Source organism: Candidatus Pelagibacter sp. PS_06 (genome assembly GCF_059418045.1).
Window position 1 is genome coordinate 230,687 of record NZ_CM182078.1, and the last position, 57,671, is coordinate 288,357.

The 57,671-nt window shown below is 31.4% G+C and carries 59 protein-coding genes (2 of these 59 running past the window's edge); 41 read left to right on the forward strand and 18 right to left on the reverse strand.

Features of this window, described 5'->3' with window-relative positions; genetic code table 11:
- From AC5SLZ_RS01160 to AC5SLZ_RS01190, 7 genes are all read right to left on the reverse strand, one after another.
- Nucleotides 1–2,166, reverse strand: partial view of a PilC/PilY family type IV pilus protein gene (locus AC5SLZ_RS01160; protein WP_494615820.1) — the start only. 2,280 nt of this gene lie to the left of the window's left edge; 2,166 of the gene's 4,446 nt are visible here — the first part of the coding sequence; it begins with the start codon at nt 2,164–2,166; its stop codon lies off the left edge, out of view.
- On the reverse strand, nt 2,166–2,732 hold the full coding sequence (locus AC5SLZ_RS01165; protein ID WP_494615821.1) for a hypothetical protein: 567 nt from the start codon (nt 2,730–2,732) through the stop codon (nt 2,166–2,168). Before AC5SLZ_RS01165 ends, AC5SLZ_RS01160 begins: the two co-directional genes overlap by 1 nt.
- A 120-nt stretch (nt 2,733–2,852) precedes the next feature.
- The gene (locus tag AC5SLZ_RS01170; RefSeq protein ID WP_028036371.1) at nt 2,853–3,536 is read right to left on the reverse strand and encodes a pilus assembly PilX N-terminal domain-containing protein; all 684 of its coding nucleotides are present in this window, start codon (nt 3,534–3,536) and stop codon (nt 2,853–2,855) included.
- Nucleotides 3,537–3,538: 2 nt separating this feature from the next.
- A complete protein-coding gene (locus AC5SLZ_RS01175) occupies nt 3,539–4,357 on the reverse strand; it encodes a hypothetical protein (protein WP_051348021.1) in 819 nt (272 codons plus the stop codon).
- Nucleotides 4,357–4,914, reverse strand: coding sequence for a hypothetical protein (locus tag AC5SLZ_RS01180; RefSeq protein WP_028036372.1), 558 nt, complete (start codon nt 4,912–4,914; stop codon nt 4,357–4,359). The genes AC5SLZ_RS01175 and AC5SLZ_RS01180 overlap by 1 nt, the downstream gene beginning before the upstream one ends.
- The gene (locus tag AC5SLZ_RS01185; protein ID WP_034412130.1) at nt 4,895–5,551 is read right to left on the reverse strand and encodes a type II secretion system protein; all 657 of its coding nucleotides are present in this window, start codon (nt 5,549–5,551) and stop codon (nt 4,895–4,897) included. Before AC5SLZ_RS01185 ends, AC5SLZ_RS01180 begins: the two co-directional genes overlap by 20 nt.
- Nucleotides 5,523–6,539 (reverse strand): PilT/PilU family type 4a pilus ATPase, encoded by a 1,017-nt coding sequence (locus AC5SLZ_RS01190; RefSeq protein WP_028036373.1) that lies wholly within the window; start codon nt 6,537–6,539, stop codon nt 5,523–5,525. The genes AC5SLZ_RS01185 and AC5SLZ_RS01190 overlap by 29 nt, the downstream gene beginning before the upstream one ends.
- Before the next feature lie 177 nt (nt 6,540–6,716).
- Between AC5SLZ_RS01190 and pilM the strand changes: the two genes are divergently transcribed.
- Genes pilM through AC5SLZ_RS01220 form a run of 6 tightly spaced genes read left to right on the forward strand, consistent with a single transcriptional unit; the run spans nt 6,717 to nt 14,046 of the window.
- Nucleotides 6,717–8,429, forward strand: coding sequence for a pilus assembly protein PilM (pilM, locus tag AC5SLZ_RS01195; protein WP_494615823.1), 1,713 nt, complete (start codon nt 6,717–6,719; stop codon nt 8,427–8,429).
- Nucleotides 8,429–9,067, forward strand: a complete 639-nt coding sequence (locus AC5SLZ_RS01200) for a pilus assembly protein PilO (protein ID WP_028036374.1) — start codon at nt 8,429–8,431, stop codon at nt 9,065–9,067. Before pilM ends, AC5SLZ_RS01200 begins: the two co-directional genes overlap by 1 nt.
- Nucleotides 9,054–9,512: a hypothetical protein gene (locus AC5SLZ_RS01205; RefSeq protein WP_494615824.1), complete on the forward strand. Its 459-nt coding sequence runs from the start codon at nt 9,054–9,056 to the stop codon at nt 9,510–9,512. Before AC5SLZ_RS01200 ends, AC5SLZ_RS01205 begins: the two co-directional genes overlap by 14 nt.
- Complete coding sequence (gene pilQ, locus AC5SLZ_RS01210; RefSeq protein WP_155242570.1) at nt 9,502–11,052, forward strand: type IV pilus secretin PilQ; 1,551 nt, start codon at nt 9,502–9,504, stop codon at nt 11,050–11,052. The genes AC5SLZ_RS01205 and pilQ overlap by 11 nt, the downstream gene beginning before the upstream one ends.
- A complete protein-coding gene (locus tag AC5SLZ_RS01215) occupies nt 11,052–12,800 on the forward strand; it encodes a GspE/PulE family protein (RefSeq protein WP_494615826.1) in 1,749 nt (582 codons plus the stop codon). Before pilQ ends, AC5SLZ_RS01215 begins: the two co-directional genes overlap by 1 nt.
- A gap of 7 nt (nt 12,801–12,807) precedes the next feature.
- Nucleotides 12,808–14,046, forward strand: coding sequence for a type II secretion system F family protein (locus AC5SLZ_RS01220; RefSeq protein ID WP_494615827.1), 1,239 nt, complete (start codon nt 12,808–12,810; stop codon nt 14,044–14,046).
- Between the two features lie 2 nt (nt 14,047–14,048).
- On the opposite strand, the gene AC5SLZ_RS01225 is transcribed toward AC5SLZ_RS01220, so the two are convergent.
- Nucleotides 14,049–14,459 (reverse strand): ATP-binding protein, encoded by a 411-nt coding sequence (locus tag AC5SLZ_RS01225; protein WP_028036379.1) that lies wholly within the window; start codon nt 14,457–14,459, stop codon nt 14,049–14,051.
- Entirely contained in the window at nt 14,459–14,758 is a 300-nt protein-coding gene (locus tag AC5SLZ_RS01230; RefSeq protein ID WP_028036380.1) for an STAS domain-containing protein, read from the reverse strand. The genes AC5SLZ_RS01225 and AC5SLZ_RS01230 overlap by 1 nt, the downstream gene beginning before the upstream one ends.
- Before the next feature lie 149 nt (nt 14,759–14,907).
- Between AC5SLZ_RS01230 and AC5SLZ_RS01235 the strand changes: the two genes are divergently transcribed.
- From AC5SLZ_RS01235 to AC5SLZ_RS01285, 11 genes are all read left to right on the forward strand, one after another.
- On the forward strand, nt 14,908–15,408 hold the full coding sequence (locus tag AC5SLZ_RS01235; protein WP_494615828.1) for a pilin: 501 nt from the start codon (nt 14,908–14,910) through the stop codon (nt 15,406–15,408).
- Between the two features lie 21 nt (nt 15,409–15,429).
- Complete coding sequence (locus AC5SLZ_RS01240; RefSeq protein ID WP_494615830.1) at nt 15,430–15,846, forward strand: prepilin-type N-terminal cleavage/methylation domain-containing protein; 417 nt, start codon at nt 15,430–15,432, stop codon at nt 15,844–15,846.
- Between the two features lie 9 nt (nt 15,847–15,855).
- Nucleotides 15,856–16,113: a hypothetical protein gene (locus AC5SLZ_RS01245; protein WP_028036382.1), complete on the forward strand. Its 258-nt coding sequence runs from the start codon at nt 15,856–15,858 to the stop codon at nt 16,111–16,113.
- A 101-nt stretch (nt 16,114–16,214) separates the two neighbouring features.
- Nucleotides 16,215–16,541, forward strand: coding sequence for a heavy-metal-associated domain-containing protein (locus tag AC5SLZ_RS01250; RefSeq protein ID WP_155242571.1), 327 nt, complete (start codon nt 16,215–16,217; stop codon nt 16,539–16,541).
- Between the two features lie 13 nt (nt 16,542–16,554).
- Entirely contained in the window at nt 16,555–18,792 is a 2,238-nt protein-coding gene (amt, locus tag AC5SLZ_RS01255) for an ammonium transporter (protein ID WP_494615831.1), read from the forward strand.
- A gap of 83 nt (nt 18,793–18,875) precedes the next feature.
- Complete coding sequence (locus AC5SLZ_RS01260; RefSeq protein WP_494615832.1) at nt 18,876–19,172, forward strand: hypothetical protein; 297 nt, start codon at nt 18,876–18,878, stop codon at nt 19,170–19,172.
- Nucleotides 19,173–19,251: 79 nt separating this feature from the next.
- Complete coding sequence (locus AC5SLZ_RS01265; protein ID WP_494615833.1) at nt 19,252–20,166, forward strand: DMT family transporter; 915 nt, start codon at nt 19,252–19,254, stop codon at nt 20,164–20,166.
- Entirely contained in the window at nt 20,159–21,112 is a 954-nt protein-coding gene (locus AC5SLZ_RS01270) for a D-2-hydroxyacid dehydrogenase family protein (RefSeq protein WP_494615835.1), read from the forward strand. Before AC5SLZ_RS01265 ends, AC5SLZ_RS01270 begins: the two co-directional genes overlap by 8 nt.
- Nucleotides 21,112–22,005, forward strand: a complete 894-nt coding sequence (locus AC5SLZ_RS01275; protein ID WP_028036387.1) for a histone deacetylase family protein — start codon at nt 21,112–21,114, stop codon at nt 22,003–22,005. The genes AC5SLZ_RS01270 and AC5SLZ_RS01275 overlap by 1 nt, the downstream gene beginning before the upstream one ends.
- A gap of 3 nt (nt 22,006–22,008) precedes the next feature.
- A complete protein-coding gene (gene msrB, locus AC5SLZ_RS01280) occupies nt 22,009–22,383 on the forward strand; it encodes a peptide-methionine (R)-S-oxide reductase MsrB (protein ID WP_028036388.1) in 375 nt (124 codons plus the stop codon).
- A 1-nt stretch (nt 22,384) separates the two neighbouring features.
- Complete coding sequence (locus AC5SLZ_RS01285) at nt 22,385–22,726, forward strand: hypothetical protein (RefSeq protein WP_028036389.1); 342 nt, start codon at nt 22,385–22,387, stop codon at nt 22,724–22,726.
- On the opposite strand, the gene grxC is transcribed toward AC5SLZ_RS01285, so the two are convergent.
- A complete protein-coding gene (grxC, locus tag AC5SLZ_RS01290; protein ID WP_028036390.1) occupies nt 22,718–22,972 on the reverse strand; it encodes a glutaredoxin 3 in 255 nt (84 codons plus the stop codon). The two genes, AC5SLZ_RS01285 and grxC, sit on opposite strands and share 9 nt — an antisense overlap.
- A gap of 3 nt (nt 22,973–22,975) precedes the next feature.
- Nucleotides 22,976–23,272: a TIGR03643 family protein gene (locus AC5SLZ_RS01295; protein WP_028036391.1), complete on the reverse strand. Its 297-nt coding sequence runs from the start codon at nt 23,270–23,272 to the stop codon at nt 22,976–22,978.
- A gap of 213 nt (nt 23,273–23,485) precedes the next feature.
- Here AC5SLZ_RS01295 and AC5SLZ_RS01300 point away from each other — a divergent pair, with 213 nt between their 5' ends.
- From AC5SLZ_RS01300 to AC5SLZ_RS01370, 15 genes are all read left to right on the forward strand, one after another.
- Entirely contained in the window at nt 23,486–24,007 is a 522-nt protein-coding gene (locus AC5SLZ_RS01300; RefSeq protein ID WP_494615836.1) for a LysE family translocator, read from the forward strand.
- 91 nt (nt 24,008–24,098) lie between these two features.
- Nucleotides 24,099–25,334, forward strand: a complete 1,236-nt coding sequence (locus tag AC5SLZ_RS01305; protein WP_028036393.1) for an amino acid ABC transporter substrate-binding protein — start codon at nt 24,099–24,101, stop codon at nt 25,332–25,334.
- A gap of 88 nt (nt 25,335–25,422) precedes the next feature.
- On the forward strand, nt 25,423–26,316 hold the full coding sequence (locus tag AC5SLZ_RS01310; protein WP_028036394.1) for a branched-chain amino acid ABC transporter permease: 894 nt from the start codon (nt 25,423–25,425) through the stop codon (nt 26,314–26,316).
- On the forward strand, nt 26,313–27,365 hold the full coding sequence (locus tag AC5SLZ_RS01315; RefSeq protein WP_494615839.1) for a branched-chain amino acid ABC transporter permease: 1,053 nt from the start codon (nt 26,313–26,315) through the stop codon (nt 27,363–27,365). Before AC5SLZ_RS01310 ends, AC5SLZ_RS01315 begins: the two co-directional genes overlap by 4 nt.
- Nucleotides 27,362–28,102, forward strand: a complete 741-nt coding sequence (locus tag AC5SLZ_RS01320) for an ABC transporter ATP-binding protein (RefSeq protein ID WP_494615840.1) — start codon at nt 27,362–27,364, stop codon at nt 28,100–28,102. Before AC5SLZ_RS01315 ends, AC5SLZ_RS01320 begins: the two co-directional genes overlap by 4 nt.
- Nucleotides 28,102–28,887, forward strand: coding sequence for an ABC transporter ATP-binding protein (locus AC5SLZ_RS01325; RefSeq protein WP_028036397.1), 786 nt, complete (start codon nt 28,102–28,104; stop codon nt 28,885–28,887). Before AC5SLZ_RS01320 ends, AC5SLZ_RS01325 begins: the two co-directional genes overlap by 1 nt.
- Nucleotides 28,887–29,591, forward strand: a complete 705-nt coding sequence (locus AC5SLZ_RS01330; protein WP_028036398.1) for an AzlC family ABC transporter permease — start codon at nt 28,887–28,889, stop codon at nt 29,589–29,591. The genes AC5SLZ_RS01325 and AC5SLZ_RS01330 overlap by 1 nt, the downstream gene beginning before the upstream one ends.
- The gene (locus tag AC5SLZ_RS01335) at nt 29,581–29,904 is read left to right on the forward strand and encodes an AzlD domain-containing protein (RefSeq protein ID WP_028036399.1); all 324 of its coding nucleotides are present in this window, start codon (nt 29,581–29,583) and stop codon (nt 29,902–29,904) included. Before AC5SLZ_RS01330 ends, AC5SLZ_RS01335 begins: the two co-directional genes overlap by 11 nt.
- Nucleotides 29,904–30,815 carry a glutarate dioxygenase GlaH gene (glaH, locus tag AC5SLZ_RS01340; protein WP_028036400.1) on the forward strand — a complete coding sequence of 304 codons (912 nt, stop codon included), beginning with the start codon at nt 29,904–29,906 and terminating at the stop codon, nt 30,813–30,815. The genes AC5SLZ_RS01335 and glaH overlap by 1 nt, the downstream gene beginning before the upstream one ends.
- Nucleotides 30,816–30,848: 33 nt before the next feature.
- On the forward strand, nt 30,849–31,616 hold the full coding sequence (locus tag AC5SLZ_RS01345) for a pyrroline-5-carboxylate reductase (protein WP_494615842.1): 768 nt from the start codon (nt 30,849–30,851) through the stop codon (nt 31,614–31,616).
- 6 nt (nt 31,617–31,622) lie between these two features.
- Nucleotides 31,623–32,417 carry an ABC transporter ATP-binding protein gene (locus AC5SLZ_RS01350; RefSeq protein WP_028036402.1) on the forward strand — a complete coding sequence of 265 codons (795 nt, stop codon included), beginning with the start codon at nt 31,623–31,625 and terminating at the stop codon, nt 32,415–32,417.
- On the forward strand, nt 32,417–33,124 hold the full coding sequence (locus AC5SLZ_RS01355) for an ABC transporter ATP-binding protein (RefSeq protein ID WP_028036403.1): 708 nt from the start codon (nt 32,417–32,419) through the stop codon (nt 33,122–33,124). The genes AC5SLZ_RS01350 and AC5SLZ_RS01355 overlap by 1 nt, the downstream gene beginning before the upstream one ends.
- Before the next feature lies 1 nt (nt 33,125).
- Nucleotides 33,126–34,136: a branched-chain amino acid ABC transporter permease gene (locus AC5SLZ_RS01360; protein WP_028036404.1), complete on the forward strand. Its 1,011-nt coding sequence runs from the start codon at nt 33,126–33,128 to the stop codon at nt 34,134–34,136.
- A 35-nt stretch (nt 34,137–34,171) separates the two neighbouring features.
- The gene (locus AC5SLZ_RS01365; protein ID WP_494616218.1) at nt 34,172–35,503 is read left to right on the forward strand and encodes a branched-chain amino acid ABC transporter permease; all 1,332 of its coding nucleotides are present in this window, start codon (nt 34,172–34,174) and stop codon (nt 35,501–35,503) included.
- Between the two features lie 123 nt (nt 35,504–35,626).
- Complete coding sequence (locus tag AC5SLZ_RS01370) at nt 35,627–36,388, forward strand: sulfite exporter TauE/SafE family protein (RefSeq protein ID WP_494615845.1); 762 nt, start codon at nt 35,627–35,629, stop codon at nt 36,386–36,388.
- A gap of 51 nt (nt 36,389–36,439) precedes the next feature.
- Here the strand turns inward: AC5SLZ_RS01370 and AC5SLZ_RS01375 are convergent, their stop codons facing one another.
- The 6 genes from AC5SLZ_RS01375 to AC5SLZ_RS01400 all read right to left on the reverse strand — a co-directional run bounded on the left by AC5SLZ_RS01375 (nt 36,440) and on the right by AC5SLZ_RS01400 (nt 42,584).
- Nucleotides 36,440–37,630: an ABC transporter substrate-binding protein gene (locus tag AC5SLZ_RS01375; RefSeq protein ID WP_028036407.1), complete on the reverse strand. Its 1,191-nt coding sequence runs from the start codon at nt 37,628–37,630 to the stop codon at nt 36,440–36,442.
- A 73-nt stretch (nt 37,631–37,703) separates the two neighbouring features.
- On the reverse strand, nt 37,704–38,588 hold the full coding sequence (locus tag AC5SLZ_RS01380; protein ID WP_494615847.1) for a DMT family transporter: 885 nt from the start codon (nt 38,586–38,588) through the stop codon (nt 37,704–37,706).
- Complete coding sequence (locus AC5SLZ_RS01385) at nt 38,566–40,047, reverse strand: aldehyde dehydrogenase (RefSeq protein ID WP_494615849.1); 1,482 nt, start codon at nt 40,045–40,047, stop codon at nt 38,566–38,568. Before AC5SLZ_RS01385 ends, AC5SLZ_RS01380 begins: the two co-directional genes overlap by 23 nt.
- On the reverse strand, nt 40,048–40,830 hold the full coding sequence (locus tag AC5SLZ_RS01390; RefSeq protein WP_494615851.1) for an alpha/beta fold hydrolase: 783 nt from the start codon (nt 40,828–40,830) through the stop codon (nt 40,048–40,050).
- Entirely contained in the window at nt 40,831–41,418 is a 588-nt protein-coding gene (locus AC5SLZ_RS01395; RefSeq protein WP_297681626.1) for an amino acid synthesis family protein, read from the reverse strand.
- The gene (locus AC5SLZ_RS01400) at nt 41,418–42,584 is read right to left on the reverse strand and encodes an LLM class flavin-dependent oxidoreductase (protein ID WP_028036412.1); all 1,167 of its coding nucleotides are present in this window, start codon (nt 42,582–42,584) and stop codon (nt 41,418–41,420) included. The genes AC5SLZ_RS01395 and AC5SLZ_RS01400 overlap by 1 nt, the downstream gene beginning before the upstream one ends.
- Nucleotides 42,585–42,882: 298 nt before the next feature.
- Here AC5SLZ_RS01400 and AC5SLZ_RS01405 point away from each other — a divergent pair, with 298 nt between their 5' ends.
- From AC5SLZ_RS01405 to AC5SLZ_RS01445, 9 genes are all read left to right on the forward strand, one after another.
- Nucleotides 42,883–47,400, forward strand: a complete 4,518-nt coding sequence (locus AC5SLZ_RS01405) for a pilus assembly protein (RefSeq protein ID WP_494615852.1) — start codon at nt 42,883–42,885, stop codon at nt 47,398–47,400.
- A gap of 273 nt (nt 47,401–47,673) precedes the next feature.
- A complete protein-coding gene (locus AC5SLZ_RS01410; RefSeq protein ID WP_028036414.1) occupies nt 47,674–48,255 on the forward strand; it encodes a hypothetical protein in 582 nt (193 codons plus the stop codon).
- 239 nt (nt 48,256–48,494) lie between these two features.
- The gene (locus AC5SLZ_RS01415; RefSeq protein WP_028036415.1) at nt 48,495–49,238 is read left to right on the forward strand and encodes an aspartate racemase/maleate isomerase family protein; all 744 of its coding nucleotides are present in this window, start codon (nt 48,495–48,497) and stop codon (nt 49,236–49,238) included.
- A gap of 4 nt (nt 49,239–49,242) precedes the next feature.
- The gene (locus AC5SLZ_RS01420) at nt 49,243–50,409 is read left to right on the forward strand and encodes a M24 family metallopeptidase (RefSeq protein ID WP_494615854.1); all 1,167 of its coding nucleotides are present in this window, start codon (nt 49,243–49,245) and stop codon (nt 50,407–50,409) included.
- 39 nt (nt 50,410–50,448) lie between these two features.
- Entirely contained in the window at nt 50,449–51,534 is a 1,086-nt protein-coding gene (locus AC5SLZ_RS01425) for an ABC transporter ATP-binding protein (protein ID WP_028036417.1), read from the forward strand.
- Nucleotides 51,535–51,659: 125 nt separating this feature from the next.
- Nucleotides 51,660–52,781 carry an extracellular solute-binding protein gene (locus AC5SLZ_RS01430; RefSeq protein ID WP_028036418.1) on the forward strand — a complete coding sequence of 374 codons (1,122 nt, stop codon included), beginning with the start codon at nt 51,660–51,662 and terminating at the stop codon, nt 52,779–52,781.
- A gap of 69 nt (nt 52,782–52,850) precedes the next feature.
- Nucleotides 52,851–54,098 (forward strand): ABC transporter permease, encoded by a 1,248-nt coding sequence (locus AC5SLZ_RS01435; RefSeq protein WP_028036419.1) that lies wholly within the window; start codon nt 52,851–52,853, stop codon nt 54,096–54,098.
- Nucleotides 54,099–54,100: 2 nt separating this feature from the next.
- The gene (locus AC5SLZ_RS01440; RefSeq protein WP_028036420.1) at nt 54,101–54,955 is read left to right on the forward strand and encodes an ABC transporter permease; all 855 of its coding nucleotides are present in this window, start codon (nt 54,101–54,103) and stop codon (nt 54,953–54,955) included.
- Between the two features lie 53 nt (nt 54,956–55,008).
- Nucleotides 55,009–57,231 carry a 3-hydroxyacyl-CoA dehydrogenase/enoyl-CoA hydratase family protein gene (locus AC5SLZ_RS01445; protein ID WP_494615857.1) on the forward strand — a complete coding sequence of 741 codons (2,223 nt, stop codon included), beginning with the start codon at nt 55,009–55,011 and terminating at the stop codon, nt 57,229–57,231.
- Here AC5SLZ_RS01445 and AC5SLZ_RS01450 read toward each other — a convergent pair whose 3' ends face one another.
- Nucleotides 57,232–57,671, reverse strand: the 3' portion of a protein-coding gene (locus AC5SLZ_RS01450; RefSeq protein ID WP_494615859.1) for a thioesterase family protein. Its footprint extends 28 nt past the window's final position; only the last 440 of its 468 coding nucleotides appear in the window; the start codon falls outside the window, past its right edge; the stop codon is at nt 57,232–57,234. It lies immediately after the preceding gene.

Sequence of the window (57,671 nt, forward strand, 5' to 3'; positions counted from 1 at the left end):
AAATTGTTCGTTAATTAATATTGAATTTGCTTCAGTAAAATTATTTAAATCATCTCTATAATCCTTGGTTGGAAGAACAGTCCAAATTTTTCTACCACTTGGAAGTGGCATTTGTCTTGCTGCCTCCCATGTAAAATCATTTGCAAGTTCCCCATCATCAGTCATAGATGTTGCTGATAAAGAGCCTAGCCACTCTTTTTTTTGTCTATATTGGAATTGTGCTTGATATAAAAATCCACCTTCACCCACTTTTGCTGTAATAGCTGGTGCAGTAAATGATAGTTTATCAGCTTGGATATTCCTAATAATTTCAGTTAATCTTGCTTTAAGTACTGCAGCATTTTCTGCAACAATTGCATCACCAGTTCCACCTCTCATTGCTAACTGATTAAATTGTGCTAACCCACTAGCAGTTATTCCTGATCCGTATGCAATTGGAATTGTTTTTACAGGAGAGTTTTGTCTATTTGCAAGTTGTTGAATTTTATTAAAACCATTGTTTACACCAGATGTAAATTCTCCATCTCCAATGACGATAACATAGTTACCTTGACAATCTGAGTTAGGATCAATTGGACTTAATGTTGGATGGTTATAATATTTTTCAGCGAGTGTTGCAAAAAAGTTTGCATTGGTTCCATACATTGGTTGGGCTTGTCTTACTCTTGTGTTAATTTTACCTGCACCATTTCTGTCAGCCTTAACTTCAATACATCCTAAATTACTACAAGGATATCCTCGATCTCTAGAATTATCCCAACTTTCTAATCCAGGAAATCTGCTTGGAGGCATTCCCCATATGTTTGAATATAGTATCATATGATTCCATATAGAATGATTGTAGGGATATCTTCTTAAAAAATCATATCCATAAGTATTAATTCCTGCACTCCTAGTAACAGATCGAATTCCATACTCAAACATCGGATAGTACCATCTATACGGAATGCTAAAATCAGACCATATTCCATAACCAAAATTTACACTTGAAATTAAAGAACTATCGGTAACAATTGATTGTATAGCTTGTTTTGCACCTTCCATCCTCGACTGGGATTGAGCAAAGCCAGTTATATGTTTAAAATTTAGATTAAAATCAAAGCTTTGAACAGCTCGATTACTTTCATCTGCAACATAAATTCTTGATGAACTAGACTCTATTGCAATGTGATAGGGGTTTCGAAACCTTATACCATTTTGATTGGTTGTTGGATTGTAGTTTGCGTTAATCGATCCTGACCTTCCAACAGAAGCATCAATTGTAATTGTTGTTCCAGAAACTGAAATTTTTGTAAGATTATGGTAAATAGAATCTGTTAAAAAAAATTGATTTTCATCAGTTGGATGCCCAACGACGGACGAAGGTGTGTGAATAGGGTTAAGTGATGTTGTGTAAGTATTACTCGGCTCAGACTCAAAGCAAGTTCCTGTAGATGCAAATTTATATAATTGAACCTGTGTTCTTCTATCGAGTGAGCCTACAGCAATTAGATTTCCTGATGCATCAACATTAAAAGTAAAATTTGTGTGTGTCGACCATTGACCCAATCTTAAAATTCTATCTAGTATTGAATTACGGCTTGGAGAGCATCTTGTTGCATTAACGTTAACCGCTGTTAAGTCTTTGACATAGTAGTTTGCACCTCTATGGTTCATTAAAACCAATTGATCACCATTTAAAAACATTTGAGAGAAGATTTCATTAATTCTTTCAAGTCTCGTTAGAGAGTTATTGGTAAAATTATATCGAAATAACCTTCTGTCATTATTATCATAAGTAAAAATTTGATTATCGTAGTAGACAACTTTTTTTGCATTATTTTGTAACCTAAATCTATTCCAATCATGAGATAATACCGCTCTACTAGGATGAATATTCTCTTGAGAATTTGAAGCCTGGTTAGTCTGCCTTATTGTGTTTTGCGAGTAGACTAATATTGATCCTGTATTCGTAATTGGAGCTACTGCTTGAACATTAGAACTGTAATTAACCCCTATCTGAGTTCGATCATTCATACTTCCAGATACATCTAAAAGAATCAAAACGTTTGCAGGAACATCAGCTTCTCCACCAGTTCCAGGAGGCAATGTTTTTGAATTAATTGGATTAATAAATAAAAAATTTATAATTAAAACATTTAATAAAATTTTATAATATTTTTTCATTAATTATTCTCTTTATAATCTTGTGTCTGTATTCCGTCAGAATTTTTTGCTCGATTTAGAATTTCTGAAAAATTATAATTTGATATTTCTAATTCTTCTCTCCATAAATTTTTATCAACATTCTTTCTTAGGTAAATTACATAATTGTTTCTTTTTAAATCCCATACATGGTAACCATTATAAAATTTTGGACTTCCTCCAGTTTCAAAATTTCCAAATCTAGATTTTGCAAAATTCATTAAAACTAATTTTTCTGTTGTTCTATTTTGCTTTGGTTGATTTTCAACAAACATTAATATTGAAAGAAGTTTTTTATTAACAAAAGAATATTTTATAGTAATATTATCAAATCCTATTCCATTACAAACGTCGCTTGCTTGTAGAAAAAATTCTGCATACTTAGTGCTTTCTTCAAAAATTAAAGGTCCAAATTTTTTTTCATGTTTTTTTAAAAATTTTTTTCCAACATCAATTTCAAAGTCACAACTAGCTTCTGCATTTGAAAATTGAAACAAAGCTAAGCTTAGAAATATGACCGAAATTTTGAATAATTTTAATTTTATCATTGATGAATAATTTAAACTTTCTTTGATTTTTAAATTATTATTATCCTATATAATTATCTAGGATTAGAGATAAATTCAAATTTACTGCATAATTTGGGTTTTATTTGACCAAAATGGGGATTAACGAGGCAAAACCATTATACTTTCAAGAGGCACGATAATTTTATCATCACCAAAAATACCACAACCAAATATTCGATAGGCCATTCCATCTTTTCCAGTATCCGTTGCACCTGCTTTAATACTTTCACCAGTACCTTTAAATGGAGCTGGACCTATTTGGGTAAGAAAATATTGATATTTAAATTTACTTAACCTGTTCTGTTCCTTTGTTCTGTCTGCAGAGTCGAGATCGTGATTGATAATATTATTAGATATAAAGTCTTTGTAGCTACCTTCATGATAGACTACTTGTTTTGCAGTTGATGTGGGATTAGTTGGCGGGGGTCCTTTAACTGCTTTAAACGTTAATCGATCAACATCAGAAAAACTATTAAAACAAGAACTGACATCTGCATGAGGAGGGTTAGTTACACTTGCGTTATTTGATGGTAAACCTCTTTTAGATAAATCTCTATTTCCATCTGTTTTATAAGGCCCTTTAAATTGGTTAAGCAAATATTTTTCTCCCTCAATTAAAGCTGTTTCTGCAACATAAAAAGTTTGCTGATATTCATCACTTATATTGTTACTTTGATGATCACTAGCAGAAATTACAATTAAGGCACCTCCCATTAAAGACATCGCCATTAACAAAACTAACGATAAAACTAATGCAAAACCTTTTTCATTTTTTTTTATCATTATTAAATTCCTATGTTTCTTGTGTTAGCAGTTACTGTAATTGTATCTCTAAAATATTTATCATCTTTTGAAATATCTCTTCCAGTTGCAATTGAGGTTATAGTTCTCATCGCTTTTGATCGATAAAATGCTTTTGAGGAACGAACCACAATTGAAATATCAACTGTTTTAATATTGTATGCTTCTGAATCGGATGGAGCAGGGGATCCTGTGATAATCCTTCCATCTTCATCAAAAGGAATAAAGACTAAATCTTGCACGTAATCTAAAATTTTTTCATCCTCAAAAGTAGTATCATCACTATCAGTTGCTGGATCGCTCCAACTGCTTGATGTTGTATTCCATCTATGTTTAGATTTAAAAACGGCAAATCCTTCTATAACTGTTGCACCACCTGGAACAGTTTCATCAATAATTGTTGATTTTTTACACTCATAAGTAATTTTATATCTTGTATAACTAAATCGATCACCCTCTGTTGCACCTTTATCATATTCAATTCCACCAAAAACAATTTCAACTTTATCACAGCTTGAACCAATACCAGTTCCCTTTGTAATCTTAATTGGATTATGCGAGGTTGATGCAGGGATATCATCATTAATATATTTGTATCCTGCCATTCTGACTTCTCTTAAAATTTGTCCAACCAAATCTCTTCCAGCCTGACTAATTTTAGCTCTATCTGTAACTTGTCTATAAGTACTGTTTACAATTGAATAAGAAGTAAACATTGCAGCCATCATCAATGATGAGATTACAACTGCGATTAAAATTTCAACTAAAGTTAATCCTGCAATTGAACTAAGTTTTTTTTTCATTATTGAACTTGAAAATATAATTTTTTTGTTTTGTTTCCACCTTCTAACTTTAGCTCCATCTTTCCAATATAAATTTCATCATGTGCTTGTGCTCTTGTATAAGCGCAACCACTATGACACATTTTATACATGTTAAGTTTTTTTCTTTCAGATGTTGCATCTTTACATTTCAGAAAATTTTTTGACATTCTTGATGTCCATTTGTCCATTTTGTTTTCTACGGCATTTGTTTTTGTGTAGTTGGTTATAATGGTTGGAGAGTTAGTTCCACATTGACTGTTTGATAAAGACCATGGATTTGAAGCTAAATAATCAATAAATTTTATAGCTGAACGTTCTTGATCTTTATCTGAATATATGTCCTCAGCTACCATTCCAGCAATATAATTAGCCTTAGTTCTCTCACCTGAGACATCAATAGATCTAACCGAATATTGAACCATTTGAAATACAGCAACAAACCCAATTCCAATAATCGCTGTTGCAACCAAACCTTCAATAAGGGTGATGCCTTTTTCAGTTATTCTTTTTATTTTTTTATCTACTTCGCCAAACATTTTCTGAATAATTCCATTTATACTTTTGTATCATGCCAAATCTAGAGTAATTTACAAGATAAACAGGATGTTTGTCACTTGTATCAAATGATCTATTGACTGCGTCACATGAGTTTTCTTTTTTATAACAAATAGTTACATAGTTTGGAGTTGCCTTTTGGTCTAAATTTATATTGTTTTGAGTAAAAGCTGTCCCAGTTCTTTTAAAATATTTACCTCCTTTTGAAAAACATATTGCACCATTACCCCCGCCATCAGTTAGATGAAATAATATTATATCTTCTAAATCATAGCTTATAATTTCATCAGCTGAGCTAAATATTCCTGAGCCACAATCCATATCATCACCATTATTTAATTTATTTGAAAACTCTTCTTGCTTAATCCCATGTGCAGAAATTTTTACACCATTTTCAATTAAAACTCTGACATAGGGATAAACTCCTCTTTCAACTTGAGAAGTTGCTGATGTAAAAACAGCTGCAATTTTTTCAGAGTCAGATCTTACTTGTCTATCTACTTGCCATTTACTAAAATTTGGAAATCCAACAGCAGCAATTGCCCCTATGATTGCTAGGACAACCAACGTTTCAATTAATGTTAAACCTTTAATGTTCTGCTTTTGCTGCACTAGCATCTATCTTACCAGAAGTTACAAGATCTTGAATAGATTTTTCCATGGTAATCATTCCATCTCGAACTGCAGTTTGCATAACGCTTGGGATTTGATGGATCTTGGCTTCTCTAATTAAGTTTTGAACAGGCGCTGTACATTTCATAACTTCAAATGCACCACATCTTCCTTGACCATCTTTTGTTTTAAATAATCTTTGCGTAACTACCATCTTTAATGAGGTTGAAATTTGCGCTCTAATTTGTGCTTGTTGTTCAGGAGGAAATACATCGATAATTCTATTAATTGTACTTGGTGCTCCACTTGTGTGCAGTGTTCCAAAAACTAAGTGACCTGTTTCAGCTGCAGTTAGTGCTAAACTTACAGTCTCAAGATCTCTCATCTCTCCAACTAAAATTACATCGGGATCTTCTCTTAAAGCAGCTTTAAGTGCAGCCGCAAAAGATTGAGTTTGTTTTCCAACTTCTCTGTGAGAAATAATACTTTTATTATCTTTATGAATAAATTCTACTGGATCTTCAACAGTAATAACATTTGCAGTTCTTGTTTTATTAATTTCATTTACGATTGCTGCAAGAGTGGTTGATTTTCCTGAGCCCGTTGGGCCTGTAACTAAAACTAATCCTTTATGCATATCAATTATATCATAAAGAACTTGTGGAAGACTAAACTGATCCATATCTGGAATTTTACTTTCAACTCTTCTACAGACGCAAGCTGGTCCATTAATAGTTTTGTAAAAGTTTGCTCTAAATCTAAGTCCACTTAAATTAATTGCTGTATCAAGCTCGTGAGTTGTTTCAAATTTTTGAAGCTCTTCCTCGTTACAGTTCATTGATAATAAATCTTTTAGATCTTGGGCTGTAACAAGTGTTTCTTGTTCCATTATAATTTCACCTGTTAATCTGTAGGCTAGAGGGGATCCGGCTCTAATATGAAAATCTGATATCTTTTTATTGTCTTTGGCTAGTTGTTCTAATTTTTCAAACATTTAAAACAGATACATTATTATTTTAAAATTTGCATACAAATTATCTATTTGACCCATTTTAGACACTAATAAGCTTATAAAGAATAATGTGTTAAATTTTTTCTTTGATTTTTTTCTCTTTATTAATATTTACATTGTCTTACAACTTATAATATAATTTTTTAAAAGTTAAAATTAATGAACAATCCATTTACAAATTTATTCAAAAAAAAAACTGATAGCACACAAGATATTACACCCCAAACATCTTCTACTAATAAAAAAGAGAGTTTTTTTAGTAAATTTTTTAAAAATAAATTAGGTAAATCTTCTGTAAAAGGAGAAGAGGTTATTGGTGTAGATTTTTCTTCTAATGAAATTAGACTTGCACAAATAAATTCAGATAAATCAAATCAATGGATTTTACAAAAATTTTACGCTCATAAGTTTGAGGGTATCCCCGAAGACGCAAATATTTTAGACCATCAAGATAAAATTGCAGACGAATTAAAAATAGCATTACAAAAAGGAAAATTTGACACATCAAATGCAGCAATAGCCATACCAGTAACAAGTGCGATTATTAGAGTAGTAACAAGTCCTTTAATGACCGATGAAGAATTGAACAATGCTGTGAAAACAGATTCTTTATGGGAAAATTTAGTTCAACTTACAGATAACTTGGATGATTATTCTATTTTTCATCAAGTGATAAATAGAGACACCACTGGAAACACAATGGATATTCTTTTCGTTGCTTCAAAACTTGCAGATATAAATAGTTATACAGATATTGTTGAAAAAGGTGGACTAAACGCAGTTATAATTGATGTAAAATGTTTTGCATTAAAATCTGCAGTTGATCAAATTAATCAAATCTCAGGTACCATTGATGATTCAAATTTAACGGCCGTGTTAGAGTTCGGTTTAGATGAAAACTACGTGATGATTTTGTATGAAAATAATCCAATTATAACAGATATATTTATAAGAGGTCAGGATAGAAAAACTTTAGTTGAAAGTGACAATCCTGAAGAGATGGACGCACTTGTAAGAAGGTATATAACCCAAGTGAAACAAGCAGTGCAAGATTTTGAGACCAAGTATGAAAAAAGAATAAGAAATTTAAAAGTAACTTCAAATTTAGAAAATGTTGAAACTTATCTAGCTAGTTTTAGAAAAAATTTAGTGAACACGGGTTTTAATTTATTTGATCCTTTAGATGGAGTTAAAATACCAGCTCAATTGGAAGAAAGTATTAATCTAACAAATCGTTCTCACTTATCAACAGTTATAGGTTTGGCGTTTAGAAAGTTGGATGTTTTTGGTTATTTCAAATTTGTAACAGCAGTTAAAAATATTAACCTTCTTCCAAACAGAGACACAATGATGAAACAAAAAAGAGCAAAAGCTTTTTCTAATTTTGCTTTTAAGGGAATCGTTGGAATTGTATCAATAGTGTACGTTGTTTTATTTGGACTATCATTTTGGCAAATCAATTCATTAAATAGTAAGATTGCTGATTATGATCAAGTAGTTCAAAATCATGAAATGAAATCTTTAGAAGCCTCTAAGGCTGCTAAAGAACTTGGCCAACTAAAGAAAGCATTACAGTTAAGCAAATCTATTAAATCTAATAAAAAAATTAGTTTTAGAGTATTAGCGCAGATTGCATCCGCAGTGCCAAAAAGGGTTAAATTTTTAAAATTAGATTATAATGGTACCAATCAAATAATAATTGAAGGTTTGGCTTCAAATGACCAGGATATTCTTAAGTTAATCAGTAATTTAAATAATAAAAAGCTTATATCTCAAGCCTCTCTTGCAAGCATGTTGTTACCCAATTCGAACAACAGCGCTAATAACAATATGAAAGGTTTTATTATAATGTGTAAATTGGAGAAAGTTTAATGGATCTAAATAATATTACAGTTGATAGTTTAAAAGAGAAGTTTGCTGCATTTGATAGAAAAACTCTAATAAAATTTGGAATTGGAATTGGTGCAATAATTTTATTTTTAGTTATTTATTTTGCGATTTTAAAACCAATGGTGGATGAACGTAAAGCAAAGTATGCTGACAAAACTCTAAAAATTCAAGAGATACAGCAATTTGAAAATGATATTGTCTCCATTAAATCTCAAATTAAAAAAATTGAGCCCATTGTTAAAAAAAATTCAACCTTGTTTCACTCAAAAGCTGAAGTTGAGGGATTGTATGATAGTCTAAGTAGATTTGCATCAAGACATAGCTTAGTCATTTCAAAAATTACAAAAAAGAAAGCAGTGCCTGTACTTAAGCCAGGTATTGCAAAACAAGCAGAAGGACTATTAAAGCAAAACCAAATTTCATATTATCGAATACCTGTAGATTATGAAATAAGGGGTAATTTTTTAAATTATATAAAATTTAAAAGATCGGTATCTAAAGCAAAAAAAATGCTAAACTTTGATAAAGAGTTGATTAACGTTGTTCAAAACGATAAGAATGGAGCAATTACTGTAAACGGAGAATTAACCATTGTAGGATTACCAAATGAATTTTTTTAAAATCTTATTAACACTAATCTTTTTACTTTTTTCAACTGCTTCGTTCAGTGATAATCATAAAGCAGCAAGTGATGTAGCGTTAAGTGATGAAGCTAAACAAATGCTTGAAGAAATAGACGAGGATGAAGTTCCATTAAATGATCCGTTTGCTGGAAATGAAGGTTCAGCTAGTGGAGCAGCAGGTGTGAACATTTCTGAAGAAGAACAAGAAGACGAAATGAGTTTATATAAATTTAAACTTGCAGGCTTGATTTCTGGAAAAGGCAGTAGTTATATTTCATTGGTAAATTCTAGTGGAGAAGTAATTTCAGTTACACTTGGTCAGTATCTTGGAAAAATTAAACTCGTAGATTTAAGATTAAATGAAGCTATTTTTGAAAAAGATGATAAAAAATTTATCATCATAGATTTTAACAATATTATTAGAGAAGCAGATGAATATTAAATCTTTTACAAAATTATTTGGAATTATAATTTTTGGTTTAATTATCAGTGGTTGCTCTACTCAATTTCAAAATAAATATAATAAACCATTTAAACACAATACACCTTTGATTAAGGAAAATATTAAACAGAATGGTAAAGCTGAAATTCAAAAAACTTTAGAACTTGGCCCAAAACCTGCTAAGGGTAAAAAAGTTTATGGAAAGAGAAAAAAAATATCTTCAGAGGCTCAAAGAAATTACTTATTAATTCCAGATACGTTCCCACTTTTAAAACAGAGAGTTACATTTAAATTTAAGAACTTAGATTTTAAAGAAACAATGATGTTAATGGGCAAAGTTGGTGAAATTAATGTATTGGTTGGTGACGAAGTCGCAGGCTCAATAACAGCTGAATTAATTGATGTGCCTTGGGATAAAGCCTTTCAAGCACTTCTTGATATGAAGAATTTTGCTTCAGATATTGACGTAAACTCGAATCTTATAAGAGTGCATTCTCCTGATACTTTAACTTCTCAAGAAAACTACAAGTCGGACAGAGCTCAAGCTGTTAGAAGAAAAGTTGAGCTAGAAGACAGTGTTGAGCCGATTATATCTGAGATTTTCAGACTTTATTATATAACTCCTGAGCAAGCTAAAGAAACTTTAGAAGAATTATTTACTCAAAGATCTGGAGACAGCTCTTATATTCCCATTCAAGTTACACAGGAAAAAACTACAAGATCAATTATTGTAAGAGGTAAAGAGAAAGATTTAAATGTAGTTGACAAATTAATTAAAGAGATTGACGTAAGAACTAAACAAGTTTTAATTGAAGCGTTTATCGTTGAAGCTAATTCAGATTTTGAAAAAGCTCTTGGTACAAGACTAGGTGGATATTATTTAAGAGGGGGTAGAAATATTGGAGGAGTTGCTGGAGCAAGTTCAGGAAGTGCTGATGGTACGGATTTAAATTCAGTTGCTAATCTTGGTTCTGCAACAGATAGTATAACTAATTTTGCAGCAACGGGTGCAACAAGTGGAATTGGAATATTAAAAAGAACGGGTAGTGCAGTTTTAAAAGCTGAAATTACAGCATTAGAGTCTATGGGACTAGGTAAAACAATTTCAAACCCAAAAGTATTTACATTAGACAACCAATCAGCAACAGTTACGCAAGGTGAAGAAATTCCTTATCAAACAACATCTGAGGGAACAACCTCAACCTCATTTAAAGAGGCGGCATTAAAGCTTGAGGTTACACCAAGTATAATTGGTGATGGGAATGTTTTATTAAGTATAAAAGTAAATAACGATACCCCTAATAGATCTGCTGGTGGAGATGAACCACCTATAAACAAAATGGAAATTGTGACAAAATTATTGGTTGCAGATGGAGATATTGTTGTAATTGGTGGTATTAAAAAGAACGTTCAAGCTGAGAGCAAAGAACAAACCCCAGGTGTAGGAAATTTGCCAGTTATTGGAAATCTATTTAAAGGTAAAACAAGTTCTGATAACTTAGATGAATTGTTGGTGTTTATTGCTCCAAGAATTTTATAATGATAGACATTAGTAGAGAGTCAGAAATTAACTTAATAAACATCTTAATTGATCAAGACATAATTTCTGGAAAAGATTTACTTGATATAAAGAAAGCATCAGCAGATGGAGAAAAATCACAACTTGATGCAGTTTTTGAACTAAAGATTACAGACGAGGATAAAATTTTAGACCTTCTTGTAAAAGAACAGTCTTTACAAGTTGTAAGTTTAAAAGATCTAGCAGTTGCTCCAGAAATAAGATCAATTCTTCCATCGAATTACATTAGAATGAATTTTATTGCACCATTTAAAATGGAAGGCAACACTCTTCATATTGCGATCTCAGATAGTTCAAAATTAAGTCTAATGAGAAATTTAAAAACTATTACGAAAAAAAACATCGAACTTCATGCCGGTAAAGTTACCGAAATTTCAGATTTTATTCAAAAACTCTTGAAAGAGGGAGAAACTACAATTGAAGCCATCCAAAAGGCTAATAAAGAAAAAATACAAACTTTTGACTATGAGGTTGATGAAAGTGCTGAGGTATTAGATGAAACACCTGAAGAAGATATAGAAGCATTAGAAAATGAGTCTGAAGTTATAAAATTTAGTACAGCAGTTGTTGCTGAAGCTATTAAATCAGGAGTATCTGATATTCATATTGAACCTTACAGATTTAGTTCAAGAGTGAGATATAGATTGGATGGAATGTTGAAAGAACAAGAACATTTTTCAAAGTTTCTTCATTCAAATTATGGAGCAGTTGTAACCAGATTTAAAATTATGGGTAAACTTGATATTGCAGAAAGAAGGTTACCACAAGATGGAGCCATTCCTTTTAAAATTGATGGTAAAGTAATTGATCTTCGTCTTTCAATGTTGCCTACAGCAACCAATGAAAGAATTGTAATGAGGGTTCTCAACAAAGACGCTGGAGATATAAGTTTAGAACAATTAAATTTTGAAGAAAATGATCTTAATATTTTAAGAAAAGCAATTCATGGAACTCAAGGATTAGTATTAGTAACTGGTCCAACAGGATCTGGTAAAACCACAACTCTTTATAGTATTTTAAAGGAAGTATCTAAACCTCACTTAAATATTTTAACTGCAGAAGATCCAGTGGAGTATGAACTTGATGGTGTTGGACAAGTTCAAATTAAAGATGATATTGGTTATGATTTTAATAGAGCACTTCGATCTTTCCTAAGACAAGATCCAGAAATTATTCTTGTTGGGGAAATGAGGGATAAAGAAACGGTTGATATCGGATTGAAAGCTGCATTAACAGGTCACTTAGTATTTAGTACGCTTCACACTAATGATGCCCCAAGTTCAATCACTAGATTACAAAACATGGGAACGCCTGATTATCTAATTTCAGCAGCATGTACTTTGGTACTTGCACAACGTTTAGCTAGAAAAACTTGTACAGAATGTAGAGAGCCCGATACGGATGTAACTCCTAAAGTTTTAGAAGAGTTTGGATTTACACCAGAACAATCTTCAAGAGCTAAAGTTCTTATAGGAAAAGGTTGTACAAGATGTAGTGACTCAGGATACAAAGGAAGAATGGGTATATATGAAGTATTAAATGTCACTAAACCAATTAAAGAAGGGATATTAAGAAAAGCAACCACACCAGAGCTTAAGGAGATCGCAAAAAAAGAGGGCTTTAGACCAATGTCTGAAATGGGTAGAGAAATGATTTTGTCTGGAGATTTAAGTATAAGAGAATTCGATAGAGTTCTATCAACGGAGTAATAAGGTTATGTCATCAGAAACATTCACGTACAAAGGAATTTCAGCAGGTAAATATGTTGAAGGGACAATTGAAGCATTAAGTCAAGATGAAGCTAATTTTAAGCTTAAAGAGCAAAAAATTATTATTACCAATATTAGTAAATCCAAAAAAAAAGCTGCTGCGAAGAAGAAAAGTGGTGGGGGATCATCTTTTTTTAAAAAGAAAGTTAAGCCTGAAGATGTTGTAATTTTTTCTAAACAGTTCGCAACTATGGTAAAAGCAGGATTACCAATTTTAAATGTTTTGGGCATGCTACGTGACCAATTAGAACACCCAGAGTTAAAGATAATTGTTGAAGAAATTAGAAAAAACCTTGAAGGTGGTCTTACATTATCTAAATGTTTTGAAAAATACCCTAATATTTTCGATAATATTTATATCAATCTTATTAAAGCTGGTGAAGCCAGTGGAAAATTAGATATTTTTTTAATGAAGTTAGTAGAGTCTCTTGAAAAAAGAGAAAAAGTTAAGAAGAAAATTAAAGGTGCTTTAACTTATCCAATTGTAATGTTTACGGTTGCAATCACAGTAATGGTTTTTATGTTAATCAAAGTAGTTCCTGTTTTTGCTCAAATGTATGAAGGTATGGGTGTAGCATTACCAACTTCAACAGCAGTAATTATGACAGCTAGTGATTTTATGAGAGGAAGAGGTGGTTTGACCTTATTTATTGTAATACTAGTTTTTTATTTTAGCTTTAAATATCTTACAAATAATATTCCAAAAGTAAGATATTGGTGGCATGGTAGAGTTTTAAAGATGCCAGTTTTCGGTGATATGATTTTAAAGTCATTGATCGCTAGAGTTTCACTAATTATGGGAAATCTAAGTTCTGCGGGTGTAAATTTATTAGAAAGTTTAGAGATCGCTAAACAAGTAAGTAATAACGATGTCGTAACTCTTGCAATAGAAAACGTAAAAAAAGGTGTTTTTTCAGGAGATACACTTACAAAATTATTTTTAAAAGAACCAACTTTTCCACCAACCTTTAGTCAATTAATTTCAGTTGGAGAACAAACTGGAAATTTAGATGAAATGTTTAATTCAGTTTCAAGTTATTATGAGGAAGAGTTCGATACAGCAGTTGATAACATGGCTAGCTTAATAGAACCGATCATGATCGTATTTATGGGTACTATGATTGGTGGGCTAATGATTGCGATGTACTCACCAATATTCAATGTTGGTTCAATTATTGGACAATAAATTTAATAATTTTTTATTAAAATTAAGTGATTTACCCAATCGGTTGCAGCTGTTTTAAATACGACTTCATCCATAATCTGTCCTATAAAAAAAGTTCCTAAACCACCTGGTTTAATATCATTAACATTTCTAGGTTTGATATTTGATGGTATTGCAGGCACTCCTTTGTCATATAAATCAATTTTTAATTGATTATTATTAAAATTAATTTCAACTTTTAAATTATCTGAAGTTTCTTGCCCACTATAAGCATGTTTAACAATATTTTGAGCAGCTTCTGCTAGCGCCAACACCACATCATCGCTTGATGATTTAAAGATATCATGTTTAGCAAGTGCTTCTCTTGCAAAACTTCTTATCTCTTTTAAACTTGATGAATGAACTGAAAATTCTTTACTTTCAGAAAAAGTCATTATTCTATGATTAATATCTGTTCGAGTTTGGCCATCATTATTACTTTTAAGACTGATTTACTAATTTCCTTTAGCACAACTCTATTTCCAAGCTCAGCAGCTTTTTGATGACTTTCAATTAGAACAGAAATTCCAGAAGAATCCATGTATTGAACTTCTTTAAGATTAAGATGAACCTCTTTGCCACTTTCGATTAAAGGCATAATCACTTCTTTTGCCTTTTCGGTTACATCCATATCAATTTCACCATCTAAGTGAACTGTTGCTATGTTTCCATCTTCTGTAATTTTGTATGACATTCGTTTCTATATCATAAATAATTGATTTTTCTAAAAAAAAAGTAAATTTAATGATAAATGACCCATAATTAGCACTTGAATAATTGTTGATTATATAAAATGATGTAAATGTTAAAGAAATTAATTAATTAATATAAGGAATATTCAAAATGAAGAATAAACAAAAAGGTTTTACTTTGATTGAGCTACTTGTTGTTGTAGCAATCATTGGTATTCTAGCTGCCGTTGGTGTTGTTGCTTACTCAGGTTACACATCAAGTGCGAAAAAATCAGCAGCAAAATCAAATCACTCTGCAGTATTGAAGTATGTTGCCGCTGAATTAAAGAAATGCAACATTCAAGGTGGAGGAATGGCCATGAAAGATAAAGATGGTGTTGAAAAGCTTACTTGCTCTAGTGTTAATACGCCTGGTGCAGTTGCAACTGCAGCTATTGCCGCTCTTAATGATTTTAAAAACTCATATGGTGAAGTAAATGGTTCTAATGTAGCAGTTGTGACAGGAACAAATACAGCACCAACTTGCAGCACAACTAATAAAGGGCAAACAGCAGTTCATGATGATGGAGCCTCATTCTATGTTTTCACATGTTTTGATATTGCATCAGCAACTGAAACAATGTTGTTATCTAACCAAACAGTTGTAGAGTAGATAATACTTTAAATTTTGTATATGACTACTAGGAGATCAGGTTTTACTTTAATTGAACTTCTAGTAGTCGTAGCAATTATTAGCATAATCGCTGCAATAGGTTTTGTTGCATACAGCGGTTATGTAGAGGCAGCTAAAAAGAAAACAGCTGAAAATGCAATGATGCAGCTGTCCTTAGCACAAACAGAATATTATTCAGAAAACTCATCTTATTACGGAGTTAGTTCAGGGTCTACTTGTTCCCCAACATCTGCAACGTCTGATGCTGTGGAAGCAGCATTAATTGAGGGAGCGGAATTGTTTACAGATGAGTTAGATTACAATGTCTGTATCATAGAAAATAATACAAGAAATTATTATATTGTATCCGAAAGAAATGGTGGCGGATGTAAGATTAAACTTGATGGCAAACAAGTATTTACCAGAGAAGGTTGCTAGATCTATTAAATGATCATAGAAAAATTTAAAAAATTTATAATTCATTTTTTTAAGGGTGAACTAGACCTTAACACTAAGATTGTAATCACAGTAAGTTTGGTATGGATTATTTTCATAGGATATTTAACCTGGTGGAATGGTCTTAAAAGTTTTGCTGTAGATAAGAGTTTTAATTGGGATGAGTGGTTTTGGTTTGGAATTCTACCTGCGGTTGCTCCTTATATATTTTATTTTCTTTGGAAAAAAAAAGATCAAGAAGATCAATAAATCTCATTTTTAGTTCAAATAAGAGACTAATTTGGTCACCTTTAACATAGATTAAATACTTCATAGCAGTTAAGAATTGTTTAGATTAACAAAGGAAAATTATGAAAAAAATATATTTGTCATTATTTTTATTAATTTTTTCAACCAATGTTTTTGCTGCTCAAACACAAATTGCTCAAGTAAATGGTATGATGTGTATTAAGTGTCAAAAAATGGTAACCAAGGCACTTCAAGCCGCAAGTCCAAATGCTACTGTTAAAGTTTCATGGCCTGAAGGTGTTGCAGTCTCGTCTTTTGAGGATAAATCTAATCTTTCAGATGAAGATTATAAGAAGGCAATTCTTGGAACTGGTTTTGAAGTAATTAAAGTAGTAAGTGTTGAAAAAATTATTACTGATGCCGGAGAAGCTAGAAAATTGGTTGATTAATTAAAATTATATTATGACTGCAGCTAATACACAGATATTGCTTGATAAGCTGCAGTCTAATATAGACCAGTTAGAACTTACTAATAAAGGAGCTTTAACTGCACTAGAATTTCGTTTAGACGCAATCTTACAAGCAAATTTAGATACCTTTTGGCTCTTAATCTGTGCAATCCTAGTATTTTTAATGCAAGCAGGCTTTATGTGTTTAGAGTCTGGTTTATCTAGAAGTAAAAATAGCATCAATGTTGCGCTTAAAAATATAACTGACTTTGGAATAGCAGTTGTAGTTTTTTGGGCGTTTGGTTTTGCATTAATGTATGGAACAAGTGTTTCAGGATTATTTGGTAATAAGTTTTTCTTCTTTACAACAAAAGTTGCGGGTTATCAAACTTACTTTGTCTTTCAGGCAATGTTTGTTGCAACAGCTGCAACTATTATCTCAGGTGCAGTTGCTGAAAGATTAAAGTTTTTTTCTTATATAATAATAACATTTTTAGCTTCAGGTTTTTTCTATCCAATTGTTGGTCATTGGTCTTGGGCGTTTAATTTTGAAAACCCTGAAGAAAAATTCGGTTGGTTGGGTCAATTAGGTTATTTAGATTTTGCAGGTGCTTCGGTTGTTCACTCTGTTGGAGGCTGGATTGCTTTATCTGTCTTGTTAATTGTAGGTAATCGTACAGGAAGATTTAGACAAGATGATACAAAAAAATCGTTTCAAGGTAGTAACACGCCGATAGCAGCACTTGGTGCTTTAATTTTATGGTTTGGTTGGTTTGGATTTAATGGGGGTGCGAATGGGGCAATGGATTTAAAAATTCCATTAATTTTAATTAATACTTTTTTATCTGCATCTTTTGGACTTATCTTTTCAAGTATCATGGGTATTCTAATTTTAAAAAAACCAGAACCATTATTTATGATTACAGGCCCGCTTGCTGGATTAGTTTCTATTACTGCATCATGCGCTTATGTAGATCCTGCTGATGCAATTTTAATTGGTAGTATCGGTGGAATTGTTTCGGGTTCAACAATTGTATTACTTGAGAAAGTTAAAATTGATGATGTGGTTAGTGCTATACCTGTTCATTTAGCTTGTGGGATGTGGGGAACCATTGCAGTTGCCTTGTTTGGAAATTTCGAAATGATGGGGGTTGAAAAAACAAGATTAGAACAATTGTATATTCAATTAATAGGAATAGTATCAATAGGTAGTTTTTGTTTTTTTGGATCTTATATAATATTTAAAACAATCAATTCATTTTTTCCACTTCGGGTTAGTAAAATTCAAGAAGAACTTGGTTTAAATATTTCAGAACATAATGCATCAACTGATACACATGAATTATTAGAGATATTAACTAAACAGGCAAAATCAGATGATTATTCAAGTAGGGCTCCACAAGATCCATTTACCGATAGTGGAATAATTGGCACACAATACAATGTGTTGATGGACAAACTAGAGCAATCAGAGAAACAAAAAAATAAATGGAAAAATAGAGTTTCTCAAGAAATAAAACTCGCAATGAATGTTCAAAAACGTTTGATGCCAAAAAGAGATATAGCAAATTACCCAATATTTGGATTGAATATTCCTGCAAGAGAAATTTCAGGTGATTTTTATGATTTTTATTTACACGATGATGAAGTGTATTTTACTTTATCTGATGTGTCAGGCAAAGGGGTTAATGCTGGAATGGTAATGGCTAAAGCAATTACTTTGTTTAAGATTTTTGCAAAACAAAAATTTAAGCCAAATGAAATTTTGTTAGAAATGAATAACGACTTAAAAGAAAGTAATCCAATAGGAACATTTATTACTTCAATTGTTGGAAGATACAATATGAAGACAGATTTAGTTGAAATTGCTAATGCAGGACATCAACCAGCTCTATTGAAAATTGGAAAAGAATTTAAAGAGTTTCCATCCAGCTCAATGCCATTAGCAGTAGCTAAGCACAAAAATGAAAGTGTTTATCAGTTAGAAAGTTTTAAATTAGATGGTGGTCGAGTTTATTGTTTTACAGACGGATTTTCTGAGTGCATGGATGAAAATAAACAAGAGATTGGGATTGAGGGTGTTAAGGATTTAATATTAAAGCATAAAAACCCATCCCTAAAAAAAGAGTTAGAAAATGCCACTGAAGAAATTAGATTAAAAACTTTAAAAACAGGAACCCTAGAAAAGGGAATTAAAGAAAATAATGATATTTTAGATGATGATTTGACAATTATCGGTATTGGAAATTAAAAAGATCAAAATGAGCACATAAGTTAATCAAAAAACTAAAATTTTTATTTTTTTTATTTAATATCCATATATTAGTCAGCATTATGATTAAAAAAATTAGCACCATTCTTTTTTTAATACTTCTTACAGGATGTACTCAAGACGTAGCTTTTCTTGGACCCACATTAACTTTTGTTTCAACAGGAAGCGTTGGTAGCGCGGTAATGTCAGGTGTTTTTAACACAGGAGTTAAACATAAAACTGGAAAAAATGTTAGTGAACACATGGTACAATCTCTGGATCAACCTTTAGATTGTTCTTTAGTAAACAGCAATGAACTTGATGGTGTTTTTTTTAACGATTATGGTGACTTTGATTGTCACTTAGTAGAAAATCAATAAAGTAAAAAATCATAATAAACTTATAATAAGATATTATATTTATAGTGTTTTAAAATTAATAGTTTGTTAACTTGGTTAGATGAATTCTAATCCTATTCGTTCTCAAAACTTCAAAGCATATTTTTATTTATTTTTTGCAACATTATTTTGGGCTGGAAATTTCACGATTGGAAAATTTGCTTTTATTGAAAATATACCTCCATATACATTATCTTTTCTAAGATGGCTTTTAGTTTGGCTAATATTATTTCCTTTTACCTATAAAGAGATCATAAAATTAAAAAGTGAAATATCTAAAAATTTAACTTTATTTTTTATTTTAGGTTTTAGTAGTGTTGGAGTTTTTTCAGCATTTACCTATAATGCTTTAGCGCACACCCAAGTAATTAATGCCTCTCTTTTTAATACTGCAATCCCCGCAATGATAATTTTAGTTTGCTTTATGCTTAAAATAGAAAAAACAAATATTTTTCAACTTTCTGGATTATTTATTTCTATGATTGGAATTTTAGTAATTATAACAAGATTAGATTTAAATATTTTACTTACTTTAAATTTTAATAAAGGTGATATTTATATGTTAATTGCAATTACTGCTTGGGGAATTTATTCAGCATCTTTAAAGAAAAGAAATTTTGAAATATCTTTATTAGCGCTTGTGCAAATTATTTGTTCCTTTGGGTTAATTCTTTTATTTCCAGCTTTTATTTTTGAAATGATGCAGGGTCAAATTGTTGAGATTAATAACAACCTTTTTTTAATTCTAATTTATGTAGCTATTTTTCCAAGTATTGGGTCTTATTATTGTTGGGCTGGTGCAGTTTCAATTATAGGTGCTAATAGAGCAGGAATTTTTTTATCATTAATCCCATTATTTAGTACAATATTTGCAATGATATTTTTTAATGAAAAATTTTTATTTTTTCATTTCATTGGATCAGTTTTAATTATATTAGGTTTGTTTTTATCAAACAAAAAAATTACAAATGCTTAAAGTTGCAATATTAGATGATTATCAAAACGTTTCACAAGAATTTGTGGACCTAAAAAAATTATCTGGAAAATATGAATTTAAAATTTTTAGTGAGCCTTTTGAAGATGAGGCGGATGCAATTGAGCAATTAGCTGATTTTGAAGCCTTATTAATCATGCGTGAAAGAACACCGATTACTAAAAATTTAATCGATAATTTGAATGACCTTAAATATATCATCACCAGCGGTTCTAGAAATAAAGCCATTGATTTAGAGGCTGCAAAAAAAAGAAAAATTGTAGTTTGTGGAACTGAAATTAATTTTAATCCAACGTGTGAACTTACGTGGGCTTTAATTTTAGGTTTATCTAAAAATTTAAAAACTGAAATTGATAATATGTACCAAGGATACTGGCAAACTACTGTTGGTTTTGAATTAAAAGGTAAAATTATCGGCTTAATTGGCCTGGGTAGAGTAGGTTCACAAGTTGCAAAAATTGCAAATGCTTTTGGGATGCAAGTAATGGCTTGGAGTGAAAATTTGGATTTAGATAAATGTAAAGATTTAAATGTACTGCCTTGTAGTAAAGAAGATTTAATTAAAACATCTGATTATATTTCAATCCATGTTCAAGGTGGAGATCGTTACAAAGATTGTATTACCATTAAAGAGTTTGATCAAATGAAGAAGACAGCTTTTCTAATTAATACATCACGTGGACCCATTGTAAATGAAGATGATTTGATAATTGCTTTATCAACCAATGTAATTATGGGAGCTGGAATTGATGTTTACGAGAAAGAACCTTTGCCAGAAGGAAATAAATTAAGATTTTTACCTAATGCATTACTTACTCCTCATATTGGTTATGTGACTGCTGAAAATTATAGTATTTTTTATACTCAGATGATTGAAGATTTAGAGGCTTGTGTAAATGATAAGCCTATTCGTGTTATTGAAAAATAATGGAGCTACCTGTAGTTAATCACAAAGATTATGTTGCACAAATTGGAGATGATCACAAGTTTCCAATTAATAAATTCGGTGAACTTGCTAAATACTTAATTAATCAAAAAGTAGTAAAAAAATTTCATAATCCTACTGCTTGTTCTTTTGAAACTTTGAATAGAGCTCATTCAGAAAATTATATTAATGATATCAAAAATAAAACTTTAGATAAAAATGGAATTAAAAAAATTGGTTTTCCATTGGTAGATAGTGTTGTTCAAAGATCATTAGTAGCAACTGGAGGAACTGTTTTGGCTTCAAAACTTGCTCTAAATTATGGAGTTGCATGCAACACTGCTGGAGGCAGCCATCATGCAAATTACAATGGTGGTGCTGGTTATTGTGTTTTTAATGATGTGGCGGTTGCTGCTCATTATTTATTGGATAGAGGGTTTGCCAATAGAATTTTGATTGTTGATTTAGATGTTCATCAAGGAAATGGAAATTCTGAAATTTTTAAAGATAATAGGCATGTCTTTACTTTTAGTATGCATTCAAAAACTAATTATCCTGCAAAAAAAGCAATAAGCGATCTGGATGTCGAACTTGAAGATAATCTAGAAGATGATGCTTATATAAAGACACTTAAATTTTATTTAAATGAACTTAATAATGAAAACTTTGACTTTGTTTTTTATATAGCAGGTGTTGATATTCATTTTAATGATCGATTGGGTAAATTAAAAGTTTCAGATGAAGGAGTAAAACAAAGGGACGAATTAGTAATTGAAAATTTTTCTTCAAAAAGAATACCAATCTGTGGTGTTTTAGGAGGAGGGTATAATAAAGATTTCAATAAATTAGTAGAATTACATTCTATATTACATCAATCATGTGCTAAATTGATTTAGTTTATGACAAAAAAAATTAATCCAAACTTAACAGCTGAACAAAAACTCGTTTTATTTGAAGATGGAACAGAAATGGCTGGTACTAGTGAGCTTAATCATGAAAAAAGAGAAGGAAGTTATCACTGCACTAACTGTGGAGAAAAATTATTTGATTCAAATACCAAATATGAAAGTGGATCTGGTTGGCCTTCATTTTATGAGTCTTTACCAGAAGTGTTTGAAACTAAAACAGATCATCACTTAGGTTATGCAAGAACTGAGTACCATTGTAAAAAATGTGGAGGACATCATGGACACATATTCGAAGATGGTCCAAACCCCACAGGCAAAAGATACTGCAACAATGGAGTTTGTTTAGTTTTTAAACCAAAAATATAAAATGATTATTAAGTATATTAGCTTTTTAGTTGGTATTATTTGGTCATACTCAATTATAAAAACTCAATCAATTTTTAGCAAAAAAGCTGGAATAATTTTTAAGATTTTTATTAGTAATATTTCCTGGCTTACTTTGATTGCAGCTTGTTATTTTGGATATAAAAATTTTTCAATCAAATTAACAATTTATGGAATTATTATTGGTTTTGTTTTGGTAAATATCAGTTTTTATTTTTCCAAAAAATATATAAATCAAACATTTGATAAAAAAAAAATAGAGTCTTTTAAAAATTTTTTTGAATATACTTTAATTTTGTGGGTAATTTATTACGTATTATTTTAAAAGATCTTGCAATTTATTTTCTTTTTCTAGTGCTCTTGTTTCGTCGTATCCACCAATGTGCTGATCATCAAAAAAGATTTGAGGAATAGTTCTTTTACCGTTAGCTCTTTTAATCATTTCATCCATGGCACCGTCAACACTAGAAATATCAATTTCTTTATATTCAATGTTGTTTCTAGTTAATAATCTTTTTGCTGCATCACAGAAGTTGCAAAGAGGACCTGTATAAATAGTTACTGATTTCATGGGTTATAGATAGTCATTCTTTTTGATTTTACTAGCTATTTCTTTTCTAGAGTACTCAAACTTTTTTCTATGTTTAATACTTTTTTGATTAACTCTTTTTCTCCACAATCTAAATGAAGCAGGTTTTACAGATCTTCGCATAATTTTAATTACTTCAGACTCTGTCTTTCCAGTTTTTTTTTCTATTTCCTCAAAGGTAATCCTATCTGCCCAGGCAGCCCAAATAATCCAATCCGGGTCATTAACTGCTGGCTCAGGATTCTTAACTCTTGTGATGGGGGTGTGACCTTTTTTTTTCATAAATCCTTTATATTTGAAAAAAATGATTAATGCATTTTTTTTAGAGCATGATATTATAGGTCTTGATAGTCCATCTTAGCCATCTTTAGCTCCCGGTTTTTTTGGACTATCTTCCTTAAAATGTACCCCTTAAATTATTTTCTATTTCTTCAAATAATTCTTTTTTTGTTTATTACTCCTGGAACACCACGGATAGTAATCATTTCCTATTCTATGAATTATGGAATTCAAAAGTGTATCTGGACCGCTCTTGGAGATGTTACTGCTAATATTATTCAAGCAACTTTAGTAATTTTTGTAATTGGTTCTTTTTTTTCAGAAAACTCAGCTTTGCTTAATGCATTTAAATGGATTGGAGTAACTTACATTTTATATTTAGCTTATGATCTTTATAATTCTAAGCCAAAAGATATTAATTCTAAAAATATTAATTCAAAAAGTTTTTTTTCTTTTTTTAAAGATGGGTTTTTGGTTGCAGGTACAAGTCCAAAGGCTTGGATGTTTTTTCCATTAATTTTCCCCCAATTTATTGATTTTAATTCAAATTATTTTGTTCAATTTATAATTTTGATCACAACTTATGTTGTCTTAGATTTTTTATCTTTAATTGCTTATGCTTTACTTGCGCAAAAATTAATTAAATGGATAAAAGCAAACCCAAAAACTATTAATACAATTTCTGCGAGTGTTTTAGTAATCATTGCAGGTATTATTGTTGTAACACAGCAATATTAACTTATTCAGCGGGTCTTTATTGACACTTGCAATAACGCTAATTTCTTTATTAAATTAACTATTAATTAATTATTAACAATAGGAAATAAAAATGAAATTAAATAAAATAATCTTAAGTTTTATTTCTGCATTAGCAATTTTATTATCTTCATCAACCACTTCTTTTGCAAAGGTTGTAGGTGACAAGATAGTTTTAGGATCTGCTATTTCATTAACTGGTAAATATTCATCTAATGGTGTTCATACTCAAAACGGTTACAACATGGCCGTTGATAGAATTAACAGCATGGGTGGTGTTAAAGTTGGTGGAAAAACTTATAAGTTTGAAATCATTTATTATGATGATGAGTCAAACCCTAAGAGAGCAGCTCAACTTGCAGAAAGATTAATCTCACAAGATGGTGTTGAATATATGCTTGGACCATATAGTTCAGGTTTAACAAAAGCGATCGCTCCGGTAACAGAGAAATATGGTGTTCCAATGGTTGAAGCAAATGGTGCATCTAGATCTTTATTTACTAAAGGTTACAAATATCTGTTTGCGGTCCTTGCACCAGCAAACTTATATCTTGATGTAGCCATAGATTTAGCAGTTGAAAAAAATGGTGGTAAACCAGTTTCAGTTGCAATGGCTTTTGAGCAAGATGCTTTTTCTCAAGACGTTAGATTAGGTGTTTTAGAAGCAATCAAAAGAACAGGTTCAAAAAAGGTAATAGATGACAAGTTACCAAAAGAACTAAATGATATGGCAGCAACTTTAGCAAAAGTAAAAGCTGTTAAACCAGATGTTCTTGTAGTTTCAGGTCACACCAAAGGCGCCTTAACAGCTGTTAGACAAATTGCTGAAATGAAAGTTGATGTACCAATGCTTGCAATGACACACTGTGATGCTGCGAAATTATCAAAACAACATGGTAAAAATTCACAGTATGCATTATGTGCTTCACAATGGCATAAAACATTAACCTACAAAGATAATTTTTTTAAAGATGGTATGACTTATGATGCTGACTTTAAAAAATTATTTGATTATGCGCCACCTTATCAAGCAGCTGAGTCTTCAGCAGCTTTATTGGTTTTTAAAGATGCATTTGAAAGAGCTAACTCATTTGACAAAGTAAAAGTTAGAGATGCTCTTGCAGCTACTGATATGCAAACTTTTTACGGAAACATAAAATTTGCAGAAGGTGGTCAAAATGTTGATAAGCCAATGGTGTTATTCCAAGTAATGTGTGATGGGGATAAATGTGAAAACAAAGTTGTTGCTCCAACTAAATGGGCTTCAGCTGAGTTAATCCATCCAATACCTTCTTGGTCTAAAAGATAATAACTAATATGTAAAATGCTCCCTAGCAATAGGGAGCGTTTTTATATAATAAGTTTTAAAATTTATTTAGAAAGTTTCAGCAAAGTTTATGGATCTACTTATATTTCAGGTACCAATTTTAATGGTTCAAGCTTCATTAGACGGAATATTGCTTGGAATTTTGTTTGCACTTATAGCTTATGGAATGGCTCTTCAATGGGGAGTGATGAACATAATAAATATTGCACAAGGAGATTTAGTAATTCTTGGGGGCTACATTACTTATTTTATGTACCTTTCGGGGATACACCCAGCTTTAGGCGTAATAGTAGCTCCAGCCATAATGTATTTTGTAGGTGTGGGTCTTTACAAATTAGTGATTAATAAAGTTGTAGATAGAGATTTATTCATTTCAATACTTGCTACATTTGGAATTAGCATACTATTCATGCAGTTAATGAACTTTGCATTTGGTGCAGATGTCGTTCTTGCAAATTCTGAATTTGGAACAACAATGTTATTTAATAATTCAGTTACACTTCCAAATTCTAAATTATTTTCAGCACTTATAAGTATTATTTTTGCAATAGGGCTTGTTGTTTATATGAAAAAATCAAAGCTAGGTCGAGCAATTAGAGCTACTGCTCAAAATGCAAGAGCAGCAAAGATTTTAGGCGTTGATACAGAAAAAGTTTATGCAGCAACATTTGGAATTAATGCTGCACTTTGTGGTGTAGCAGGTGCATTAGTTGCTATTACATTCACAATTCACCCTTATATGGGTTTACCTTATACAATTAGATCTTTCATGATTGTTATTATTGCTGGATTAGGAAATTTACCAGGAGTGGCAGTTTCGGGGATGGGTTTAGGAATGTTTGAAGAATTTGCTGATTATATTCTTGGAACTGAATTTAGAATAGGCTCGGTATTTTTATTATTAGTTTTAATTTTAGTTTATCGAAGATTTAAGCTTTCTAAAAAAAGAGAGTATTTAAAATGAAAAATAATAATATCATTCTATATGCTGCAATATTAATTTTTGGAGTTCTTGCACCTTTTATGCTTCCAGCATTTAAAGTTCAATTATCAATTCTTTGTATATTAATTGTTTTAGCATTAACTTGGAATATCCAAGGTGGTGAAATGGGTTATAATTCTTTTGGAAATATTCTTTTTTATGGTCTTGGAATGTATATTTGTGCCTCTGTTCAAGTAGGTATGTTTTTTCCATTAGCAGAATGGACAGAAAGTGGTGGAGAAAAAACTTTTGTGCATACACCTACGCAATTTTTTCAAGGTATGGCATTTGGGCTTTTAGCAGCAGCAATTATACCAGCGATAGTTGCTGGTTTAATTGGTTATGCAATTTTAGGACTTAGAGGACATTATTTTGCAATTTGTACATTGGGTCTTGGTGTAGCTGCGGGTGAAATTTCTGGTGGTATAGAAATTATAGGAGCAGGACAAGGTTTCACAACGCCTCCGTTTCCTGAAATTGGAAGTTTAGAATCAAGAGGACAATTTTTTTATTTTCTAAGCTTTATAGTTCTAGTGTTAACTTTTGTTGTAGTAAAATCAGTTTACTCAACCAGGTTTAGATTGGTACTTAATGCAATAAGAGACAATGAGGACAAAGCTGAAGCGATGGGTATCCAAACAATGAAATATAAAATCATTGGTTGGATGATATCAGCTTTCTTCTGTGGTTTAGCTGGTGGGATCATGGGAGGATTAGTTGGTTATATTGACTCAACAGATGTTGCGTTTGATGGAAGAGAAATGGGTGTGTTCATGGTTTTAATGGCAATACTTGGAGGCAAAGGAACGCTATGGGGACCTGTTATTGGTGCAACTTTATTTCACTTATTTAAAGAAGGTTTCTGGACTTATTTTTTAGGATGGCAGTATGTTGCGTTAGGTGTGCTGATCGTTGTAATTGTAATTTATTTCCCAGAAGGATTGATGGGATGGCTTAGAGAAAAGTATCCAGAGAGATTTGGTGAAGTCGTAGATGAAGCTGATCGTAAAGCACAGGTAGAATTAAAGTGAGTATTTTAGAAGTAAATAATGTCAGCAAATCTTTTGGTGGTGTAAAAGCTAATGTTGATGTTTCGATGTCAGTTGAAAAAGGAAAAATTGTTGGTTTAATTGGACCGAACGGATCAGGTAAAACAACTCTATTTAACTCAATTGTTGGAACTTATCCTATTGATACTGGGTCAATTAAATTTAATAACAAAGAAGTATCTGAATTACCAGTTCCAGTTATAGCAAAACTTGGTTTGCTTAGAACATTTCAACAAACAAGAATTTATGGAAAATTAAATTGTATAGACAATATGTTAATCAGTCATAAAGGAAGCGATGAAAGTTTAATTACGATATTTTCTAAAATTCCTAAAGATTTAACAGATAAAGCAGAAAATTTATTAAGCTTCGTTGGTCTTTATCAAAAAAGAAAACTGAGAGCAGGAGATTTGTCGTTTGGACAACAAAAATTATTAGAGCTTGCAATGGCTTTAATGAATGAGCCAGAAATGCTTTTATTAGATGAGCCTACAGCTGGAATAAATCCAACTTTAATAAATGGAATTATAGATAGATTAATTAAAGTAAATCAAGACTTTGGTATCACTCTTTTAGTTATTGAGCACAATATGAGGGTGATCATGCAATTAGCTGAAGATATTTTTTGTTTAGCTCATGGAAAAATGTTAGCTAATGGACCTCCAGATGAAATTAAAAATGATAAGCGTGTAATTGATGCTTATTTGGGAGCACAATAATGTCAAATCAATACGAAGTATTAGGGAAAGCACCAACTCCAGATGATTTAAAAAAATTATCTCCAAATGAAGTTCACCTAACAATTAAAAATTTAAATGCAGGTTATGGTAAAATGGAAATTTTACATAATTTTGATTTGTTTGTTAACAAGGCGCAGTCCCTATGTTTGATTGGACCAAATGGTGCAGGTAAATCTACAATACTTCATTCGATATACGGATTTACAAATATTTTTTCCGGCCAAATAGAAATAGATGGAAAAGAAATTACCAATTTATCACCAGCTGAAAAACTAAAGTCAGTAGGGGTAGCTTATATTCTTCAAGATAATTCTGTATTTCCAGATATGACAGTGGAAGAAAATTTATTAATGGGTGGGTATATTAAAGACAAAACTGATGAGTCTTACGAAGAGGCGGAAAAGATTTTTGAAAAGTATGAAAGATTGAGAAACCGAAGAAATCAACCAGCAAAAGTTTTATCTGGTGGTGAAAGAAGATTGTTAGAAATATCAAGAGCTTTGGTAATGAAGCCATCAGTATTATTAGTTGATGAACCATCAATTGGTTTAGAACCTAGATACATTGACATGGTTTTTGAAATTCTAAAAGATCTTCAACAAAATGAAAAAAAAACAATTATTCTTGTAGAACAAAATGCTAAAAAAGGTTTAGAATTTGCTGATATAGGTTACGTTTTAGTTTCAGGCCAAACAGCTATTGCTGGAAAAGGTGATGAATTATTAAGTAATCCTGATGTTGGTAGACTATTCCTTGGTGGCTAATGATTAATAAAGAATTTTTCTTTAAAGGTTTTAAATCCATTTTAGCTCCTGATAGCCCAGCCATAGCACTTGGTTGTTGTTTTATTGCAATTGGAGCTCTTCTTAAAAATTTAGGATTTAATATTCAAGAAAGTATTTTTTCTACAATGCTTACTTATGCTTTGCCTGGTTCTCTGGTAATGGCCGAGTCATTGTTGGTTGGGGCATCTTTATTGAATATATTTTTAGCTGTCTGGTTTGTTAATGCTCGATTATACCCAATGACTGTTTCTTTATTCCCATTAATGATGCACAAAAGCCAACCAAAATGGAAATACTATTTCTCCTGTCATTTTATTGCAGTCTCAGCATGGCTAATAATGAAAAGCAATTACAAAAATATTGAAAAAAAACATAGAATAGATTTTTGGATTGGAATTGGCTCAGCAACATGGACTACAGCTGTAATTGGTACATTTATTGGTTTCTATGCATCTGATTATTTGGATAAAAACATAATGATCGGTCTAGCAATTCTAAATCCGATTTATTTTTTATGTATGATGGTAGGAGCAATGAAGACTATCCAAATAGGAGCCTCAGTAATTTTAGGTTTATTGTTAGGACCAATATTTTATTTTTTGTCTCCAGAATGGTCAATTTTACTTGGTGGACTTGTAGGTGGGACTATTGCATATTTTATAGGAGAGCTAAATGTCAATTAATGTTGTTCTTGCGATCTTAGTAACATCATTAGCAACTTTTTCTTCTAGATTCTTAGGAGCAGTTTCTTCAGAAGGAATAAAAGAAACGTCAAAATTATTTAGATGGTTTAATTGTTTGGCTTATTCAACATTAGCTGCTTTGATTGCTAGAACAATTATTTTTCCAGTTGGAGTGTTGTCTGATGCAAGCTATTTAAGTAGAGCAATAGTGGTATTATTTTGTTTATTTATATTTTTTATATCTAAAAGAAATTTTGTTTATCCAACAGTAATTTCTGCTATCATAATGGCATTACTAAGCGAGTACTTATAATGGAAAAAATTGCCGGTCTATCAATTTCAGAACTCGATAATTCAAAAAGAATAATTAAGATTGAAATAGAAAATGAAATTATTGAAAAACTAATTTTTCCTTTCAATAAATTTGATTTAACAGCACTAGAGCTGAAACCTTTTACACGGTTTACTATTGCAAAAAGTTTTGATGATTTGACAGATAATAAATTAAGCAAATTAATGAATTCTATAATTAGGGATAGATCTAAAGGATGTTTTGTAATTGGTCCAAAAAATATCACATCAAAAATTAATGGCAATTTTCTAGTTAAACTATCTACTGCAATTGCTCATTTGATTGGAATTCCAAATCATGACTCTATGGCTGGAAAATATTATGCAAGATTTACTGTTAAGCATGAGGATAAAAGCGACTCATATTTAAGAAAAGCTTATACAAATATGGATCTTCATACAGACGGAACTTATGTCAAAGAAGTTACAGACTGGTTATTAATGACTAAAATTGATGAACAGAATGTAGAAGGTGGAGAAACAGCAATGTTACACCTTGATGATTGGGAACATTGTGAAGATTTATATAATGACCCTATTGGTAAACAGAGTTTTATTTGGGGCTCACCAAAAAGTAAAAATATAAACTATAAAGTAGAGCATCCAGTATTTTCTTCTGACGCTGATGGTAAACCTACTATTTCTTACATAGATCAATTTCCTGAGCCAAAAAATATGGAACAAGGTAATTTTTTACAAAGATTGTCAGATGGCTTAGAGGAAAGTAAAAACAAAACTATTACCAAATTACCTGTTGGATCTGTAATAATTGCTAATAACTACTTCTGGCTTCATGGAAGAAAACCTTTCAAAGAAAATGAAGAATTAAGTAGAGAATTGTTAAGAATTAGAGGCTCTTTTTTTATTAATTAATTCAATATAATCAATATAAAGTAACCAAAATTTATGAATTTAGGATTTATAGGTACTGGCAAAATAGCATCATCAGTAATCACAGGTATTTGCACATCTAAAATTTCATTTAACAAAATTATAATTTCACCAAGAAATAAAAGTATTGCTAACAATTTAAAACAAAAATTTAGAAAAGTAGTTATTGCTAAAGATAATCAGCAAATAGTTGATAAGTGTGATTGGGTATTTTTATCAGTTACACCTACGGTAGGAGATAAAATAATCAAAGAATTAAAATTTAAATCAACACAAACTATAATTAGTTTTATTTCTACAATAACTTTATCTCAGTTAAAAAAAGCAATAAAAGTTAAAGCAAAAATTGTAAGAGCTATTCCTTTGCCACCAATTTCATTAAAAAAAGGACCAGTACCTATTTGTCCTCCTAATAAAAAAGTTAAAGCATTCTTTGATAAAGTTGGAACAACTGTTGAAATAAAAAATGAAAAATCTTCAATTAATTTCTGGTCAACATCTGGAATGATGGCACCTTTTTATCAATTGTTAAGTTCAATGACAGACTGGCTGGTTAAAAGAGGAGTTAAAAGAAACAATGCGCAAAAATATATAACTTCTTTATTTTTGGCTTTATCAGAAGACGCTGTTGTTAACTCAAAAAAAGACCTAAAATATTTAGTAAAAGAGTCTCAAACTCCTAAAGGATTAAATGAGCAAGGTGTTAAAGAGCTAACAAAAGCCGGTTTTTATAAATCTTTAGAGAAAACTCTCAATAGTATACATAAAAGATTAAATAAATAAAATTTTATGGATCAACAACAGGATATTTTACAAATCGAAAATCTATCTAAATATTTTGGAGGGTTAGCGGCAGTTTCAGATTGTTCTTTAAAAATTAAGAAGGGTTCCATCACAGGAATTATTGGACCTAATGGATCTGGGAAAACTACTTTATTTAATTTAATTGCTGGAAATTTAAAATCTTCACAAGGAAAAGTTTTGTTTAATAATGAAGATGTAACAGATGTTCCTTCATATGAATTATTTTCCAAAGGTATTTTAAGAACATTTCAAATAGCGCATGAGTTTACAAATTTGTCAGTTTTAGAAAACCTAATGATGGTTCCAGCAAATCAATCAGGTGAAAAATTAATGACAGCTTTATTAAAACCAAGTTTAGTTAGAACGGAAGAATTAGCTGTAAAACAAAAAGCTCAGGACGTAGTTGATTTCTTAAATCTTACCCATTTATCAAATGAATTAGCTGGAAATTTATCAGGGGGTCAAAAAAAATTACTTGAGCTTGGAAGAACTATGATGGTGGATGCAAAATTAGTATTGCTTGATGAGGTGGGAGCAGGAGTTAATAGAACTTTGCTTAAAGACCTAGGCACTGCGATCCTTAAGTTAAATAAAGAACAAGGATATACGTTTTGTATGATTGAACATGATATGGATTTTATAAGTAGATTATGTGATCCTGTAATTGTAATGGCAGAGGGCTCTGTTTTATTTGAAGGAACTGCTGATGAAGTTAAAAAAGATGAAAAAGTTATAGAAAGTTATTTGGGAAGAGGATCAAAATTAAAGGATGAAAATTAATGGCATTTTTTGAAGGTATAAAAATGACAGGGGGTTATGGCAATGGCCCAGATATTATTAACTCTTGTTCAGTTGATGTGAATAGAGGGGAAATAGTTTCAATTCTTGGTCCTAATGGGGCTGGAAAATCAACAGCAATGAAAGCTATGCTTGGTTTATTAAATCTTAAATCTGGCTCTGTAGTAATTGATGGAAAAGATATCTCAAAACTTTCTCCACAAGAAAGAGTTAAAGCTGGAATTTCATTTGTACCACAAACAAAAAATGTTTTTGCTGGAATGACTGTTGAAGAGAATTTAGAAATGGGAGCCTATCTAAGAGATGATAACTTTCAAAATGTTATTGAGGAAATTTATGATCTATTTCCTATATTAAAAGAAAAAAGAAATCAGTTAGTGGGAGAATTATCTGGTGGTCAAAGACAACAAGTTGCACTTGGAAGAGCATTGATGATCAAACCATCAGTATTAATGCTAGATGAGCCTACTGCTGGAGTTTCACCAATAGTTATGGATGAATTATTTGATCATATTATTAAAGTAAAGAGAACAAATGTTGCAATTTTAATGGTTGAGCAAAACGCGAAACAAGCACTAAATATTTCTGATAGAGGGTATGTGCTTGTGACTGGAGAAAATAAATATTCAGGTACTGGTCAAGAATTATTAAACGACCCAAGAGTAAGAAGCTCTTTTTTGGGAGGATAATATGGATTTTATAAACGCAATTATTTTATTATTAAATTATATTTTTGTTCCAGCTCTAACCTATGGTTCACAATTAGCCCTTGGTGCAATTTTTGTTACTTTAATCTATGGAATTTTAAGGTTTGCTAATTTTGCAACTGGAGACATGATGGCGTTTGGAACAATGGTAACTATTTTATTCACATGGTATTTCCAATCTGTGGGTATCTCTTTAGGTGTTTTGCCAACAGCTCTTATTGCAATACCATTTGCAATAATCTTTATGATTGGCTACATGCTCTTCATAGATAAATTTGTATTTAGATATTATAGGGTTAGCAAAAGCCCACCAGTGCAACTTGCAATGGTTAGTATTGGTGTAATGTTTGTAACTCAAGCAGTGGTAAGGATAATAATTGGCCCATCTGACAGAAGATTTTTTGATGGAGAAAAATTTATTATTAAAGCAGGTGAATTTAAAGAAATGACAGGACTTAATGAAGGCTTAGCAATTAAGTCTAGTCAGGTTATAACAATATTTGTAACACTTATATTAGTTTCAATTTTATTTTGGTTTTTAAACAAAACTAAAACAGGAAAGAGCATGAGAGCTTACTCTGATAATGAAGATTTGGCTTTGTTATCTGGAATTGACCCAAAAAAAGTGGTTATGATTACATGGATTATTGCAGGTATTTTGGCAACAATCGGTGGCGCTTTATATGGTTTAGACAAAAGCTTTAAACCTTTTACATATTTTAACAACATGCTTCCAATTTTTGCTGCTGCAATTGTTGGCGGAATTGGAAACCCATTTGGAGCATTTTTAGGTGGCTACGTCATAGCTTTTTCAGAAATATTCATAACGTACGCATATAAGAAATTTTTTATGTATATTTTGCCTGAAAGTATGGAGCCAGAAACTCTTGTTCAATTACTATCGACAGATTATAAATTTGCTGTGTCATTCTCTATATTAGTGATTGTTTTATTGTATAGACCTAATGGTATATTTAAAGGGAAGGTCCTTTGAGAAAAAATCTAAACATAATTGTAGCTTACTCAATAATGATGGGTTTAATATTGTTAGTTGGGATATTTCAATCATGGAATGTTGCTCTTTCAATTTTCAATCTGTGCTTAATTTCTGCAGTAATGACTATGGGAGCAAATGTACAATGGGGCTATGCTGGATTAATTAATTTTGGCCTTATGGGATACGCGGCATTAGGTGGATTAGCTGCAGTTTTAATATCTGTTGATCCGGTTCAAGAAGCATGGCGAGCTGGAGGCTTTGATATCTTGATGTGCTTATGGTTAATCATTGTAATGATATTAGCTATTCGCTTTATCTTAAAAAATTTTGAAAAATCTAAATATAGAACTTATGGTATTGCAGCTATTATTATTGCAGGAATTATAATTATCAGAGTAACTGCTGAACCTGGAATTGAAGCAATTGAAGCAGTTAATCCTGCAAAAACAGGTTTTCTTGGAGGGTTTGGATTACCAATTATGTTTTCATGGATTGTTGGAGCTTTCTTTGCGGGAGGATTGGCATTTGTGGTTGGAAAAGTTGCGCTTGGGTTACGAGCTGACTATTTAGCAATTGCAACATTACTTATTTCAGAAATTGTAATTGCAATAATCAAACATGAGGATTGGTTATCAAGAGGGGTAAAAAATGTAATTGGATTGGATAGGCCTGTGCCTTATGAGGTTAACCTTCAAGCTACTGATTGGTTCATAAATTTAGTTGCAAAATTTAATTCAAGCAAATTGGAATTAATTTCTAATATAGCAGATAAACAAACAGCTCTTAATCAATTGGTAATTGAAGGATCGTCAGTTTTTGTAAAACTTTGCTACTCAGGATTATTTTTAATTGTAGTTATAGCTCTATTAATAGTCACTCAAAAAGCACTCTATTCTCCATGGGGAAGAATGATGAGAGCTATTAGAGATAATGAAGAAGCTGCAAATGCAATGGGAAAAAATGTTGTTAAACAACATTTGTTAATATTCATTTTAGGATCAGCAATTGTTGGAATAGCTGGTGCAATGTTGGTTACTCAAGATGGTTTGTTTACACCAGGCAGTTATAGACCTATGAGATATACATTTCTTATTTGGGTAATGGTTATTGTTGGAGGGAGTGGTAACAATTTTGGAGCAATCTTAGGTGGATTTGCAGTATGGTTTTTATGGATTGAAGCTGCACCGATTGCATTATTCTTAATTAATTTATTCACGTCTGGAATGTCCGATACACATGCTTTAAAAATCCATTTAATTGAAAGTGTTCCTTACTTTAGATACTTAATGATGGGACTTGGGCTATTGTTGATTATGAGGTATCGACCAAAAGGTATACTTCCAGAAAAAATAGAAATAAAATAGTCTCTATGAAATATATTATATTAGGTGCTGCAATCGCTTGGGCCATGTACATGGCTGATAAATACATGTTTTAATCACTACATGTCTTTGAATAACACTTTTTAATATTCATTAAAAATTTATATGACTCTTTTAAATTACATTGATTTAAGTTTATCTCAATTTTTAATAATATTATTTGTTGTATTTATTGCATCTATAATTAGAGGGTTTAATGGCTTTGGATTTTCAGCAACATGCATGTCATTAATCTCATTTATTTTACCTGCTATTGAAATTGTACCAATAATCTTAGTTTTAGAAGTTATGGTGAGCATATTCATGTTTCCTTATATTTGGAACAACATAGATTGGAAATTTGTTTTTCAGATATTGATAGGAATTTCAATTGGGTCACCTGTAGGTCTTTATTTATTAAAAATTTTATCTCCTGATATTGTCCACTTTTCAATTTGTGGAATTATTATTTTTTTTGTGATTTTACAATTAAGAGGATACTCAAATAAAAAAATAAATATATTACCTGTTAAATTTTTGGCAGGAGGAGTCTCTGGAATAATCAATGGTCTTGGAACTTTAGGTGGTATGCCGATATCTCTTTTTTTGCTAATTACAAAAGTAAGACCAATAGCTATAAGAGGTTCACTTGCAGCAATATTCTTTATAGCAGATGCTTATGTTTTAAATTTAAGTTTTTATGCTGAAATTGTAGAAGTAACAGCTCTATATAGGGTACTTCCGTTAATATTAGTTTTACCCATAGGTATATTTATTGGTAATAAGTTTTTTATTAAGAGTAGAGAAGAAACTTATAGAAAATTTGTCTTTTATTTTCTTATAATTATTTCAATTTTTGGAATTACAAAAGTTTTAATGAATTTTTAATAAAAAAACCCCCGGTAATTTTCATTACTGGGGGTTTTAATTAGATAATAATTATCTTTGTTTTTTTGTTTTGAATTTTCCGCCTTTGATTTCTTGCTCTAAGAAAGAACCTTCAGCTTCACCAACATTAGTAAAAGTTACTCCAGTTGCACCTTCGTAATTTATCTTTTTACCTTTTGCTAATAAATCTAATCCTTTTTTAAGCTCACCTGGATAGATTTTAGTTCCAGGAGCGTTAGCTACATCCATTACATTGTTTGCAATTGATGCTCTGTCAGCAGAGTTACCTGCTTGCATTGCTAAAACTATAAGTGCTGCTGCATCATAAGATTCCCCAGTGTATGGACCAGAAGAGTCTATACCAGCAGCTTTTGCTACATCAGCAAATACTCCAGCACCTTTTCCAGTTGAACCTGGCATAGTACCAAAAGATTTTTTTAAGCCTTTAGGAAATGCATCAACAAGTGATTGCCCAATCATACCATCTGATAAAACAAATTTATCAAATGCACCTGAGTCTAAAGCAGCTTGAATCATACCTTTACCACCTTGGTCAAGGTAACCAATTACAGCCATAGCATCACCACCAGCTGAAGCTAGCGTTGCAACTTCAGATGAATAGTCAGCTTTACCATCTTCATGAGCAGTTACAGCTGTAACTTTGATACCATGAGCTTCAGCAGCAGCTTTATAAACATCAGCTAAACCTTTTCCATAGTCATTATTAGTGTAAGTTATAGCTACACTTTTAACTTTTCTATCTTTAGTAACATCAGCTAAGATTTGTCCACCTCTAGCGTCAGAGGGAGCTGTTCTAAAAAAGAATCCTTTGTCATCTAAAGTTGTTAATCCTGGAGAAGTTGCTGATGGTGAAATCATTACTACACCATTTGGTACAGCAACATTTGATGCAATCGCACCAGTTACACCAGAACAGTCAGCACCCATGATAGCTGCTACACCTTGTGAAATAACACCTTCAGCTGCTGCAGTTGCTGCCGCTGAGTCAACACAAGTTGAGTCTGCTCTTACTACTTCAATTTTTTTTCCACCTAATAGAGAACCTGAGTCTGAAGCTTCTTTAAAAGCAAGTTCAGCAGATCCAGCCATTGCTGGTGTTAGAGATTCAATAGGACCAGTAAATCCTAAAATAATTCCCATCTTAATCGCATGTCCGTCTGCCATTACATTGGTTCCAAAAGTTGAAACAAACATAAATGCAGCAATAAATAGTTTTTTCATTATTTTCCTTAATTGTTAACAATTTATAAAAACGTAATTAAATTACGATTATCTAAATTTTACAATGGTTAAATTAACTCGTTTTATGAAGTAAAAATACTGAAGTTAGAACAATTGCACTACCAATAAGGAATAGAAATGTGGGTATCTCTCCAAAAATTAAAAATGATAAACCAATACCAAAAATTGGGAATAATGAGTATGAAGGAAAAATTTGACCCACAGTATAAAATTTATATAGATAAAACATTAGTAGGTGTGCACCTAAAGAAACAACAACAGCTTGATAAAATATAAAAACCCAGGTGTTAATATTTATTGATTTAATATTTGAGATTGTATGACCTTCAATAAAATAAGATAAAATCATTAATATAATAAAACCAAACAAACCAGTAAACGCATTGGTTAAGCTGACATTTAAACTTTTTAATTGTCTTGAATAAACTTGGGCTAAACCAAAAAATAGCGCCATTAAGCCAGCATAAAACAAACCTAAAAAATTGTTAGCTAATTCAGGGTCAAAAAATATTATTACTATTCCAAAAAAAGCACAAAAAATTAAAATCCATTTTTTAAAACTAATATTTTCACCCAACATCACTGCACTTAATAATACCCCAAACGGTATAGCTAATTGCGAGCCAACAATCACAGGTGAAATTATTGATGAATGGTAAAGTGATAAAGTCATAAATACATAAACCATCACCCCCATTGAAATTGAAAAAGCAATCAATGATGTAAGATATTTTTTCTCTGGTATTTTAAATCGCCAGTATGGAATTAATATAATAAGTACAATTCCCATTCTAAGTGATGCCATAAGAATAGGGGGCACTGAATTGTTTAATGCTAATTTTGTGACTGGAAATGCACTTCCATAAGCAATGGCAATAAATAGTAAAATGAGTAAATGCTTTAATGGCAAACTGTTATCCCATTGTAAATGGGTCATCCATTGGATCTTCAGATGAATTAAACCAGGTAGTTTTTATTCGTGTATATTCTTTAATAGATTCTATTCCAGCTTCCTTGCCATAACCACTATCTTTAATTCCTCCAAATGGTGCTGATGGTGATATCAATCTGTATGTATTTACAAATACTATCCCAGCTCTTACAGCTTTAGAAACCCTCATAGCTCTTCCTAGATTGGTGGTATAAATTCCTGAAGACAAACCATATTGATTATCATTCATCTTATGTATTGCTTCTTCTTCATTTTCAAACTTCATTACTGATAAAACAGGACCAAATAATTCATTTTCAGCTGTTGGTAAATTATGGTTTTCACATTCAATTATAGTTGCAGGAAAATAATAGCCTTCATTTGAAATTGTTGATCTTTTTCCTCCGCATCTAATCTTTCCACCTTGTTCAACGGTAGCTTTGATATTTTTTTCAATATTTTCTAATTGTTTAAAGCTATTTAAGGGCCCCATTTGTGTATTTGGATCCATAGGAGATCCTAGCTTAATACCTTCAGCCTTTTTAACAAGTTTATCTAAAAATTCGTCGTAAATTTTTGACTGAATGTATAATCTAGATCCAGCAATACAGCTTTGTCCACTTGCTGCAAAAATACCTGCAGTAATTCCATTTAAAGCATTTTCTTGATCAGCATCATTAAATAAAACTACAGGACTTTTGCCTCCTAATTCTAAACTTACTTGAGATAAATTTTCTGCAGAATTTTTAACAATATGACGAGCAGTTTCAGGACCTCCTGTAAAAGCAATTTTCTCAACCAAATCATGTGTTGTTAAAGCTCTCCCACAAGGCTCTCCTAGTCCAGTAATTACATTAACCACCCCTTTAGGTAGGCCCACATTTTCAATTAACTTTGCAAATTCCAATAATGTGACAGGAGCTAATTCTGAGGCTTTGATCACAACTGTGTTTCCCATTGCAAGTGCTGGTGCTAATTTCACAGCAGTTAATAGCATTTGTGAATTCCAGGGAATTATTGCAGCTATCACACCAATAGGAATTCGTGTTGTTGTTACCTGCATATTAGGTTTATCAATAGGTACAACTGTTCCTTCAACTTTATCAGCTAGTCCTGCATAATAATCATAGTATTCAGCAATATAACTTGCTTGAGTTTTTATTTCTTTAAATAATTTTCCCGTATCTATTGTTTCTATTTTACCTAAATGCTCAGCATTCGTTCTTAATTGATCAGCAATGTTTCTTAAAAACTTTGCTCTTTCTTTTGGGTGAAGATTAGACCAAGAACCATTAAAAGCATCTTGAGCAGCTTTGACAGCTTTATCAACATCGGCTTCATTAGCCTCTGGTACAGTCGCCCATACTTTGTTTGTTTCTGGATTTAAAGTTTCTATTTTTTTACCCGATGAAGATTCAACCCACTCACCATTAATATACATTTTAAAATTTTTTAATTCTGACATTTAATTATAAATAAAATTCTTAAGATTTATATTTACCTCATCTGCACACTCGATACTACAAAGATGTTTTCCATTTTTTACTTCAACAAATTTAGAGTTTACAAGGTCTTTCGACAAAGATTTAGACATTGAAACAGTTGATCCCGGGTCATCTGATCCCGTCATAATGAGTGTTTTTGTTTCAATCTTTTTAATTGACCTAATATCATCTCTATGATTTGCAAATAATTTATAAGCTTTTAAAAAATTATCATGATCCTTAGGTTCTTTGTTTAAAATATTCATGAACTCACTATAAATTTCAGGATTATCATCTAAATATTTATCACTAAACCATCTTTTTAATGCTTGTCTTGATATGGGTTTATTTAATTTAGCCTGTTCAAATCTATCTAAAACTTTTGATCTCTCCTCATCAGTTCTTTGATAAGTTGTTCCCATTAAAGTTAATGTATCTAAATATTCTTTAAATTTTAGAGTAAAATCTATAGCTATTAATGATCCTAAAGAAAAACCAATGAGATTTATTTTTTTAATGTTCAAAAAATCCAATAGCGACTTAAGTTGATTAGAAAAATCATTTAAAGTTACTTCATCATTTTTTAATTCAGAATTTCCATGTCCTAATAAATCATAAGTTAATGTAGAAAATTCATTTAGTGAATTTATTTGAGGTTTCCACATTTGATGATTAAGACCAACCCCATGAATAAAAACTGATGGAATTGTGTCTTTATTTATATAGGAATAATAACTACCCTTAAGGTCAAAGCCTTGTGACATTTATTTAGGATCTAGTCCCATTTCCTTCATGTCCTGATAACGGTCACCAGTTCTCGCATGAGCTCTACCTGATGAGGCCCCACCTATAGCAATCACAATCTCATCATCAAATGGTGCGTCATGAATAGTGAATTCATGTGTTAAATAATAAGGTCTTAAACCCGAGTCTGTTTTGTGCATCATTGGAATTGATATTTTAGATCCTGCTGGCCCTCTTGTGTTTGTAAAACTTAGATAAGAAGTACCACCAACTGCATCTCTAAATTTATTTCCAAATCTTAAAGTGTGAATAAATGCTGAAGCATGCTCAATTTCTCCATTAAGGCCAACTGTTCCAGCTTTACCATATGCTAAAATTTTATCAGGTGAGCCGATTTCTTTTATTAATTCTGGAACTAGAATATCTCCTAACTTTGGGGCAAGATCTAAAATAATTGGTTTTAAATCTTCAACAAAACCTTGATCAGCCCATGGGTTTTTAAAAACAGCCGCAACTGATACTAGCAAGACAGGTTCTTTTGCTTCCTTGCCACCTTCAATAAAAGTTTTGTCTACAAACTTTGTAAATTTTCTTAATTCAAGTTTCATTAACTAGCTTTCTCTACATCGCCTTCATTAAAATTTATTTTTGGTATCACTTCATCATTAAACAGTTTTATACTTCTCATACAAGCCTCATGATCTATACCAGGAAAATTAGACCATACTTGTAAGTTTTGAAGATTTAACTCTGTTTTAAGTTCATTAATTTTATTTACAACATATTCAGGAGTTCCAAATAATAAATTTCTTTTGTGAAGAAAATCATAATTTAATAAATCCAATTTATGTTTAGTCTCAGGTAATTCTTCACCTGGATCCATATGATTTCCCAAACCTCTCCAATGACATACCCACTTCATATAATTAATAATGTGTTCACCAGCCATTTTTTCTGCTTCTTCCATTGTCTCTGCAACAAACATATCCCGAACTAGTGATACACCCTCACCTAAAGGAACATCTCTATTTTCTGCCTTTGACTTTGCTTCTTGATATATTTCAAATCTTTTCTTCAATGCCTTAACTGTTGGAATCCACATAATAGTATTTAAACCATTTTGCGCTGCCCATTCAATTGATCTAGCACCATCAACAACTTGCCATATTGGTGGATGAGGATTTTGTTTTGGTTTAGGAACAATACTTATTTTTTTAATTTCATTTGTTTTTGTATCTAAAAATTTATCACTAGGAGGGCTCATATCATGTTGCCATGTAAAATTTGGTGAAGGATAAGTGTAAAATTCACCATGATGACTAAAAAATTCTTCAGTCCAAGCTTTTTTCATTATAGTTAAACTTTCTTCAAATAATCTAAAGTTTTTTGCTTGGTCTTTAAGATCGGCTTCTTTATTCATGTTAATAGCTTCTCTTCCGTAAATACCTCGACCAATTCCAACATCAACTCTTCCGTTTGATAATTGATCAAGTAAAGCAATATCCTCTGCTAGTCGAATAGGGTTATGAAATGTTATCACATTACAAGCTTGTCCAATTCTAATTTGTTTTGTTCTTGCCGCTGCATCCACCCCCATCATCAATGGGTTTGTGCACGACTCCATTCCTTCATGATTAAAATGGTGTTCGGTATACCAAATTGAGTCCCAATTATTTTGATCACAAAAAGTTGTGATCTCTTTAGTCTCATCTAGTAATTGATTATATGGTTTATGATTCCAATTAGTTGTATTGCAAAAATATCCAAACTTCATTCAAACCTCCTAAATAATTAAATTTAAGACGATCGATCCCACTTTCGCTAACTGCTATATTTTTTAGTCGATGAGTTATGTATCTGTCTTTAACAGTTAAAATCTTAACACAGTTTTATCACCCAAGGAATAAAGAAAATTAATGGTTTTTTTAGTCTATTAACAAGTAAAAGCCTAGAATTTTTACTTTTACGTGATCTTAAAACTCTAATTATTTCTTAAAAGTATCAAGACTATGGATTACCCGATATGGGCACTAAAAATTCGTGATTTAGATCAGATCATCTAAAAAGTAATAGTGATCAAAAAATACCTAATTATTTTTTTAACCTTAATTGTGAGTTCATCAGCTTATTCAAAGCCATTACCACCAGGTGCTGGAAATAGTATTAAAGCTAATATCATGTTTATGGTGGATAAATCTCTTAGTATGTGGTGGTCCTCAAGTGACAAGGGAAGACAAATGAGAATTAACCCTTTTACTGATGTTGTGCCAAGAGGGGATGGAAAATATATTACAGCAAGTGTTGAAAACAATGGGTTTGGTTTATGGAACCCTTACCAGAATGATATTCATTTAGATCCAAATTTTTTTGGAAACTATGCTGCTGCAAATGCATGGCAAAGAAATAATACGCTTAATCTAAAATCTCCATTGAATATGGAAGTTAGAAGAGTTCAAAATGATGACTACCTTTATATTCTTCAAGATAAAACTCATGAAAAGGCTAATGGATATACCCTTATGTCGATTTCGACAAAAGTCCCTGTCTATCGGAATGGAAACCTTAATACTGGAAACCACTCAAAAAATGCTAACAGATTTTTTGCAAGATCAAGTGGGGTTAGAAACGGGGATTTGACAGGATTACGTCAACACAACCAAACGAAAGATAAAAAGGGATTCAGTGCGTTAGTTTTTAATAGCAAACCTTCCATGGATCTTTATGAAGATAAGATTTTGGTAATTTCAAAAGAGGCGTGGAGAGTTATAAACTTAAGTAATACAAATGGACATTTAAATACTGACAGCAGTTACAATAATGGTCTCAATTATGATGTTACTACTCGTGTTTGCTCTAAAGACGAGCCAATGAATTTATTATTCGATGATGCAATTGATATAGTTAAAGAAGGTTCAAAAATTTATGTTTACAGTAAAGATGGATCAAATGGATTAATTTTAAAACAAGAAGTTGATAATAATCTTTGTCCAACAGGCAATCTTTATACACAGTGGAATAAAAGTTCAAACTACGATCAAACATGTGGAGAAGGAAGGGGACAAAGTATTGCTGTTAGAAATAATACAATCTTTACAACTGGTTATAATTTAGGAAAGGTTTGTAAATATTCTCATTCTAATTCAACAATAAGGTTAGATAAAAGTATTGGAACAAAAGATGCCTATACTCCAAATGCTGCGGGCAATCCTGAGGTTTACATTGAAAAACCAATGGGTATTAGTATTGGTTCAGGTAATTCAACTGAAACACAAAGAATATATGTTGCAAGTTTTGGAAGAAATGAAGTTATTATTTTTAATCAATCTGACTTAGGTTATGTGGATCATTTTGGTGATCCAGGTGTTTCAAAGTGGCAGGGTGCTATAGATTCTATATCTAACGTGTTGCAAGACTCAACTATTAATCAACAAGCAAATTTTGGAATTGGATATTGGGGGCCATCAGGCAATGCAAAATTTAATGGTTTTAAAGGATTAAATGGAAATCTATCTAATAATAACCCAAGATTTGATTCTCCAGTTTGGCATGAAGGGAATAACCCTGGAGCATATATATCAGTTGGTATAAACCCAAACGGGGCTCAGCAAATTTTACAAAAATTCTCTGAGGATAATATAAAACTGTTAGATAGCACTAATGGTTATGGTCTTAGAAAATTAATCCAATATTATTGGCTTTACAATGATGGAGGGGGAATTGTTAATCCTATAATTGATAATTTAGATTGCCAAATTAATGCAACAATTATTATAGGAGACGGGATGTTTCAGCCACCTCAAACTAATATAGAACCACCTAAAATTGCTAAAACCTTATTTGATACTAAAGGACATTTAACTTTTACAGTTGGATATGGCGATACATTCCTTAATAATCAAAGTGCAATTGATGATTTTATAAATATTGCTAAAAAAGGAGGCACTCATGAAGAAAATAACGGTGTTGTCACCAAAAGAGGATATTATAATGCAAAAACACCTACAGATCTTAAAAATGTAATTAATGACATTGTTCAAACAATAGTTGCAAAACAATATTCATTTTCATCACCATCAATTTCAAGTAACGTTAGAAACGCAGGAGAATTGTACCAAGGTAAATTTCAAAATAGACAAAATAAAGAATGGATTGGAAGTGTAATTAAAACCAATCTTAATGAGGATGGTACCGCACTTTCATCAGATCAAAGTTGGGATTTTAGTGAAGAAATACAAACTCCTAGTAACAGAAAGCTTTGGACTGCAATACCAGGTAATACTGACATAAATAACTTTATACAATCTAACGTTAATTCAATAAGTAATTTTTATACTGCAACAGGAAATATTCTAGGAGACTATCATAGGAAAACTATTGGATCGAATAATTTAACAAATGCAATAAGGTGTAAAAATTCATCAGGAGTTGTTGATGGAATTTTAGATGAAGAGAAAGGTTTAATTAAATTTGTAAGAGGTGAAGATTATTTTGATTATGATGGAGATTGTGATTTAACTGAGCCAAGAAAAAGAATAGACGATGAAGGAAATCTCAAAAAAGCATATGTTGCTGACTTTTATAATTCTGAATTATCAGTTATTGGTTCACCCTCTGCAAGCACCACTTCAGTAGCGCAAAATACTGAAAGCTATTTCAGACAGCAAAATAATTATGGTACTTTTGCTAAAAATAATGCCAATAGAGCAAAAGTTGTTTATGGGGCAGCAAACAATGGAATATTGCATGCAATTAATCAAGAGACAGGTAAAGAGTTATGGGGATTTGTTCCTCCTTTAGTAATACCAAGTTTACCTAAAGTTATCACTCCTTCATTAAATCAAGCTGATGGTGGAGGAAGTACACCTTTATTTTTATTGGATGGATCACCTGTAGTGCATGATACTTATTTTAAAAATCCAGTTACAAATATAGAGGGGTGGCACACTTTATTAATGGTCCCATATGGTAGAGGGGGTGCAGGTTTTTCTACAATTGATGTAACAGACACAAACAAACCTCTTCATCTATATTCAATTTTAAATGATCCAATTAGTGAGCAAATACTAAGAGTGGATCATAATGCAAATTTATTCAAATATAATTATGCGAGCTCGAGATTTAATATAACAAATTTTAATGAGGTGCAGACAGCAGAAAATAATGTCGGATCAAGTAATGCATGTAATGCATCAGGAAATACTTCTTGTTATCGATCAAATGTCTGGTCTTTATCATTAGATTTTGATGCATCAATTGATTACAAGATTTATGCAAATGGACGTGATGTAACTACAAGTACAACTATTGCAAATATAAATGGAATTTATAAATTTACATTTAATCAATCATACAAATATGATGCGTCAGGTAATTCAGCTTCAGATAGCATTAACATTACTCAAACAGGATCTCTCGATAGCGCAGGTCAAGATTATGATTATAGATATTTAGGAGAGACATGGGGCTCCCCTCGTGTGTTTAGAATGCCTAATAATGGTGCTGGTGACAATAATATATTAGATGATGAATATGTAGCTGTTTTAACAGGGGGTTATGGAAATGGATCACCTTTAATTGGCTCTAATGTTTATGTGATTGATTGGTTAACTGGAAAAGTAAAAAAAGAAATTAAAATTGAAGATAAAGGTTATGACTCTAATTCTAGAAATGATATTACTAATTCAATTCCATCTTCTCCGATAGTAATTAATGCAGATGCTGCTAATTCAAACTATTCAGGTGCAATAGTTTATGTAAATGATTTAGAGGGAAAAATTACAAAAATAAATTTAACCAATATGGATCAAACGCCTGAGTATGATCCAAATACAAATACTTTTTCAACACAAAGAAAACCAGTTAATTTATATGATAAATATACAATGTTCGATACCATGGCGTCTTCAGAGATTAACAATAGATATATGTTTCATTCAATGGACGCAGGAATAGGAGTTGTAACAAAAAAATTATGGTTATTTGGTGGTACAGGTAACTTTATGAACTTAGATGATCAACAAGTAAATTTGCAAAAGGTTAATAATGTAATGTTTGGAATAAAAGATTATTCTTTTCCAAATTTTGGAACTGCAAGTAATACACAATCTCCAGACAATTTTTTAAAATGTAACAATACAACAAACGATATAACAGGAGCCAGTTGTCCAGATATTGGAGACAGAGGTTGGTATGTTGAACTCGATAAACAAAAAAAAGTTGTAAATGAACCTACATTAAAAGGAAATATTGTTTACTACCCACTTTATCGACCTGCTAATTATTTTGACCCTTTGAGACCGAATTTTATAACTACATTAAACCAAAGTTGTGGAGGTGGAAATGCATATATTTGTGCTGTAGATGGTGAGTGCGGTAGTAATAAATCAAACAAAATTGGAAATATTAATCAAGGGGAACAATGTTTGTATGTTGGAACAGGAATTTTATCAAAGATAGTAGCATTTGGATTAAATCTTTATGCAAATATTTCTGGCGAATCTACCAATGCAGATAAAACCGATATTGTAATTATAGAATCTATTTCAGAAAATGTTCAAGCTTATAGAAGTAGCTGGAGAGATAACTATTAATCTTATCGGTAATATATAATAAATTTCTTCGAATAATTCTTGCAAAAATTTAATCTTATTAACGCTCTTAGACCCATTTAAAGAGGAAAGAGACTGAAATTTTTTTTATTATATCTTTTTTCGAGAATTACTTTTACTACTTTAACGAGTAATGTGTCGTTCTTTAACAAAAAATTTTTACTATAATTAAAAAGCTAGATGAAAGGATAAAACTTATTGTGCGGTAGACAAAAAAAGGTAAATTATAACTATAATTAAAAAAAGGTAAAAAATATGAAAAAAATAGTTATTTTATTTTTATTTTTATTTTCTTCTTTAAATATTGCAGGTGCAGTTGAAGGAGAATATAGAATGGGTGCTGAATTTGGATGGAGTCCAGTTGACTTGGAAGCAGAAAAAACAGCACAAGAACTTGCAAATTTATCAGGATCTACAGTTACAGTCGTATACGATCAAGGAGCTTTCGTAGGAAGAGTGTTTAGTGATTATGGACTTACTTCAGATGTTTCTATAGAGGCTGGCTATTTTCAAACTTCATCAGTTGATGCCAAATATACAATTTCAGGATCATCGGCAACCGAGTCTTATGATGTGTATGGATTTGATATATCTGGTGTAGTTAAAGACCCAAGTGGATTTTTTGGTAAAGCAGGAATACATTCTGCAACAATGGATGGTGCAGCAACCTTAACCATTGGTGGTACAGCTTACACTGTGACAGCAGAAGCAAAAGGAACAGGTCCATTAATAGGATTTGGTTATGAAGAAGACAATGTAAGATACTCGTTTACACATTATAGTGATTTAGCAGGTGTTACAGACTTTAGTTTTTTTTCTATAGGCTTCTTATTCTAATTTAAAATTATTATGTTTTAAGTGTGAGATATAAAAAATAAGAATTAATTTATAATTATTCTTAATATTTTTTTCTCATGCTTAAATAATGGATAAAATCAAATTCAGCATATAATTAATAAATAAGACATTCACATTTAGTGAATTAAATCCAAACTTAAAAAAAGTTGTTAAAGATAAAATTAAAACCTAAATTTAACTAGACAATTTAAGTGATATCTATTTAATCACTTTATCTTATGAAAATTGGTAAAATTGCACCAAAATACACGGAAAAGCCAAACCCCAGAATTGGCCTAATTACTCTTGCAAGTGATTTTAGAATTGAAAAAGATTTTAATAATATAATTTATGGAAAGGAAATTGATTTATTTTCTAATCGTATCCATTGTTATAATCCATTGACCAACGAAACATTAAAAAAAATGGCCGATGATATTACGGATGTTGCTAAAGAAATATTACCTGATCAAAAATTAGATTGTGTTGCCTATGGCTGTACCTCAGGAACAATAGCTGCTGGATATAATTCAATTTTTGATAAAGTTAATCTTGCAAAACCAAATACTAAAGTCACCACTCCAATTACTTCAGCTATTAAAGCTTTAAAAAAATTAAACATAAATAAAATATCAATTTTTACTCCTTACACAGATGAAATTAATCAATCGGTCGCAGAATATTTTAAAAAGGAAAATATTGAAGTTGTTTCACTAACTTACTTTGATATTGCATCGGACCTTGATATTGGAAAAGTAGATCCAGACTATTTATTTGAAGTATTGTCCAAAATAGATTTATCTACAAGTGATGCTTTATTTGTTTCTTGCACAGCTCTTCCTGTTTTATCTCTAATAGATAAATTAGAAAAAAAATTAGGCAAAGTAGTTCTGTCAAGTAATCAAACATTGATTTGGGATACTTTAAAAGAGATAAATTATAATAAAAATATTGACGGGTTTGGTCAATTATTTAAAGATTAGAAATATGGATTTTACAAAAGAAGAGTACAAAAAAAGATTAACAAAAGTTAAAAAGAAGATGCAAGAAAAAGGCATCGAACTATTAATTTCTCATGACACTAATAATTTAAATTATTTAACTGGTTATGATGCTTGGTCTTTTTATTATGCTCAATGTGCAATCGTTCATATAGATGCAGAAGAACCTTTATGTTTTGTAAGAGCACAAGACTCTGGTGGAGCTTATATAAAAACTTATTTAAAAGATAAAAATATTATTGTCTATGATGAAAATTACATTCATACTTGGCCTAAACACCCTTATGATTATTTAGTTCAAATAATTAAAGAGAGAAAGTGGGATAAGCTTTCTATAGGTGTAGAGATGGATGCTCATTATTACACAGCTTTTTGTCATGAAAAAATTAAACAAGGTTTACCCAATGCTAAAATTGTAGATAGTGATAGACTTGTGAATTGGGCAAGATTGGTAAAATCTGATGCTGAAATTGGATATATGAAATCAGCAGCATTAATTTCTCAAAAAGGAATGAAGACAGCTATGGAAGTCATTAATCCAGGGGTTAGACAATGTGATGCGGTAGGTGAAATTCAAAAATCATTATTTTATGGAACAGAAGAATTTGGTGGCGAATATTCTAGTATTGCAACTTTACTTCCAACTGGAAAAGGGACATCAGCTTCACATTTAACCGCAACACAAGATAAATTTGTCGAAGGGGAGGCAACTATTATTGAATTATCGGGTGTATATAAAAGATATCATGCACCAATGGCTAGAACAGTATTACTTGGAAAACCAGATCAGTTAAAAATTGATACCATGAAGAAAACTATTGAGGCGTTAGAAACAGGTATTAGTGCAGTAAAACCTGGCAATACTGCAGATGATGTCGCCCAAGCGTTCTGGAAAATACTGGATAAATACGGAATTGATAAAAAATCAAGAACTGGTTACTCAATTGGAATTGGATATCCACCAGATTGGGGAGAACATACTCTTAATATATATAAAGGGGACATGACTGTTTTAGAGCCCAATGTTTGTTTTCACATGATTGCAGTGATGCAATTTGGTGATTGGGGAGTTGAAGCTTCTGAAGCAATACGAGTTACAGAAACAGGCAGTGAATTATTTTGCAATATGAGCAAAGAATTACATATCAAATAAATTACTTGATTATCATTCTAACAAATGTTTTAAACTAATATGGCTAATGATCATTTTGTAAGATTTGAAAATGTAGATAAAAGTTATGACGGTAAGCAACTAGTCGTAAAAGGTTTAAATCTTGATATTGAAGAAGGTGAGTTTGTAACAATGCTTGGCCCCTCAGGTTCAGGTAAAACAACTTGTTTGATGATGTTGGCTGGTTTTGAAACCCCAACGAATGGACAAATTTATTTAGATAATAAAGTTATCTCAGATATTCCTCCTCACAAAAGAGGTATTGGAATGGTATTTCAAAACTATGCTTTGTTTCCACACATGACTGTTTATGAAAACTTAGCTTTTCCATTAAGAGTTAGAAAAATTCCAAAAGATGAAGCAGATAAAAAAGTTGATAAGGCATTATCAATGGTATCGCTTCAAGGCTTTGAAGCTAGAATGCCGATGCAATTATCAGGCGGTCAACAACAAAGAGTTGCTGTTGCAAGATCATTAGTATTTGATCCACAATTAGTTTTAATGGATGAACCTTTAGGAGCGTTGGACAAAAATTTAAGAGAAAGTATGCAATATGAAATTAAACATATTCATGAAAGTATTGGTGTAACTGTTGTCTATGTTACTCACGATCAAACCGAAGCTTTGACGATGTCCAATAGAATTGCAGTTTTTAACGATGGTAAAGTTCAACAACTCTCGAGCCCTGATGAATTGTATGAAAGACCTGTTAATTCTTTTGTTGCAGAGTTCATTGGAGAGAACAATACTTTTGCAGGTGAAGTATCAGATGTATCTGGAGATAAATGTAAAGTGAAATTAAATTCAGGAACTGAAATTTTAGCAAATCCTATTGTTGCAAAGGCAAAAGGAGACAAAACTACAATATCTCTTAGACCTGAAAGAGCATTGATTGATTCTGACACTAAAATGGATAACAATCACAAAGGTAAAATTGAAGAAGTTATATACCATGGTGATCATACAAGATTAAGAGTAGATCTATTAGGGAATGATCAATTTATTTTAAAAGTTCCAAATAGCTCAAACAGAATGGATATTAAAGCAGGTAAAGAAATTAATATCGGTTGGAATAGTGTTGATTGCAGAGCTTTAGATCCTAAATAATTTCTTTTAGTTATTCACATAAAACATTAGACAAATTAACCCTAATCAGCTGTTGACTAAGCTACCCTATATTGTTTTAGTATCACTTTATAAAAACTAAACGTTAACGTTAAATAGGAGAATACATGAAAAAATTAAGTAAATTATTACTTGCTCTTTCTTTTGTACTTTCTGTAACAACTTCAGCATTTGCAGTTACTGTAGTGTCTTGGGGTGGAGCTTACACAGAGTCACAAAAATTGGGTTACGGTGATCCTACAGCAGCGAAACTTGGAATACCTGTAAACTGGGTAGACTACACTGGTGGATTATCAGAAATTAAAGCTCAAAAAGAAGCTGGAAAAATAACTTGGGACATTATCGATGTGTACGCAAAAGACACAATTATCGGATGTGACGAAGGTATTTTCCATGAATTCGATTTTGACAAAGACTTTGCACCTGCTCCAGATGGAACACCTGCAAGTCAAGACTTCTTTACAGGTATGCCTTCAAAATGTGCAGTTGGAAACATTCTGTACTCTTGGAACTATGCTTACAATGATGCAACAATTGGTGACAAAAAACCAAGCACATTGAAAGATTTTTTTAACACTAAAAAGTTCCCTGGTAAGAGAGCTCTTTACAAAGGTGCAATGTCTAACTTAGAAATTGCTATCACTGCAGACGGTGTAAACCCTGGTAAAGGTTCTGACTTAACTTACAGAAAACTTGATGCTGATGGTGGAATTGATAGAGCTATGAACAAACTTAAAGCTTTATGTGAAGATCCAAATGGCGGATGTGTATTCTGGAATGCTGGAGCTCAACCACCAGAACTACTTGCTAATGGTGAAGTAGTAATGGCTACTGGTTGGAATGGTAGATTCTTTAACGCGCAAATGGAAGGAACTCCACTTGTACAAGTATGGGATGGACAAATTCTTGACTATGAATACTTTGCATTAGTTAAAGACGGTCCAGGTTATGCTGACGGTTCAGCTATGAAAGTACTTAGAGAAATGACTAGCTCAGAAGGTTTAGCTGGAAGTGCTAAGTACATTGCATACGCGCCTTGGAGAAAATCTTCAATCGCAGTTATGGAAGCTGGAGAGCCTTGGTTTAAAGATGGTAAGACTAACATGGTACCACATATGCCAACAGCACCCGCTAACACAAAAAGATACATCCTTATGAACCCTGAGTTTTGGGCAGATAACCAAGACGAAATCGGTGAAAAATGGGAAGCTATGAAAGCTGGTCTATAATTTAGTTTTATAGATTAGTATTTTATACTATATTGAAAGGGCAGTTATTTATAACTGCCCTTTTTTATTATGAGCAAAGAACAAATTTTATCATCTGACGGATTACCTTTAGAAGTCAGCTTAAAAAAAGCTGAACGAAAAAATAAACTTAAAGCAGTTGCACTCGTTGCTCCATTATTTTTATTTATTTTAATTATTTACGTTTTTCCAATTGGAGACATGTTGTTTAGAAGTGTTGATGATCGAATGATCACTAAAATGCTTCCTAAAACATTTGCTGCAATCGAGAAATGGGATGGAAAAGATTTACCAGATGAGCCTGTTTACAAAGGTCTTTATGATGATTTGACTTATTTAAAAAAGAATAAAACTTACGGAAAAATTATAGCAAGATTAAACTATGAAAAAGGTGGTTTTAGTAGCTTAATAAAAAAAACAGTTAGAAAAATTAGTAAATTCGAAGAAGGTAATTATAAAGAGCAATTTATCAAAGTTCATAAAAGGTGGGGTCAAAGTGAATATTTAATAGCTTTGAAAAATACAGCTCCAAATTGGTCATATGCCAAATATTTAAAAGGTGTAGATAGAAAATTTGATCAAGATAGAAATATAATCCAAGTACCAGAAGATAGAAGAATACATAAAACGTTATGGCTAAGAACGTTAAATGTAGCTTTTTGGGTTACCATATTCTGCTTTATTCTTGCCTACCCAATCTCACATTTATTAGCAACACTACCTATGAAATACAGTAATTTACTCATGATTTGTGTCTTACTTCCTTTTTGGACCTCATTGTTAGTTAGAACTTCTAGTTGGATGGTTTTACTTCAGCAACAGGGACCCATAAATGATTTAATTGTTTGGATTGGTTTAGCCGCCGATGATAACAGGCCAGAATTAATGTATAATGTAATAGGGACTTTTGTTGCAATGACCCAAATATTATTACCTTTCATGGTTTTACCTCTTTATAGTGTTATGAAAACTATATCACCTAGTTTGATGAGAGCTGGAAAATCATTAGGTGGAACACCACTAATATCATTTGTTAAAATTTATTTTCCATTAACAATTCCAGGAATTGGTGCTGGATGTCTATTGGTATTTATTTTAGCTATAGGATATTACATTACCCCTGCATTAGTAGGTGGTGCTAGTGGATCATTAATTAGTAATACAATTGCTTATCATATGAAGAGTTCATTAGACTGGGCGTTTGCATCTGCTCTTGGAACTATGTTGTTAGTTGGAGTACTAACTATTTATTGGATTTATAATAAACTTGTTGGAATAGATAATATTAAATTAGGATAATCATGGCATTACCAAGTCACACACCTTTAAATTATAGAATTTGGCATTACACATACCTATTCTTTTGTGGTTTAGTTTTTTTCTTTTTAATAGCACCTTTGTTTGTGATCTTACCTCTGTCATTTAATGCTGAGCAATACATTCATTTTTCAGCAAAAATGTTAGCGTTAGATCCTGAAGGGTTTTCTCTAAGATGGTACAAGGACATGATTTATGGAACTAAAAATCCATGGGGACTAGCTACTAAAAATAGTTTAATCATTGCTTTCTTTGCAACAATAGGGTCAACCATTCTCGGAACGGTTGCTGCATTAGGTTTAAGCAGTAGATACATGCCATATAAAGCTGCATTCATGGCTTTACTAATTTCACCGATGATTGTGCCATTAATTATTTCAGGTACAGCAATATTTTTCTTTATGGCAAAAGTTGGTTTAGCTGCAACACATACAGGAATTATATTATCACATATAATCTTGGGAACTCCGTTTGTAGTAATCACGGTTACTGCAACATTAACAGGTTTTGATCACAGTGTAACACGTGCTGCTGCAAGCTTAGGAAGTAATCCAGTAAACACATTTATGAAAATTACATTACCATTAATTATGCCTGGAGTTATTTCAGGAGCCTTGTTTGCTTTTGTAACTTCATTCGATGAAGTTGTAGTTGTACTATTCTTAGCAGGACTAGAGAATACTACTATTCCAATTCAAATGTGGGTAGGATTAAGAGAACAATTAAGCCCAACTATTATGGCAGTTGCGACATGTTTGATTGTAATGTCTACTTTAATCTTAGTTAGTGCAGAGCTTTTAAGAAGAAGATCTGAAAGACTAAGAGGAATTAATAGATAATTAATTTACTTAATTATATTTTTTCAATATAAATTTCCTTTCAAAATTAAATTATGGATATTAAAAAAGTTGTAGTAATTGGATCAGGAACGATGGGAAGTGGGATTGCAGCTCATTTATGCAATGCAAATGTACCTGTTACATTGTTGGATCTTACAACAGAAATATCTGAAAAAGCGAGAGATAGAATATTCAAGTCAAAACCACCTTTACTGTTAGATAAATCACAAATTGAAAATATTAAAGTAGGTAATATTAATGATAATTTTGATGTGGTTAAAGAAGCTGATTGGGTCGTTGAAGCGGTAGTTGAGAGAATTGATATCAAGCATAATATTTACGAAAAAATTTTCAAAAATAGAAAAGAGGGAGCGATTGTTTCATCGAATACATCATCCATTCCTATTAAAGTTTTATCTGAAAAATTAACTACAGAAGAAAAGAAAGATTTTTGTATCACTCACTTTTTTAATCCCGTGAGGTATATGGGATTATTAGAAATTGTTAAAAATGAAAATAATGATTTAGCTAAAATAAACTCTTTAAAGAAGTTTTGTGAAGTGGAGCTTGGAAAAGGAGCAATTGTTTGTAATGATACTCCAGGATTTCTAGGAAATAGAATAGGTGTTTTTGCAATGCAAGTTGCAATGACTGAAGCTTTTAAAATGAAATTAAGTATTGAGGAAGCGGATGCAATATTTGGAAGACCAATGGGAATTCCAAAAACAGGAGTTTTTGGCCTTTATGATTTAATTGGAATAGATTTAATGGCTGATGTTCTTAAGAGTTTTATTAAAGAACTGTCTGAAAATGATCCTTTTCAAGAAGTTGCAAAAGAAATCCCTCTTGTTAAAAAATTAATTGAAACGGGTTATACTGGCCGAAAAGGTAAGGGTGGTTTTTACCGAATGAACAAAACTGGTGCAACAAAGGTTATGGAAGCAATTAACCTTGAAACCGGTGAGTATTCTACCAGTCAAAAAATTAATTTAGGCTCTGATAAAGTTGATATAAAATCTTTAATCTCAAGAGAAGATAAATTTGGTAAGTACGCCTGGTCAGTTATCTCAAAAATTATACAATATTCATCTTCATTAGTTCCTGGAATTACTAAAGATTTTAATGACATAGATGAAGCGATGAGACTAGGCTTTAACTGGACTAAAGGTCCATTTGAAATGTTAGAAGAAATTGGTGTTGAGGATTTTTTTAATAAAATTGATGAGTTTGAAGGAAATGAGTTTTTAGAAAATTTATCTAAAACTAAGAATCAAGATTTTTATGGCTCTAGACAAAAATATACTGAAATTGAAACTTTAGGAAAAGTCAAAAAGAAAGCAATTAGTGTTGATGGAAATAATTCAGCTCAAATTTATCGTTTCAATGATTATAATATTGTTGAATTTACCACCAAAGCTAACGCACTTGATTATGATTCAATGGATGCGCTTAAAAAAGCAACTGATAAGCCTTTAATTATTATCAATGAGAGTATGCAATTTTCTGCTGGAGTAAATTTAACTTACACAATGGATTTTGCAGATAAAGGTGATTTTAAATCTATTGAAAAATTTATTAAATATTTTCAAGAAACATGCAAACATCTTAAATATTCAGATCATCCAGTAATTTCAGCACCATCAGGCTTAACTCTTGGCGGTGGATTTGAAGTAATGGTTCAAAGTAATTTTGTTGTCTCACATACAAACATTGTTGTTGGTTTAGTTGAAACTATTGTTGGATTAATTCCAGCAGGTGGAGGATGTAAAGAAATGTTAGCTAGATGGCTTGATACCAGTGAGGCTAAAAATGATCCTAATTACGCACCCCTTAAAGTATTCGATATTATTGGCTACGGTAAAACTGCAACCTCACCAATTGAAGCGGAACCAATGAAATATTTAAAACCTGAAGACAAAAAAATTATGAATAGAAATAGTTTGCTTGAGGTTTCAAAAGAAATTTTGAATAATAATAAAGACTTTAAAGCTCCATTAGAGACAAAATTTAATCTTCCAGGAAAAACAGTTCTTCCTGAAATGAATAAGATTTTAGATAAATTATATAATGACAAAGTAATTTTAGATCATGGTTTAAAAGTAGCACAAGAACTAGCCCATGTATTAAGTGGTGGAGACACAACAATTGATAAAACTTTAACTGAAGATGATCTTTTTAAATTGGAATTAGATGCTTTTATGAGGCTAATCGAGACCAAGGAAACCCAAGATAGAATTAAACACACACTTGCAACTGGTAAGCCTTTAGTAAATTAATTATTTTTTTAATTTACCAGCAATCACTAAATTATTACTTTCAAATTGATCTTTATTGGTTGCTATAAATTTATCCATAATATCTATTTTTTCTTGCTCAAATTCAGCAACTTTCCGTTTCTTAAGATCGATATATAAAGATAACATTTCAAGTGTAGCAGATAATTTTTTTGAAGATTTTTCAATCATTTCCATTTTGAAGTGCAATCTTTTTTTATCATGATCAAAAAAAGTTAGGTTAATTTCAACTTCATCTCCTAATTTAACTTCACTATTGTATGTTGTGTGAGTTTCAACAACCATGGTGCTCATGTTAGTTGATTTAGCTGAGTTTTCTCCCATTTGAAATTTTTTTAAAATAATCTCCCAAACATCATCAAAAACTAAAACATAGTAAGCCATGTTCATGTGGTTATTATAATCTATCCACTCTTTTTTAA

Coding starts and splice junctions, on each gene's coding strand:
- AC5SLZ_RS01165 (WP_494615821.1), bottom strand. CDS start 2,732: ATGATAAAATTAAAATTATTCAAAATTTCGGTCATATTTCTAAGCTTA.
- AC5SLZ_RS01170 (WP_028036371.1), bottom strand. CDS start 3,536: ATGATAAAAAAAAATGAAAAAGGTTTTGCATTAGTTTTATCGTTAGTT.
- AC5SLZ_RS01175 (WP_051348021.1), bottom strand. CDS start 4,357: ATGAAAAAAAAACTTAGTTCAATTGCAGGATTAACTTTAGTTGAAATT.
- AC5SLZ_RS01180 (WP_028036372.1), bottom strand. CDS start 4,914: ATGTTTGGCGAAGTAGATAAAAAAATAAAAAGAATAACTGAAAAAGGC.
- AC5SLZ_RS01185 (WP_034412130.1), bottom strand. CDS start 5,551: ATGCTAGTGCAGCAAAAGCAGAACATTAAAGGTTTAACATTAATTGAA.
- AC5SLZ_RS01190 (WP_028036373.1), bottom strand. CDS start 6,539: ATGTTTGAAAAATTAGAACAACTAGCCAAAGACAATAAAAAGATATCA.
- pilM (WP_494615823.1), top strand. CDS start 6,717: ATGAACAATCCATTTACAAATTTATTCAAAAAAAAAACTGATAGCACA.
- AC5SLZ_RS01200 (WP_028036374.1), top strand. CDS start 8,429: ATGGATCTAAATAATATTACAGTTGATAGTTTAAAAGAGAAGTTTGCT.
- AC5SLZ_RS01205 (WP_494615824.1), top strand. CDS start 9,054: ATGAATTTTTTTAAAATCTTATTAACACTAATCTTTTTACTTTTTTCA.
- pilQ (WP_155242570.1), top strand. CDS start 9,502: ATGAATATTAAATCTTTTACAAAATTATTTGGAATTATAATTTTTGGT.
- AC5SLZ_RS01215 (WP_494615826.1), top strand. CDS start 11,052: ATGATAGACATTAGTAGAGAGTCAGAAATTAACTTAATAAACATCTTA.
- AC5SLZ_RS01220 (WP_494615827.1), top strand. CDS start 12,808: ATGTCATCAGAAACATTCACGTACAAAGGAATTTCAGCAGGTAAATAT.
- AC5SLZ_RS01225 (WP_028036379.1), bottom strand. CDS start 14,459: ATGACTTTTTCTGAAAGTAAAGAATTTTCAGTTCATTCATCAAGTTTA.
- AC5SLZ_RS01230 (WP_028036380.1), bottom strand. CDS start 14,758: ATGTCATACAAAATTACAGAAGATGGAAACATAGCAACAGTTCACTTA.
- AC5SLZ_RS01235 (WP_494615828.1), top strand. CDS start 14,908: ATGAAGAATAAACAAAAAGGTTTTACTTTGATTGAGCTACTTGTTGTT.
- AC5SLZ_RS01240 (WP_494615830.1), top strand. CDS start 15,430: ATGACTACTAGGAGATCAGGTTTTACTTTAATTGAACTTCTAGTAGTC.
- AC5SLZ_RS01245 (WP_028036382.1), top strand. CDS start 15,856: ATGATCATAGAAAAATTTAAAAAATTTATAATTCATTTTTTTAAGGGT.
- AC5SLZ_RS01250 (WP_155242571.1), top strand. CDS start 16,215: ATGAAAAAAATATATTTGTCATTATTTTTATTAATTTTTTCAACCAAT.
- amt (WP_494615831.1), top strand. CDS start 16,555: ATGACTGCAGCTAATACACAGATATTGCTTGATAAGCTGCAGTCTAAT.
- AC5SLZ_RS01260 (WP_494615832.1), top strand. CDS start 18,876: ATGATTAAAAAAATTAGCACCATTCTTTTTTTAATACTTCTTACAGGA.
- AC5SLZ_RS01265 (WP_494615833.1), top strand. CDS start 19,252: ATGAATTCTAATCCTATTCGTTCTCAAAACTTCAAAGCATATTTTTAT.
- AC5SLZ_RS01270 (WP_494615835.1), top strand. CDS start 20,159: ATGCTTAAAGTTGCAATATTAGATGATTATCAAAACGTTTCACAAGAA.
- AC5SLZ_RS01275 (WP_028036387.1), top strand. CDS start 21,112: ATGGAGCTACCTGTAGTTAATCACAAAGATTATGTTGCACAAATTGGA.
- msrB (WP_028036388.1), top strand. CDS start 22,009: ATGACAAAAAAAATTAATCCAAACTTAACAGCTGAACAAAAACTCGTT.
- AC5SLZ_RS01285 (WP_028036389.1), top strand. CDS start 22,385: ATGATTATTAAGTATATTAGCTTTTTAGTTGGTATTATTTGGTCATAC.
- grxC (WP_028036390.1), bottom strand. CDS start 22,972: ATGAAATCAGTAACTATTTATACAGGTCCTCTTTGCAACTTCTGTGAT.
- AC5SLZ_RS01295 (WP_028036391.1), bottom strand. CDS start 23,272: ATGAAAAAAAAAGGTCACACCCCCATCACAAGAGTTAAGAATCCTGAG.
- AC5SLZ_RS01300 (WP_494615836.1), top strand. CDS start 23,486: ATGAATTATGGAATTCAAAAGTGTATCTGGACCGCTCTTGGAGATGTT.
- AC5SLZ_RS01305 (WP_028036393.1), top strand. CDS start 24,099: ATGAAATTAAATAAAATAATCTTAAGTTTTATTTCTGCATTAGCAATT.
- AC5SLZ_RS01310 (WP_028036394.1), top strand. CDS start 25,423: ATGGATCTACTTATATTTCAGGTACCAATTTTAATGGTTCAAGCTTCA.
- AC5SLZ_RS01315 (WP_494615839.1), top strand. CDS start 26,313: ATGAAAAATAATAATATCATTCTATATGCTGCAATATTAATTTTTGGA.
- AC5SLZ_RS01325 (WP_028036397.1), top strand. CDS start 28,102: ATGTCAAATCAATACGAAGTATTAGGGAAAGCACCAACTCCAGATGAT.
- AC5SLZ_RS01330 (WP_028036398.1), top strand. CDS start 28,887: ATGATTAATAAAGAATTTTTCTTTAAAGGTTTTAAATCCATTTTAGCT.
- AC5SLZ_RS01335 (WP_028036399.1), top strand. CDS start 29,581: ATGTCAATTAATGTTGTTCTTGCGATCTTAGTAACATCATTAGCAACT.
- glaH (WP_028036400.1), top strand. CDS start 29,904: ATGGAAAAAATTGCCGGTCTATCAATTTCAGAACTCGATAATTCAAAA.
- AC5SLZ_RS01345 (WP_494615842.1), top strand. CDS start 30,849: ATGAATTTAGGATTTATAGGTACTGGCAAAATAGCATCATCAGTAATC.
- AC5SLZ_RS01350 (WP_028036402.1), top strand. CDS start 31,623: ATGGATCAACAACAGGATATTTTACAAATCGAAAATCTATCTAAATAT.
- AC5SLZ_RS01355 (WP_028036403.1), top strand. CDS start 32,417: ATGGCATTTTTTGAAGGTATAAAAATGACAGGGGGTTATGGCAATGGC.
- AC5SLZ_RS01360 (WP_028036404.1), top strand. CDS start 33,126: ATGGATTTTATAAACGCAATTATTTTATTATTAAATTATATTTTTGTT.
- AC5SLZ_RS01365 (WP_494616218.1), top strand. CDS start 34,172: ATGATGGGTTTAATATTGTTAGTTGGGATATTTCAATCATGGAATGTT.
- AC5SLZ_RS01370 (WP_494615845.1), top strand. CDS start 35,627: ATGACTCTTTTAAATTACATTGATTTAAGTTTATCTCAATTTTTAATA.
- AC5SLZ_RS01375 (WP_028036407.1), bottom strand. CDS start 37,630: ATGAAAAAACTATTTATTGCTGCATTTATGTTTGTTTCAACTTTTGGA.
- AC5SLZ_RS01380 (WP_494615847.1), bottom strand. CDS start 38,588: ATGACCCATTTACAATGGGATAACAGTTTGCCATTAAAGCATTTACTC.
- AC5SLZ_RS01385 (WP_494615849.1), bottom strand. CDS start 40,047: ATGTCAGAATTAAAAAATTTTAAAATGTATATTAATGGTGAGTGGGTT.
- AC5SLZ_RS01390 (WP_494615851.1), bottom strand. CDS start 40,830: ATGTCACAAGGCTTTGACCTTAAGGGTAGTTATTATTCCTATATAAAT.
- AC5SLZ_RS01395 (WP_297681626.1), bottom strand. CDS start 41,418: ATGAAACTTGAATTAAGAAAATTTACAAAGTTTGTAGACAAAACTTTT.
- AC5SLZ_RS01400 (WP_028036412.1), bottom strand. CDS start 42,584: ATGAAGTTTGGATATTTTTGCAATACAACTAATTGGAATCATAAACCA.
- AC5SLZ_RS01410 (WP_028036414.1), top strand. CDS start 47,674: ATGAAAAAAATAGTTATTTTATTTTTATTTTTATTTTCTTCTTTAAAT.
- AC5SLZ_RS01415 (WP_028036415.1), top strand. CDS start 48,495: ATGAAAATTGGTAAAATTGCACCAAAATACACGGAAAAGCCAAACCCC.
- AC5SLZ_RS01420 (WP_494615854.1), top strand. CDS start 49,243: ATGGATTTTACAAAAGAAGAGTACAAAAAAAGATTAACAAAAGTTAAA.
- AC5SLZ_RS01425 (WP_028036417.1), top strand. CDS start 50,449: ATGGCTAATGATCATTTTGTAAGATTTGAAAATGTAGATAAAAGTTAT.
- AC5SLZ_RS01430 (WP_028036418.1), top strand. CDS start 51,660: ATGAAAAAATTAAGTAAATTATTACTTGCTCTTTCTTTTGTACTTTCT.
- AC5SLZ_RS01435 (WP_028036419.1), top strand. CDS start 52,851: ATGAGCAAAGAACAAATTTTATCATCTGACGGATTACCTTTAGAAGTC.
- AC5SLZ_RS01440 (WP_028036420.1), top strand. CDS start 54,101: ATGGCATTACCAAGTCACACACCTTTAAATTATAGAATTTGGCATTAC.
- AC5SLZ_RS01445 (WP_494615857.1), top strand. CDS start 55,009: ATGGATATTAAAAAAGTTGTAGTAATTGGATCAGGAACGATGGGAAGT.